Raw genomic sequence first — 57,671 nt, 5'->3', positions numbered from 1 at the left:
TGAACTTTTAACATGATTAGAAAGGAATAATTAACCAATTAAAAATGATCAACTTTCAGATGATTACCTCACAACTTCGCCGATAATGCCTCCACTCAAATTATTCATATCACTTTCGGTCACCTGACTAGGAAAGTGAGCCTTAGGTCACATTTTCACTAACCAACCATTCACTCAAGGCATTCAATCTTAAAATTTATTTGTAATACAATAAGCCTTAAGTTATGGTGTATTTGAATCATAACTTAAGTTCTTTCTGGATGCTTTTGTTCAGTTCAAAGTGATAATTGAAGCAGCCGCTTTAAGGTCATTGAACTCGTTTAACGTAGAAACTGTCGGGGGATCTCGTTATTCGTTTTTTCACTTTCTATTGATCATTTGTTTTTCCAGACGGCTCGTCCGAACATGCCCATACAGTCACCAGCTGTGTGGGTTTTTTTTACTTTCTTTTCAGACCCGATATACGAGCGGTGTTAAGCCATCGCCAACAATCAGTTAAGTGCACTGGTTTAAGCTTGCGAGGAAAAGTGAGTGAGTTGGTGCTAGAAGGCTTTGAATTTACAAATAGATATAGATATAGATATAGATATAGATATAGATATAGAAACAAAAATAGGAATTGAGGCAGTAACAAAGTTGAACAGAGTTTTGAGTAGGTGTAGCTGAGGAAGTAGAAGAGTTTAACGAGGGAACAAAGGGTTGGGTATGGCAGATAAAAACGAACCTCGCTGAGGTATCGCCGCCTAAAAAGACAGGCAATACCCTAGCGAGGTCGTACGTCGATTACTTCTCTAGTTTAGCGAAGTAGTCGAAGATTACTGGTACGTCGTTGTTACCCATTCCTGCGTCAACAGCAGCTTGTAGGCTAGTTGCAGTACCTTGAGCAATTAGAGACTCAGTACCTAGCTCTTCACAAAGAGCAAGGAAGTAACCAAGATCTTTGTTAGCGTTAGCAACAGAGAAACCTAGCTTCTCTTCGCCGTCTACTGCGTAGAACTTACAGAATTGCATGAATGGTGAGTTAGATGGACCTGCAGACATGATGTCAAACAGTTGTTGGCCATCAACACCAGCGCGTTGAGCAACAGCGAAAGCTTGAGACATAGTCGCAACAGTCGTCATACCCATGAAGTTGTTTACAAGCTTAGTAACGTGACCAGAACCTAGAGCACCTAGGTGGAATACGTTTTCGCCTTGCTCTTCAAGAACAGGTTTAACTTTGTTGAAAGTTTCCATGTCGCCAGCAGCCATGATGTTCAGAAGACCATCTTTAGCGTGTGCAGGAGTACGGCCTAGAGGTGCGTCGATCATGCCCGCGCCTTTTTCAGCTAGAGCTGCGCCGATTTTCTTAGTAGAAGCAGGGATAGAAGTACCGAAGTCTACTAATACTGCGCCTTCTTTGATGCCAGCTAGAACGCCGTCTTCGCCGTAAACGATTTTTTCAACAACAGCTGAAGTTGTAAGACAAAACTGAACGATGTCACTTGCAGCAGCTAGTTCTTTAGCAGAAGTGAATGCAGTCGCATTGCCGCGATCTGTAACGCGAGCAACAGCTTCAGCGCTTAGATCCATTACGTTTACGTGGTAGCCGCGCTTTTGTAGGTTTTCAACCATGTTGCCGCCCATAAGACCTAGGCCAATGAAACCGATTACAGGTTTAGTCATGTTCAAACTCCAAATATAGTATTGTATGATTATATGGTCATTATAATAACGACGTCTTTTCCGTTACGCAATAGTTTTAGGGTAATCCTTCAATGCTTAGACGCAAGTTGTGACGGGGATTCACTTTACGAGAAAATATGGTCACGCTTTGTACTTACAAGAGCGATATCCCAATCAAAAAATAACCTATTGATGAAATAATGCACTCTAAATGTCATACGATTAATGAGAATAAGCCACTCCAATAACGATTATTAACCTGCCGTCCCTTTTTTCAGACAAGATTAAGGCTGCCCACTGTCAGTAGTTGACAAATTATTGGAAGACAGTCACTGCCCTAGCCTTAGTAAGGTTTACTGAACACGGGTTTTAAACCAAGTTTTGTCGCCACTTACTAAGCCTGGCACTCTTGCTACTTAGCCTCTAACTAACCAACGCAACCTCTTCCCACCTCGTAGGCTACTGCCTGTTCTGTGCAAACAAAAAAACTCCGAGCTTTCACTCGGAGTTTTTAGTATCTAGCTTCTGTTGCTTCAGCGAATTACAGTTCGATTGAAACCGTTTCACCATCAACATTTAGCATTAGCGTGTTGCCTTCAAGCTTGTGAGACACTTCAACTTGCTCGCCTTCGTTCTTATTAGGAACAAGAAGCGTAAGGATGTTGTGCTCTTTTGATGGCTTGAATTCCACTTCAACGTGACGGTGGATTTCAAGATCTTTGAACTCGTATGGGTCAACTTCGCCAAAACCTTCAACGTTCTTAACTGACGTGATGTTATCAGCAGACTCGTTGATGAAGTTTACATCTAGGTGCGCAACTTCGCCACGGATAGTGAAAGACTTGTCTGCCACGTCGTTTGCGAAAGTTGTGTGCATTAGCCAAGTCATGTCTTTCTCTTCAGAAAGCGTTGCCTTGTCTTGCATTACGAATACTTTACCTTGAACAAACCAGACCTTACGTTTGTAAGATTCAATTTCAGGAACGAAGTACTTGTAAGATGCCGTTGCATCACCCTCAACCATCTTCACATCAGATTCAGTGTCGAAATCAGAGATGTTGCCGCCCGCTTCGATACAGAAGCGATCTTGGTGGTTTTCGTAGCCCGTGTTCTTGTTCTCGCCGTACTGACCTTTACCGCCAAATAGTGGAAGGTTCTTAGAGAACGTTTGACGACGCCATTTAGTGTGCATATCAACACCGAAACCACCGTAGTAGCCAGTGATTGACGCTAGCGTTTCACCGAATGCATGCAACGTGAATGCGTTTTGGTCACCGTGAGAGTGGCTGATTGAGCCAAACGGAGAACATTTGAATACCATGTGAATATGGTTATCACGCTCAGTCATCTTGTTGTGGAATGCAGCCCAACCCGTGATTGGGAATACTTTCAACAGTGGGTCATTCGATGGTGCTTTCTCTTCAGGTGCATCCCAAAGGAAGTTAAAGCGAAGATCATCGTAACCGAAGTCCCACCAACCGAAGTTGTAGAATTTGGTGTGTGCTTCAGTATCACGGCCTTTCAGTTGGTTGTAGTACCAAACATACTCAGGCTTCTGGTTAACACCTGCGTAATGCTTGATGTTGTAAGCCAGTTTTAGACCTGGGAAATCACCGATTGAAGACTGGTCACAGAAGCTCGCGCGCTTAGAGTGAACAGGCATGCAGTAAAGCGGGAAATCACCTGTGTTTTCGTAGAATGTTTTGTTGAACATGTCTACGCCACAGTATGCTTTCAATAGGTCGAATGCTTCGCCTAGGAATGCAGTTTGCGTGTTCCAGTAGTCAGGACCTTCAGCCCAACCGCCGTCTACACCGCCCCATGGTGGGTAGTGTACTGCGTAGTATTCTAGTGCGTATGCAATGTACTCGCCTGCTTTCGGGTGATCGTGGTAAAGCGCGATACACGTTGGGATGATAGCAGAAGAGATAGAACGAACACCGTGGCTGTTCAGTGGGTTGTTCAATAGATCAACCGTCACTTTCAGGTGGTGCATGATTTCGTCTAGACGCTCAATCAAAGCATCTTGAACTTGCTGACGTTCTTCATCTGTGAAGTAGCCGTGTAGCCAGTCGTAACCCCAAGCCATAGCCGCGATAACACGGAAAGCCGCTTCATCGTTATAGCCACGAGAAGTCACGCCTTCTGGATCGTACGTAGACAGTTTTAGAGTCCAAGCTTTTGCTTTAGCAATTAGCGCTTCGTCTTCTTTCACAACACCAGCAATTGCTAGGTTACGTGTCGCGTTTAGTGCCATTTGGCAATCAACGTACATTTGACGCCAGTAAGGACGCCATAGAGAAGCTTTGCCTACCGTGTCAGCTGGGTACGCTTGAGGCTCTTCGAAAGGAGCAGTCTCAAGGAACTTAACTGTCGAGTTATTGTAGAAATCATCAAACATGCAGTGAGCTTCATCAGCTTTCACTTTCGCTTTGAATTCTTCTAACTGATCTGCTTGAACAAGAAGACGTGGACGTGCTTCGCTCAAGTTGTCTAGGAATGATAGGTCGAAGTCACGTTTCTGTACTTCGATAGGGAGTAGGTCTACAAGATTACCTGCTGAAGTATCATTCTCCAGCTTCATCTTCCTGATTGCATCAAGAGATTTTTGGTCGCTCATTCTAACTCACTTATTTTTCAAGTTGATTGAAAGGAATTAGCAATAATATACGTCTTATTGTAGGACAATTAAATCTATTTCGGTTCGATTGAACCATTTTGTACAGTTTTCGTGATTTAGGTCAGATATCTTCCACCTGACCGTTTTTCCGTTTCGCAGAGCAAAAAAAATGCGACGCCCTTTCGAGTCGTCGCATTCTATTATAATCGTTTTCTATGTATTAGCTTTCAGTTACTGCTTTCGCTTGCTTGCCGCCGTCATCGACCGCTTTAACCAATAGCACACCAACACCACCAACAATCACACCACAAAGTATGAAGACTAGACGTCCCCACATTGGGTTAGTGAGTAGAGCCATTAGCATGATACCGACACCCGCTACCGCAATCAGTTTACCAAGCATTTCACGCTGTTTGTTATCCAGTACTTTCTGTTCTGCTGACTCCGCAACTAATGGAGTAGACAGGTTACCGAAGAACTTATCAACGTCTGCTTGACGCTTCTCAGTTAATGGCTTGTAGAACAGAGTTGATAGGATGAAGAAACCACCTGTCAGCGTAATGTGAGCAATCAGACCGATAGCAACCTTAACATCAGACCATTCACGGCTTGTTAGCTCTTCTAGACCGAAGATTGAAGACACCATTTCAGCGTTAACAACGAAACCCACGTAGTAAGAAACAAAACCACCAACCACTAGCGTACCCCAACCAGCCCAGTCCGGAGTCTTCTTAATAAAGAAGCCAAGGAATGCAGGAATTGTCATTGGGAAGCCGATCAGTGCGCCTACATACATCATGGTATCGAACAGGCTCAAACCTTTAAGCGAGTTGATGAACTGTGCAATAAGGATGATAGCAATACCAAACACGGCAGAAGTAATCTTAGAAACCGTTACTAGTTCTTTTTCGCTAGCCGTACCTTTACGAACGATTGGTTCATAGAAGTTCTTAACAAAGATACCCGAGTTACGGTTTAGACCAGAATCCATTGAAGACATTGTCGCTGCAAACATCGCCGCAACTAGAAGGCCAACCATACCTGCTGGCATGTACTCTTGTACGAAGTATAGGTAGGCAAAGTCACCCGCTTTCTTACCTGCTTCTGGGTAAGCTGCTGCTAGGTCGACACCTTGACCTGCAATGTACCAAGAAGGCATGAACCAGATAAATACACCACAAAGCATTAGCACACACGCTAGTAGCGCTGCTTTCTTCGCGTTCTTTGAGTCTTTAGCCGCTAGGTAACGGTAAGAGTTAAGCATGTTGTTAGTAATAGAGAACTGCTTCACGAAGATGAAGAATGCCCAAATGCTGAAGATGCTTAAGTAGTTAATGTTGTTACCAGAAAGGAAAGAACCGCCTTCCGCTACAGGGAAGTTATTCACGATTTCACCAACACCGCCACCTTGAACAACAGCAACAACAGCACATGTCACGGTTACTGCCATGATGATAACCATCTGCATAAAGTCAGATGCAATTACCGCCCATGAACCACCCGTTACAGACATTGCCAATACAACCAAACCGGTAATCCAGATAGTTGCTGTCATGTCGAAACCGAAGATACCAGAAGCGATGATTGCTAGTGCGTTTAACCATACACCGGCAGAAACAACACTGTTTGGCATTGAAGACCAAGTGAACACTTGTTCGTTAGTCGCACCGAAACGCATACGAATTGCTTCGATTACCGTTACTACACGTAGTTGACGGAACTTTGGAGCAAAATATGCGAAGTTCATGAAGTAACCAAATGCGTTGGCTACGAAGATGACCGCTACTGCAAAACCATCGTTATACGCTTTACCTGCCGCACCGGTGAATGTCCATGCACTAAACTGGGTCATAAAGGCGGTTGCACCAACCATCCACCACAACATGTTACCGCCCCCGCGGAAGTAGTCACTGGTGGTACTTGTAAATGTTCTAAACATCCAACCTATCGCAATCAAGAATAGGAAATAAATGCCGACAATAATCGTGTTGAGTTCCATCGTGTATCCTTTGTCCGTTGTATTTTGTTACGATGACTATAGGAAATCTCAAACTTTATTTGTAGTACAATAATCTAAATAAGTGATGGCGATCTTATTTTGATTGATTAAGTTAATTATATATATGACATAGGATGGAATATGGCCAATCCATCAAGGCAATTACTGGTGTTTGAGGTAAAAACTCAAAAAACAAGGCCAAAGAACATCACACCCATTAAAATCAAAGACTTATGAGAAAGTGAGACTTTGCACACTTATTAACAAATACAACCAAACACATATAAATATAAAATCCTCAAAAATAATAAAAGCCAAATCAGAGCTAAATCACCCTCATTTATCACACAATAAACCAGCGTTTTTTATCTATTGAGAGTGGATAATTTCATTAGAATTCTACTTAAATTAATCAATATAGAAGAGGCATATCCAGTTCAAACGATGGTAGATTCAAAATATACAAAAATGAAAAATCATGGATGACGCATAATTATTTGGGGGTCGAGAGTGTCTAAAAACGAATATCGAGCGTAATATTATTTTTATTATGATGGTAAAGAGAACGACCGCTAGGCGTATACAAGAAGGAACTGGCTTAAGAAGGAGTTAAGCGAGGATGAACCAAAACAGTGCCACACATGGTGCAACACGCTTTCTAAAAACAAAAAAGCATGCACTTGGCATACCTTTTTGATTGGTTCAAATGAAGTTGAAAACCGTGTTTAGCTTGCAGTGGCTAAACGGTGGTTAGCGTCTTGCAAGTGAGCGGCTGACATTGTACGAGCTTTTTCACTGTCGCCAGCCATAATCGCTTCATAGATTCTACGGTGTTCATTGATACATGTGCTGCCCTCTTCAGAAGAGTGCACGATGAAGTTAACGAACATGGTAGTCAGAATATTGCCGAATGGCAGGTAGAAATCGTTACCTGTCGCATTAAAGATCAAGCTATGGAAACGAATATCGATGTCTGTCCAACGTTCTTGGTCAAACACTTCTGCGTCATCCACTTCAACCATCTTCTGGAAGATCTCTGAAAGCTCGATACGTTGCTCAGCAGTCGCAAATTTTGCAGCTAATGCACACGCTTCAGGTTCAATCGCACGGCGAAGGCCTAAAAACTGAGAACAGAATTGGTCTATGTCGGTTAGACCATCCATCCATTCAATCAGTTGAGGATCAAGAAAGTTCCAGTATGCGCGATCTACTACACGAGTACCGATTTTCGGGCGGGACTCTAACAGACCTTTAGAAGTCAGTAGTTTAACGGCTTCACGAAGTGCCGTTCGGCTGATACCAAACTGTTCACACAACGCCATTTCACCAGGAATAATAGAACCTTGTGGCAGTTCACCAGACAAGATTCCACGAGCGATTTCACGCGCTACTTGCACGTGCAGGCTGCGCTTCGAGCCCGAGATTGAATTAAAAGTGCTAACCATAAGTTCACTTATTTTATATGTTATGTTTATGTATTATTTAAGGATCACTATAACAGGATTTCAACCTAGCGCCAATTGAGTAAATTAGCAACGAGTCGCGTTCTATTAATTTACTCAATGAATCAAACACTTATAAAGCATCTAACTCCACACAGCTAGAAACATTATGTTACACCATTCATAAATCCGTCATCAAAACGCATCGGTTCTGTCATCCTCGATTTCTATACTCCCTTCCCAAAAAATCACTCAATTGGACTGAAATAATGAAACCGACAAAAACAAATCTCACGCTTAAGAGCGCTATTACTGCTGCGCTGATTTTTTCTGGTTCTGCATTAGCAATGGATACACGATACGAAGACCGCTCTGGTAACTTGGTCGCCGATGTACCTCAAGATGAATCACAATGGGTGGATCCAAACACGCTAATTTTTGCTTACACGCCAGTTGAAGATCCAGCAGTATACGCTGATGTGTGGAGCGAGTTTTTGAGCCACCTTGAAAAAACAACGGAAAAAACGGTTCGTTTCTTCCCTGTTCAAAATAACGCAGCTCAAATTGAAGCAATGCGTTCAGGTCGTCTGCATATCGCAGGTTTCAACACAGGTTCAACGCCACTAGCAGTTAACTGTGCTGGCTTTGCTCCATTCACCATGATGGCGGCTGAAGATGGCTCTTTCGGTTACGAAATGGAAATCATCACGCACCCAGGTTCAGGCATCGAAAAGGTTGAAGACCTAAAAGGCAAAAACCTAGCATTCACATCGCAAACGTCAAACTCTGGTTTCAAAGCCCCTTCTGCGATTCTGGATGCTGAATACCAGCTTCAACCTGAACGTGATTTCAAACCGGCTTTCTCTGGCGCGCACGACAACTCTATTTTGGGTGTGGCACACAAAGATTATGACGCAGCAGCCGTCGCTAACTCAGTATTGAACCGTATGCTTTCACGTGAAGTCGTGAAAGAAGGTCAAATCAAGAGCATCTACAAGTCACAAACCTTCCCAACAACAGCTTACGGCACAGCGCACAACCTAACACCAGAGCTTCAAGAGAAGATTCAAAAAGCGTTCTTCACTTTCGACTGGGAAGGCACAAAGCTTCAAGAAGAATTTGAGCGTAACGGTGAAGCGAAGTTCGTTCCGATCACTTACCAAGAGCACTGGGAAGTGATCCGCACTATCGATACAGCCAATAAAGTCTCTTACACGTGTAGCTAAGTTCAACCGAACTAAAAAGCCAATCACACACCGATAAAACTAACTGCAGGTGTAATCGCCTGCAGTTATTCACCACTCTTTCCGGTTTACTTTCCATGCCTGTCTCAGGCGAACTCTTAGTACACCGCTCTTATAGAAATTCTATGTCTACTCTTACCCTTAAAGGGCTTACCAAGCACTACTCCAGTTCTGATAAAGCCCTTACCAACGTTAGCTTGTCGGTCAATGCCGGTGAAGTGGTTGGTTTAATTGGTCCATCTGGTGCGGGTAAATCAACGCTTATCCGTTGTATTAATCGGCTCACCGAGCCCACCAGCGGCGAAGTGATCTTTTCCAATACCAATCTAGAAACGCTGTCTAAGCGACAACTGAGACAATCACGCCGTGAAATCGGGATGATTTTCCAAGAGTACGCGCTGATTGAGCGTTTAACGGTGATGGAAAACGTACTTTCAGGGCGTTTGGGTTACGTGAACTTCTGGCAGAGCTTTACTCGTCGTTTCCCTGAATCGGATATCCAAGCCGCTTATGCGCTAATCGACCGTGTTGGGTTGTTAGAACACGCCAATAAAAGGGCCGATGCTCTATCGGGTGGTCAGCGTCAACGTGTTGGTATTGCACGTGCACTTGCTCAGAAACCGAAATTACTGTTGATTGATGAACCAACGGCCGCACTTGATCCACGTACAGCGCGCCAAATCATGCGACTGATCAGTGAGATTTGTTCAGAGCAACAGCTCCCTGCCATCATCAATATTCACGATGTTCAATTAGCAAAGCAGTTTGTTGACCGTGTGGTCGGATTAAATGCAGGTTGTGTCGTATTTGATGACAAACCAAACCTGCTCACTGAAGATGTTTTAACGCAAATCTACGGTGAAGAAGACTGGAGTCAACAAGCAGAAGAAGAGGCCGATGACCTCATCATCACGAGCCCTCGCCTGTCTGAGGCAACAATATGACTCAACCATATCCAAATCAAGCTCATCAGCATTTAAAGTCAGCACAACAACATTTAAAGTCAGGAAAACTGAATTCCAAACAATACCCGACACAGTGGACAAAGCCTCCACTGATTTCTAGCCCATGGCTACGCTGGAGCTTAATCATCATTGTCGCGGTTTACTTGTACTTTGCGACTCAATCGGTACACGTCAACTGGACTCGAATTTACGAAGGCAGCGAACGCGGCTGGCAGTTCATTTTGGCTTTCATGAACCCAGATTTTGGTGGCCGATGGAACAACATCTCACAAGGTTTGATTGAAAGTTTAACCATGACCCTGACATCGACCGTGGCGGGTGTCCTTCTTTCAATCCCATTCGGATTAGGCGCAGCGAAAAACCTTGCCCCTACGCCTGTTTACCTATTCTGTCGTGCGTTTATTTCGGTTGCTCGTAGCTTACAAGAAATCATCGTTGCGATTCTGTGTGTCGCTCTATTTGGCTTTGGTACGTTTGCGGGTTTTGTCACGCTCACCTTCGCGACCATCGGCTTTCTCGCAAAACTGTTTGCCGATGAAATTGAAGCCATTGACCCAGCACCACTCACCGCAATGCGTGCAACGGGCGCGAGTTGGTTACAACAGGTGAATTACGCAATTCAAGCACAGGTGATGCCGCGCTTCATCGGACTTTCTATGTACCGACTCGACATCAACTTTCGTGAGTCAGCCGTGATTGGCATTGTTGGCGCAGGTGGTATCGGCGCAACGTTAAACACAGCAATGGACCGTTACGAATACAGCGCAGCAGCCGCTATTCTATTGATTATTATCGTGATTGTGATGTTGTGTGAATACCTATCAACCATCATCCGTAAGCATGTGCAGTAAGGAACGACCAATGAGCACGCTAAATGAAACACCGACAAGCGCCATCAATCGTACCCAATGGCAGCGTTACGACAGTAAACAGAGCCTCATCCTTTGGCTGGGCTGGCTTTGCTTTGTTGCTTTGACAGTATTCGCATGGCAAGTCATGAACAAAGATACGATTTGGTACTTTGTGACTGACTCACCCAACCAATTTGCTGATATCTCTTCACGTATGTGGCCACCAAGATGGAGCTACTTAGAGTCTCTTTGGAGTCCGTTGTGGGACACCATTAACATCGCGACACTTGGCACACTGTTAGGGATCGTACTCGCGTTTCCAGTAGCGTTCTTAGCTGCACGTAATACAACGCCAAGCATGACGTTTATCAGACCTATCGCGCTGTTCATCATCGCGGCAAGTCGTTCAATTAACTCGTTAATTTGGGCATTGTTATTGGTAGCAATCATCGGCCCAGGCTTGTTGGCCGGTATCATTGCGATAGCGCTACGTTCAATTGGTTTTGTGGCGAAGTTAATGTATCAAGCGATTGAAGAAGTGAATGCAACACAGATGTCTGCAATCCAATCGACTGGAGCTTCTCCGCTGCAGGTATTGAACTACGGTATTCTTCCGCAAGTGATGCCAAGTTTCATCGGCACGAGCTTGTTCCGCTGGGATATCAATATTCGTGAGTCTACCGTCTTAGGTTTGGTGGGCGCTGGCGGTATCGGCTTAAAACTGCAAGAGTCGATGGCAATGCTGGCATGGCCTCAAGTGACTGTCATTTTCTGTGCGATTCTAGTGACGGTCATCTTCTCTGAATGGGTGGCAGCCAAAGCAAGAAAAGCCCTTATCTAAATACTAAAAACAACGTCAAATAGACGGTTAGCTAAGATCAAAGCCTACTCACTGAGTAGGCTTTTCGTTTGTTGAAACGTTCTATTCTGTTTCCTACACGCATAAAAAAACCGAGCAACTCGCAATGAGTTACTCGGTTTGACTTATTCCCGATGTATTCAGTCGTTGTTGGTATCAACGAACGATTTGCAATCACGACTGAACTCAATGTGATGCTTCGTTCCCGCAAAGCACCACATCAATACATGCCATCGTTAAACGGCATGTATGTTAATCATTTACAGTTGAGCAAATGATCCTTCCCACGAGTATGTCTCACCCGCGAACTCAACAGCGTGAGTTGCTTGCTGCGTGTCTTCAGCTTGGTTTGAAATACCGTAGTGGTAAGTGTTACCAGAAGTAGTCTGAATGCGAACAACAGTCCCGACACTGTTATGGCCCACAACAGATACTGATTTAACCAGACCACGAGCGCCTACAGAGGCTTCGATAGACTCGTTAAAGTAACCATGCGTTTCTAGTACAGAAGCAAACACGTGGTTTTGACCAGACTGACGTAAGATAAGCGCAGGCTCACTCTTAAGGTTGAAGTCTGGATCGTTAGCACCAGTGCGAGCAAAAATCACTTCGCTGCCCGCATTCGCGCTGGTTACTAGGCTGTAGTAACTGCTGTCATGTAGCCAGCTTACTAGAGAGCCCTCTTCGTTCACTTTGCCTGAAGCAACGTTCCATAAGTGCTGGTAACCGTTGTCTTCACCTAGCGGCTTCAGCGTGCTTTCGATGTTGTAGTCGAAGTCAGTACGGATGATTTGACCCGAGTGGTGAACGGGTAGGTCGTACTGGTGTTCAGCGTCAGCTTCGATGCGGTATACATCTATAACTAGTGGCTTCTCGAACTCAGGAAGTTCAGCAAGAATCACGCTGCGTTGCATGTCTACGCCAGTGTAGTACTCAGAAATTGTGCCGCTCATACCTTGTAGCGACTGGTCGTCTGCTACGAAGAAGTGCTTCTGACCAAACTTAGACTCAGCCAATGCTGTGTTGAAGTTGTTCTGCGTTTTCTGATCAACCGTTACTGTGTTGTGAGCAACCGTCTGCTTACAGTAAGACTTGTTCTCCGGGATGTAACGACCGCCAAACTTAGGCTCAACGTTTACCCAACGACCGAAGCCGTAATCGTGCAGCACTTCGTGGCCACGGTTGAATACGCTTAGGTGCAAGCCATCGTAGTGACCATGGTCTAGCGCAGAATGGTACTGGTGGTCTGAACCGTGCTGACCAAACCAGATCAACGCCATTGTGTCGTCGTCTTGCACATCACGGTGACGAAGGATGCTTACGCCGCCTTTTTCGCCTTCAGGCCCGTCTGTTACAAACAGGCTACCCCAGTTGAATGGTTTGATGTCGTCTGCTGCATCAACCGCATCAGACAGTGTTTTACCAGAAGCATGAACCCAAACATTTTTTTGGTGATCAGCCATACCAAGCAGAGTTTCAGTCTGCTCGTAACGGTGGTAACACACAGACGTCGCCATGATAACCCCTTCATCGTTGATAGAAATCGTCTTCGATGAATCGTTCAGAGCAGGCAATGTGCCGTCTGGGAATGCAGTTTTGAATACTGAGTAAGACGTTGTCTTGATCACTGAATCGTTAAATTCGTAAATACCGATTTCTGGCTGACGACGTTCAATCGCTTCTGCGAACAGGTAGATTGGACGCAGAGAGAAACGGTGATAGTAAGGACCTTCCATGTAGTAGCCGTCTGGCGAAAACAGTTGGTCAAGTTGCGCTAAGAAACCGCCGCTTACTTTGTCTAGTTTCAGGCCGTAAAGCGCTTTGTCTACAGACTCTTGATCGTTGATTGCGTAACCACAGATACCTACCGCTGCCACTGCCCATAAGCCGTGGTTGTGTACGATATCGAAGTCGTGTGCGTAAGTCACAACGAACATTTCGATCATTGGCTTAAGAAGATCGTCTTCGATCAGACGCTTTTGCTCTTCAGAGATGGTGTGGTAAATACAACTGTACGCACAAGAAGCGTAAAGCATCCACATATTCTCGTTCAACGTTTGGTGGAACAGCTTACCCGGAGGGTTAGAGTCACGGCTCACGTTGCTTTCAAGTGTTGGGTATACCGTCGCGTACGCTGTTAGCATATCAACGATGTAATCACGGTACTTAGTTTCCTCAGTGATAAGGAACAAACGGCCCGCTAGATCCATATGGATGTAGTTTTGCTTGTGACGGTTGTGCTCGTAACCGCCGCCTTCACCGTGACCAGGTACTTCAATGCCAACTTCCGCCATGTAAGCGTCAGTTTGTTTAACGTCGCGAGTCAGTGCGTTACCTAAAAGGCTATCCTTGCCAAGTTCTTTACGAAGCTCTGCTGCTTCATCAAAGTTAAGTAAAAGTGGTTGATAGCTCATTATTATTTCCCCTGCTCTGCTCTGCTTGCTAATTCTGGGTTTAAAGTTGTTTCTACTGAGTAGAAGCCTGTCCAGCTGTATACTTTGCCGTTCAGCTCTACTTTGTGTTCAGTGCTGTCAGTCGCGCCAAGTTGGTTGCTGATCATCACTGTCACGTTTGATTTCTCTGTGGTGATCTCAACTACCGAACCGATATTGGTGTGAGCCACTACTTTGATGTCTTTCACAACACCACGTGCATTAACTGATTGCTCGAATTCTTCGTTGAAGTAACCGTGCGTTTCAACAACAGAAGCAAACAGTGTTGTTTCACCTTTGCTGCGTAGAATGAACGCAGGCTCAGAACGTAAGTTGAAGCTTGGGTCGTTAGCGCCAGTGCGAGTAAAGATAACTTCAGCATTGTCGTTAGACGTTGCACCTAGCCACGTGTAGTAGGTGTTGTTCTGTAGCCAGCTTACCAGTGCTGTGCCCTTCACTTCACCGCTTGCCACGTTCCATAGGTGTTGGTAACCGAAGTCTTCACCTAGCGTGTTCAGCTCTTTGTTTGCTTGGTATTCAAAGCTAGTGCGAACAATCTGACCTTGATATTGGTGTGAGTAGTCGTACTGATGCTCACCTTCACCGCCCTTCTCAGAATCTAAACGGTAAAGATCTAATAGTAGCGGAGATTCTAATTCTTCAAGGTTTAGCATGAACACGCTGCGTTGCATGTCAAAACCTTCGTAATGATCGTTAGCAAATGCGCTCATGCCATTGATTTGCTCGTCTTCTACTTTGAAGAAGTGTGGCAAGCCGTGTACTGCATCTGCACGTTCAACGTCAAAGTTGTTCTGACATTTTTCATCAATCGTTACTGCGTTATGTGCAATTGTTTGACGAGCGTAAGATTTGTTTTCGTCTAGGTAACGGCCGCCGAATTTAGGCTCAACGTTCACCCAACGACAGAAACCGTATTCACGCAGTACTTCTTGACCACGGTTGAAGAAAGAAATACCCAGCGTATCAAAGTTACCGTGACCCATGCCGTGTTGGCCGTAGTTCATAACAAGTTGAGAAACGTCGCCTTTCTTATCCTGCATACGGATAAAGCCTTGCGCGCCGTTGTGACCTTGAGGGCCTTCGTTCAATTCAACACTTGGCCAGAAAGGCATGCCGATTTCTTTCTCAGCAGACGCTGCTTCGTAGGCTTTAGATAGCTCAAGACCACATGGATGCATCCAAACTGCGTCTTGAATCTTCGCCATACCAAGAATGTTTTGGTCTACGCCGTTTTCAGAAGAGTAATGCTTGCTGTAAACACTTACTGCAACCTGAACACCCATGTCTGTAATACCCATAGTACGAGAAGCATCATTCAGAGCCGGGAACTCACCGTTCGGGTAAGCCGTCGCCAGCATCGCTTGTACTGTGTTACCAATCACGCCGCCTTTGTAGTTGTAGATATCCACTTCAGGCATATGACGGTGAATCACTTCAGCGAACACACACGTTGGACGAATCGCATAACGGTGGTAGTAAGGACCTTCCATGTAGTAGCCAGACGGTGCAAACAGCTGAGAAACTTGCGCTAGGAAACCGCCAGTATCATTACGATCAATGCCGTACACTGACATTTCAAGGTACTCACGCTTACCTAAAGCAAGACCACAAATACCGACAGCCGCTACTGCCCAAATACCGTGATTGTGAATTCGGTCGAAGTCGTGTGCGTATTTAACCGTGAACATTTCTAGCATTGGTTCAAAAATGCGAGACGCAATGTTGTCGCGTTGTTCTTGTGTCAGAGTTGAAGCAACACAAGAGTAAGCTAAGCTTGAGAACATTAACCAGCAGTGTTCGTTCAGGATTTGGTGGAACAAACGACCTGTAGGGTTAGTGTTTTTCTGTACGTGGTAATCAAACGTTAGGTATTTATCTGCGTACTCTTCTAGTAATTCTGTAACAAAGTCAGCGTACTTTTGCTCTTTAGTGATCAAGAACATGCGACCAGCTAGATTCATGTACGTGTAATTTTGCTTATGGCGGTTATGTTCGTAACCACCAGCCTCACCATGACCTGGGACATCAATAGGTAAACGCATGAATGCTTCTAGATCTTTCGCGTTCGCTGCAATGGTTTTGCCCATTAAGCTAGAACGGCCCACTTCAAGATGAAGCTGCTCGATTTCTGCTTCAGTCAACAATACTGGTTTAGTCGTCATATTCTTTGTCACCCTCAATAAAGAGTTTATCTGCTTAAACTTTGATTAAATTTTCAAACTTCATATAAAGTAATACAATATGAGCTTTAATTATACCTATTCGTCGCTAAATGATGAGTAGAGTCACACAATTAGCCATAAGCCATTGATGTAGCTGACTAATGGTAAATATTGGCCATTTATTAAGTTGTTGATTTATTTACGCTATATAAAGTATCGCTTGATCGATATCACACAAATTTAGATATATTGTATTACAATTGAACTCATTCCCTTATGATGGATGCAAGTTAAGTAACACTTAAAAGATTTAAACAGATTAGGAGATACACAATGAACTCTTTCTTTATCCTAGATGAAAACCCATGGGAAGAACTTGGTGGCGGCATTAAGCGTAAAATCGTTGCTTACACTGACGATCTAATGGCAGTACACCTATGTTTTGATAAGGGCGCGATTGGCCACCCTCATACTCACGAAATCCATGACCAAATCGGTTACGTAGTTCGTGGCAGCTTCGAAGCTGAGATTGAAGGCGAAAAGAAAGTCCTTAAAGAAGGCGATGCTTACTTCGCTCGTAAACACATGATGCACGGTGCAGTTGCACTAGAGCAAGACAGCATCCTTCTTGATATCTTCAACCCTGCGCGTGAAGATTTCCTAAAATAATAAACAGCGCAACCTCAGTTGCTAAGGTAAGCATATGAAATCATTAAACATCGCGGTCATTGGCGAGTGCATGGTTGAGCTACAAAAGAAACAAGACGGGCTTAAGCAAAGTTTCGGTGGCGACACACTAAATACTGCACTTTACTTGTCTCGCTTAACAAAAGAGCAAGATATCAACACGAGCTACGTAACAGCACTAGGCACTGACCCATTCAGTACCGACATGTTAGAAAAGTGGCAAGCGGAAGGTATCGACACTAGCTTAATTGCTCAGCTTGATCACAAACAACCAGGGCTTTACTACATCGAGACCGATGAAACTGGTGAACGCAGTTTCCACTACTGGCGTAATGATGCTGCAGCAAAATTCATGTTTGACCAGGAAGACACACCTGCTCTACTTGACAAGTTATTCTCTTTTGATGCGGTTTACCTAAGCGGTATTACGCTTGCTATCTTGACAGAGAATGGACGCACGCAGCTATTCAACTTCTTAGACAAATTTAAAGCGCAAGGCGGCCAAGTATTCTTCGACAATAACTTCCGTCCAAAACTTTGGGAAAGTCAACAAGAAGCGATTTCTTGGTACTTGAAGATGCTTAAGTACACTGACACGGCTCTACTGACGTTCGATGACGAGCAAGAGTTGTACGGCGACGAAAGCATTGAACAGTGTATTGCACGTACGTCTGAATCTGGTGTGAAAGAGATCATCATTAAACGTGGTGCTAAAGACTGCCTAGTAGTTGAAAGCCAAAGCGCTCAGTACGTTGCTCCAAACCCAGTAGACAACATTGTTGATACTACAGCGGCTGGCGACTCGTTCAGCGCGGGCTTCCTAGCTAAGCGCTTAAGCGGTGGCAATGCACGTGATGCAGCGTTAGCAGGTCATATTGTGGCAGGGACTGTGATTCAGCATCCAGGTGCTATCATTCCTCTAGAAGCGACGCCTGATCTGTCTCTATAATTACGCACTTTAACTATTAATCAAGGGTTTGCTTAGTTGAAAGCAAGCCCACATTTAACGTGAGAAAGAATTCATGACGACATTAAATGAACAACTAGCAAACCTAAAAGTAATTCCTGTAATCGCTATCAACCGTGCTGAAGACGCTATCCCTCTAGGTAAAGCACTTGTTGAAAACGGCATGCCATGTGCAGAAATCACGCTACGTACAGAATGTGCAATCGAAGCGATTCGCATCATGCGTAAAGAATTCCCAGACATGTTAATTGGTTCAGGTACTGTACTGACTAACGAGCAAGTTGACGCATCTATCGAAGCTGGCGTTGATTTCATCGTAAGCCCAGGTTTCAACCCGCGCACTGTTCAATACTGTATCGATAAAGGCGTTGCAATCGTACCGGGTGTTAACAACCCAAGCCTAGTGGAACAAGCAATGGAAATGGGCCTTCGCACGTTGAAGTTCTTCCCTGCTGAGCCTTCTGGCGGTACTGGCATGCTTAAAGCACTAACAGCGGTTTACCCTGTTAAATTTATGCCTACTGGTGGTGTAAGCTTGAAGAATGTAGATGAATACCTATCGATCCCTTCTGTACTTGCGTGTGGCGGTACTTGGATGGTTCCAACTAACCTTATCGACGAAGGTAAGTGGGAAGAACTAGGCAAGCTGGTTCGTGACGCAGTTGATCACGTTAACGCTTAATCTGTTTTAGATTGAGTGATGAAGCCTCACCTCGGTGGGGCTTTTTGTTATCTGTCATTTATTGCGCTGACTAACCGTAAACACGCTCAATCAACGTTTTGTTTCCCCTATACCCTATCGCCTATCCAGTTTCTTATCCAGCCCCTTACCCAGCAATGGTCCTTTTCGATACGTCATCAAGCATCTCTCATGGCATGCACTGAAGACCACAATAGACAAAGTGCACCGCAAAATGTGTCCCGTCATCGAGTTTAACGCCCACTCAGCGACAAAAATTCCAAATACGCACCTCTATGGCACAAAAAACAAACAAATAGCATAGAAAGGCTTCATAGCCGCAGATAAACAGAAAATAGCGAAGTGAAAACAATGAGCTACACTTGAAATCTCAATACAAAAATTTTCAGTATAGAGCTCTAAATTAACGTGAATGTCGTCGCACAACACATCTATTTGTAGCACATTTGTTACGGTTATAATTAAAATCTTATAGATACGGCAAAGTAAGCGCTTTTGTTTATATTGTAATACATATAAACATTTAACCCTCAATTTATTTTAGATCTCAAACAAAATACACTCACATTTAAATTCAATTAAAACAAATACTTATATAACCACGTGTTAGAGTCCGAAAAATCAATGCGACCTAGATCATACTAAAGACATATTGTAGTACAAATAAACCTTGGGACGCGTTAATCTAAGCCCAGTTAATTATGATATTTAAAAGGCTGAAAAGATGACTATTGATACTTTTGTTGTTCTCGCCTACTTCTTCTTTTTAATCGCGATTGGTTGGATGTTCCGTAAGTTCACCACCTCTACAAGTGATTACTTCAGAGGGGGCGGCAAAATGTTGTGGTGGATGGTTGGTGCAACTGCCTTCATGACACAATTTTCAGCATGGACGTTTACAGGTGCCGCAGGACGCGCATTCAATGACGGTTTCGTTATTGTAATCCTATTCTTAGCCAATGCTTTTGGCTACTTCATGAACTATATGTACTTCGCTCCAAAGTTCCGCCAACTTCGTGTGGTAACGGCGATCGAAGCTATTCGTCAGCGCTTTGGTAAAACGTCTGAACAGTTCTTCACATGGGCAGGTATGCCGGACAGCCTTATCTCTGCAGGTATCTGGCTAAACGGTCTAGCTATCTTTGTAGCAGCGGTATTCAACATCCCAATGGAAGCTACCATTGTGGTAACGGGTATGGTTCTAGTATTGATGGCAGTAACCGGCGGCTCTTGGGCGGTTGTTGCTTCTGACTTCATGCAAATGCTTGTAATCATGGCCGTGACAATCACTTGTGCGGTAGCAGCTTACTTCCACGGTGGCGGCTTAACTAACATTGTTGCTAACTTCGACGGCGACTTCATGTTAGGTAACAACCTAAACTACATGAGCATCTTCATCCTTTGGGTTGTATTCATCTTCGTGAAGCAGTTCGGTGTAATGAACAACAGCATCAACGCATACCGTTACCTATGTGCAAAAGACAGTGAAAACGCACGTAAAGCGGCAGGCCTAGCATGTATCCTTATGGTTGTTGGTCCACTAATTTGGTTCCTACCACCTTGGTACGTTAGTGCATTCATGCCTGAGTTCGCTGAGCAATACACATCAATGGGCGACAAAGCCGGTGATGCTGCTTACCTAGCATTCGTACAAAACGTAATGCCAGCAGGTATGGTTGGTCTTCTTATGTCAGCAATGTTCGCTGCAACGATGTCTTCTATGGATTCAGGTTTGAACCGTAACGCTGGTATCTTTGTAATGAACTTCTACAGCCCGATTCTTCGTAAAAATGCGACTCAGAAAGAGCTGGTTATTGTAAGTAAGATAACGACTATCATGATGGGTATTTTCATCATTGCGATTGGTCTATTCATTAACTCTCTGCGTCACTTAAGCTTGTTCGATATCGTAATGAACGTAGGTGCGTTGATTGGCTTCCCAATGCTTATCCCTGTCCTACTAGGTATGTGGATTCGTAAGACACCTGACTGGGCTGGTTGGTCTACTCTAGTGGTTGGTGGTTTCGTTTCTTACATCTTCGGTATCTCTCTGCAAGCAGAAGACATCGAGAACCTATTTGGTCTAGAAACAGCGCTTACAGGCCGTGAATGGAGCGACTTGAAAGTAGGTCTTAGCTTAGCTGCTCACGTAGTGTTCACAGGTGGTTACTTCATCATGACTTCTCGCTTCTACAAAGGCCTATCGCCAGAGCGTGAGAAAGAAGTTGACCAACTATTCACTAACTGGAACACGCCGCTTGTAGCGGAAGGTGAAGAGCAACAAAACCTAGATACTAAACAGCGTTCAATGCTTGGTAAGCTTATCAGCACAGCAGGTTTCGGTATCCTAGCAATGGCTCTGATTCCAAACGAACCAACAGGACGCTTGTTGTTCCTACTATGTGGTTCAATGGTACTAACCGTTGGTATCCTATTGGTTAACGCATCTAAAGCTCCGGCTAAGATGAACAACGAGTCAGTTGCTAAATAGCTAAATAAGCAGCTAACAAGTTAAACCAAAATGAAGCCCATGTTATTCGATAACATGGGCTTTTTGTTTGTCTTCGGTTTATCAAAACGGAATATGAAACGCACCTCGATCAATGCTCACAAACCATAGAAATACCTATCTCCTGCCCTCGTTTCATCTTCTTTTCCAACCTTTCCAATGGTTTGATCTCTTTCTCTGATTGTTTCTGTTACTTTGAATGACAACACAAACACAACAGACAATTACAATGAAAAAAACATCACTATTACTTGCCTACATTGCTCTGGCACTTTCTGGTGTCGCACACGCTGACCAGCTAGAAGACATTCAAAAATCAGGTACTCTGCGTGTGGGCACCACAGGTGACTACAAGCCTTTCTCTTACTTCGATGGTAAAAGCTACTCTGGCTACGATATCGACGTTGCACAGCACATCGCGGAACAATTAGGCGTTGAATTGAAGATTGTTCGTACCACATGGAAAGATCTACTGGCCGATCTAGACGACGATAAGTACGACATCGCAATGGGCGGCATTACACGTAAAATGCAGCGTCAGTTAAACGCGGAACAAACTCAAGGCTACATGACCTTTGGTAAGTGTTTCTTGGTTGCGAAAGGCACCGCAGAACAGTACGACAGCATTGAGAAAGTGAACCTTTCTTCTGTTCGTGTGGGCGTGAACATTGGCGGCACTAACGAGATCTTTGCCGACGCGAACTTGCAGAACGCAAGCTTCACACGCTACGAGAACAACCTCGACGTACCGAAAGCAGTAGCAGAAGGCAAAGTTGATGTGATGGTAACAGAAACGCCTGAAGGTCTATTCTATCAAGTAACTGACGAACGTCTTGAAGCGGCACGCTGCGAAACTCCATTCACCAACAGTCAGTTCGGCTATCTGATTCCTAAAGGTGAACAACGTTTGTTGAACACGGTGAACTTCATTATGGATGAGATGAAATTGAAAGGTGTTGAAGAAGAGTTCCTGATCCACAACTCCCTTAAGTAACTCTTTTCAATTTATACCGTAACAAAAAAGAGGCCAGCAATGCTGGCCTCTTTCGTTATGGTTCAATGGTTCGCTTTAACCGTGAGTTATCACATTCTGCTGTACCAATGCATCCAGAATGTCCGAAGGCATGGTGCTACTTAAGGTTAGCTGTGGCGCAAGGTCTTCAACCACAATCACCTGTTCCGTAGTACCTAAGCCATCCGGGTTGATCGTAAGCTCAATATCATCCCCGTCCACTTTCGCGTCTATTTGTTGTAGCAACGCGGTCATGTCTGGAGATGTATTTTTAAGCTCCGGCAACACTTCTCTCAAGTCAATGCTGTCCCCTTCCGACAAATCAAAGTCGGTAATCGTATCTTCAACACCATCTTCGATGTTAAGCCATACGAACGAGTCCATACCATCACCACCAGTCAGAATGTCTGAGCCTCCGCCGCCAATCAGGGTGTCGTTACCGTCACCGCCAACAAGCGTATCGTCACCTGCGCCACCTTCAAGTCGATCATTCCCTGAACCACCCGTTAAGTCAGTCGCATTAGCACCAGCCAGTAACTGAACATCATCGGTTTCCGAAGCCAAGTTAATATCAACTGCGTTAGACACAATGTTCAAGTTAAGGTCAATCGATGCAGAGGTTGCTGTATCGTTGTTGTCAGTTTCTTCAGAAACCGCCTCGACTTTCAGTGTGTAGTTACCTGGAGTTTGAGAAAGCCCAACCGCTTGCAAGCTTTCAATTGCATCTGCCGTTGCTACCCAAACACCACCGCCAAGATCCGTCACAGAACCCGCAGCACTGGTGATTTGAGCGCCAGCAGGTACATCACTGATATGCAGCGTTAGCTCTTCTGTAATGTCCGTTAAGGCTGCGATAATCCCAACTAAAGGAATGCCACTCGCACTCACAGACTGACTCGCAGTAATGTTTCTCACGTAGTTAGTCGCACTATCGATAGACAGGGTTGGTGCATTCGCCACTGGCGTCACCGCGATGTTGTAAACCACAGGTGCTGTCTCTATCGCAATACCTGAAGGGTTGCCGCTGTCTTTGGCGACAACTTCTAATCCAATGCTATTAGTTGGAGACAGGCTCGCATCAAGGAAAACACCATTTGGACTGGTTGGCGTATCAATCAACGCATTCAGGTCACTCAATGTCCCCACTAAGATGACTGAACCCGTGTTGTTGCCGTTAACAACAACCGTCGTCACTGCTGGAAGTGATACATTCAATGTACCGTAATCCACCGTCAGCGTGACGGTCATCAGATCATCAGAAAATGTATCTACATAATCAGGGTCACTGATATTGATACCACTCAACAGTTGACCAGCATCCTCGTCAATAACCGTAGTGACACTGTCACCATTAACGACCGGTGTATCGTTCACTCCATCGACAATCGCGGTGATCTCCGCTGTATCCGTTAGGAAGTCATTAGCGCCGTTGGTTGTACCATCATCCTCTACGGTATAGGTAAACTTAACGTTGCCGTTGTATTCATCAGCTGCCGTAAATACCCAGTATGGGCCAGTGATCGTAGCATCATCAGCACCACCTACGTTCTCGAAGCGTTGTAGTTGACCTTGGCCTTCATCGAGCGCCAGATTAGTCACGGTAATCGTGTCGTTTTCCGGATCGCTCGTCGCAGCAATTAAATCGCCCTCTTTGATGATCAACTGACCTTCTTCAAGGATGTTGCCTAAGTCGATGTCCGTTGCTACAGGAGCGTCATTCACTTCCGTTACTTCAAGACTAATTTCAGCACTGTCGGTTAGGAAGTCATCCGCGCCATTAGTTGTACCGTCATCAGTAATTGAGTAATTGAATTTAACGTCACCGTTAAAGTCGTTGTCCGCTACAAATAGCCAGAATGGTCCGGTAATCGCCGCGTCATCGGCGCCACCTGCATTTTCAAAGCGGGTTAGTTGACCTTGGCCTTGAGTCAGGGTCACACCCATGACGGTGAGGTTGTGGTTTTCAAGATCAGAGCTTGCTGCAATTAAGTCACCTTCAACGATAACAAGCTGGCCTTCCTCGGCAATCGAACCTAAATCAACATCTGTCGCGACAGGCGCATCGTTCACTTCCGTCACCTTAATGGTGAACGTAGTTTGATTAGTTTGAGCCGTATTCGGATCACCCGCGTCAATCAAGCCGTTATTACCACCATCATCGAGCGTTGCATTGATCGTGACTAAACCACTCTGGTTGAGGTAATTCTGGTCTGGATCGGGTTTGAACGTCACTGCTCCATTGGTCAATGCGGTATTGATATCGGCTTCTTTACCGGTAATCACCAATGAGCCACCAGGTTGCAATACAAACGTCACGTCAGGTGAGCTCGTAAACTCAAACACACCTTGCGCTCCCGGAAGTGTTTGATCGACTTGCAACGTAAGAACATACGGAGCGTCTGGATTATCAAAGTTAGCATCAACGTCGTAGATACTAAAGTTGTCGATAGCAACACTAATGTCTTCCGATGTTTCAATATTCGTTACGTTCACAAAGATCGGTTGATCGTTAATAGGATCAATCACCAGATCAACATCGAAGCTGGTTGGCGTCCCCAAATATTCGGTGTTATCAGCGTCAGTATCCACAGAGCGAACGGTAATCTGCAGCGGGCCATTAATGCCTAATACATTACCCGTATCGCTATTGTGTTCACCTGAATTGAATACGATCTTATCGAGCGACTGTGCAGGAACATCAAGTGTCCAAAGCTGCGTAACTGGATCATAACTAGCCAAGGTTGTGCCGTCTGGATAATAGATAGAGGCATCTTGAGGAACGCCCGCAACTTCTACTCGAAGTGTCTCTGGTGCATTCTCGGTATAAGTGCCGTTGCCCGTTGCAGATAGCTCTTTATCCAAAATCGTCGCATTGATTTCGATATCAATGTTTTGACCTTCGTTACCTGTCACAGAATCTGTTGGATTAGTATCAACATCATCACCCACAGGTACCACATGCAGCTTAAAGCTTGGCAGATTTGATGCTGCAGTAGGCACACCCAACAAAGATTCTTGAGTAAATACGGCAACACCAAATTCAGCCGTACCACTGAAGTCCTTAGGCGGTAAAATCGAAATCTCACTCAAGTCGAACGATAACCCTGATGCTTGAGGTAGTTGAACACTCCACTCACCACCACCATTATTCTTCACCGTGTATGCCGAACCAGCATCTGCACGCATCTGGAAGCCATCAGGTACATCTGTAAACTTAATCGACACAAACTGTTCTGAGCTATCAAGGTCAGTCAGTGCAATCGATACAGGCCCTGTGCCCGACAAAGAAATCAGCTGGTCCTCAGTACCCGTAATCTCGATAACATCAGGATCGCTACCCGGGCCAGTGACAGACACGTCATCCACCACAGGAACGACTTCAAAACTGACATTGGTAGAGAAAGTATCGGTATCAGTCGCGCTGCCAGTTGGCGAAGCTGCATCATTGTATGTAGCAGTATCGGTAATCGTCCCGCTGACATTCACTTGCACCTGATTTACGTCATTATCTGTTGGGTAATTTAACGCCGGTCGGAATAGTACATTATCCAACGCGCCTGCATTAATCTCAGCTTCATTAAAGGTCACCGATGTGCCAAGCGATACCCCTGCGCTGGTATAGAAAGCCCCAACACTCGTGTCATTTAACGTCAGTGTGATAGAGGTGAATTTTTCGTCACCACCTTCAACTCCGCTTACTTGGTCATCAATGGTCGAGCTGAAATCAAGTTGGATATAGGTATCTTCGTAGCCGACTGGATCTTGCCCTGCTTGACCGTCGGTATCGACAGGGTTAAACGAATCGTCAAGCGAACCAACGACAGTAACGTCAATATCTGGGTTACCTTCAACATCAGGAGCAACTTTAATGACTACTTCTGTCACTAGAGTTTTCTCATCCCCCGACAATACGTCTTTAGTTACTATCGTCAACGGCAACCTAAAGTCGCCGGAGTAGTCGGCTGGTAAGTTAAGCAGTAGTCCAGAGAGGTCGGTCGAGACCCCTTGATCGACGGTAGTCTGGAATACATATTTGCCATTAACAAAGTCTAGGTCGCTGCTTCCCGATAAACTAATTGGGAAGGTGACTTCGTTCACCGCTCCTGGATTAATGGTCACACTGTCATCAATAATGATGGTCACTTGATCAGTTGAGTCATCTTCGCCCGAGAAAGTAATTAAACCATTCAATGCCGTACCTAGATCTAACTGGGTGTCCTCAATCGCATCAACAACACTGTCTGGTGTTATATCAATATCGGCTGCAACCTTAGTACTCCCAGCCACCACTTGAGGGAATGACAGAGTGACTTCTCCGTCCCTACGAGCGGCCGTAGATGACTCAACCTCAGCACCATCACCTCGGTCTATTACCGTGCTAAAGATATCCATCTTGATGTCATTGAACCCTCCTGCCCCGCTGTTTCCTGAAGGAAGAACAAGGCCGTTCGATGCACTGATGCTAAATATGTCTTCATTCGTTACAACCCAGCGCCCATTGCCTTCATAAGCAGCGCCAATAACGAGCAGTTGATTGAGTACAGCATCTGATAGCTCCGAACCGTCCACGTTTGTTAATTCAATAACTAACTGGTCAACTTCTTCGATAGCGGACGAAGCATCTGTTTCTTGATATCGAATGACGAACTCATCCGTAACCGATGTATTATCGCTGTTGGTTGTGAACTTAAGCACGCCAGTGTTTGCATCAGCAACTACGGTTGCTAGTGCTCCAGTACCCAGCACATCATCGACGATAAGCTTGTTGCTAGCGTCTTTCGGCTCAACGACTGGACGTACGATAACATCAATCGAGCCCGTGATTGTCGCGGTAGCGATGCCCTGACCAGGATCAGTCGCATCAACATACTCATGATCTCGCTCTTCGATCATGACAACCGTATTAAGCGTAAAGTCGGTGCTCGAGTCTTGTTCAGGTGTGATCTGAATAAAATTATTGTTCAGTGCAATTTGAGTAAACTCTTCTGCCGTCTGTCCACTCTTCGGCGTAATGGTTAAAGTGCCTGCTGAAGCATCGTAAACCCAAGTTACATCGCCATTAACCACAACACTTTCAACATCTGTCGGAATGGCACTGATCACAATAGAAGTGAAATGCTCATCATCATCAATATAATCAGTACCCTCTGGGTGCCAATCAATACTGATCGCCGTATCTTCATCGCCATTAGTGACTGTGCTGTACGTCGCTGAGGTATCGATTCTAGGTTCGACTAACACTCGCACTTCTTGGTCAAACGTAAGCGTATGACCGTCATTCTCAGTCACGATCACTTTACCCTGAATGTGAATGTTCTCTGTTGAAGAATCGACAGGTCTGATGCGGATTCCTGAGGTTTTACCTGCGTCAGTGATGTTCGCTTCGTAGATAGGTTTAGAAAGATCGGGGCTACCACCCGGACCGGTTTCGTAACCGACAAAGTTAAGGTCAATAATGGTACCGTCACCGTCTTCCAGAATAACGCCATCAGGAATACCCGAGAGGATAACGGTTATGGATTCTGAACCATCGTCAGGTAATGGGGTTTGATCTACTGCTGCAGGATCAGGTCTTCTCTCTCCCGACAACACGGTGAAATCAAGCTCGGCGTAGCTGTCTCCATTCTGGCTCTCTTGGATCGTGGTTTGAACACCAGGTGTTGTGCCATCGGTGATTGCTGTCCAAGCCGTACCGTTTGTACCGCCATAAGGAATATCTGCAACCCCTTTAACCTCAACGTTAACCGTTTTAGTTCCTAGGATTTCTTCATCAACTTGTGCACCAGTAGAGAGGTTCGCAGTGTCTTTAACCACACCGGTTACATCAAAAGTAAAATCGACATTGCTGTGTTTAGTTGGAACAACCTCAACATTAGCCAAATCGGAATATGCGATTTCTTGATAATTGGTACCATTAACGGTAGGAACTACCGTGGTTGTACCTACAAAGTAAAGCACTGCGCCTTCTGTGATATTACTGATACGGACAAACAGTTCTTCAGAGCCATCTGTGTCCACCGACCCTGTCATGGTAATGACTTCGTCTAACGTGAATGCGTCTTTGTTGTCCAAAGGGCCAATGTAATCAGGGTCATCGATATTGTCTTCGTTGATCTTGATACGACTCACACTGAATTTTCCTGGGTCGGCGTCAGCAGTGACATCAATAATGATGTTTTGCTCTACAGAACGAGCTTGAGTTTTATCATTTGCTCCGCCATTGGCGGTATCTTCATAAGGGTTCAGTGTTTCCTTTGTAACCGCTATTGCTTTGAATTCAATCTGACCAGAGAAGTTATCGATCGGGTTAACTACGGTGCTGTTAATGTCTTCTGCCGCTATTTCATATACACCATCCGTCGTCAGCGTAAGCACATTGCCGTTCTTATCAAGCAGCTCGAACTTCCCATCACCTTGAACAGCCTCAAGTTCATAGGTAATCGTCTCAGTATTACTGTTATCTTGCGACTCTGCGTTCAGCTGCAAAGTAACGTTGTCTTCATCTTCGTTCACTTGATAATGATAAGTGCTGTTGGAATCATCCCAAGTCGCTATATCAGCCACCGCTTCAATCTCGATTCTGAAGTTTGAGTTGATGGTGTGATCCGTGGAGCCATTTTTCTCAATTTCAAGCTCATAACGAACTCGCCCACCAGTTTCATCCGAACTAGCGTGTTGGTCCGGAACAAAGAACAGGTTGTCTATCGTCGCGATAGTTTGTCTTGGTTCACTCGGGTTTGGAGCAAAGCTTTGTTCAAGTTCAGGAGAACCAAATATAATGCTTCCATTTGACTCAGGTACCAATTCAATGTAATCAGCACCATCAAAGTAATAAAAAGTACCTTGGTGACTATCACCTCCGTTCGGGCTTTTAATCGTCAACTGCCCAATAGATTCAGCATTATCTTGGTCATACAGACTAACTTGCAGCGCAACTTGAGCTGGTGCATTAGGCAAACCATTTTGGTTATCTTGAACGTTCTCAAGAGTCGGTTCATCACCCGTTGCGTAAGGTATCGTTAAATCTCTACCCGCATCCTCGAAGGTAGTCACTTTCAGCGCGATTCTTGTAGAGTCCCTATCTGTAATCGTGATATCTAACGGTGTTTCAGAGGTATCTAAATCGCCGTCCGTCGCAATCACGTTAATCGAGAAGTCGATGGTGTCAAGACCGTCATGATCGAGATAACCGTTAGCTCTGAATTCAACCTCGCCATTTGAGTTAATACGAAGTCGACCAAGCTGTCGAGTATCAACGCCTCCATTACCATCATCCGTTTGCTCGTAAACGCGAACCTGTTGGCTGCCAATGTTTAAATCGAAGTCACTACTGTAAGGCCCACTGTTCTCAGCTCGGAAAACAATTCCACTTCCGTCAAAGGCCTCAATTTTGCTCAGTACTGCGCCATCAGAACCCACATCAGTCGCATCAGCAAACATATCGACTTTAGAACCATTATAGTTCTGACCTTCAATACGAGTAATCGACTGAGTTGTCACTAATGGAACATCATCCGTCACTGTGATTGTCAGATTGATTGCGTTTGATTGGTCTTGGTCAAAGTCTTCAGCCACGACCGAGAAACCAAGTTCGATGTTGTTTTCATCGGCACCATCAGGGTGTTTAAGAGGTTTAAACAATTCAAACTGATAGCTGTTATCCGAGGTATCGAAAATAATCTCGAACACGGCCTCATTGCTGGTCACCGTTTGAGCAACATAGGTAAACGTGCTTCCTGAGATAGAAACAGGCAGCCACTCTAAATTTTCCCCATCGGAAGTTAAGCCAGTCAGAACCAAATCTTCATCGACTAATTCGTACTTAACAACACCATCAGCACCTTCATCGACCGTGAACAGTCCATTAATAACGGTATCTTCAGATTGATCCGAACCTATGCCTGTAAGATCGTCTTCATCGACAACCGTTTCGCCCGTCGGCGCACTCATTACTGGCGCATCGTCTAGCACCTCGATTGGCAATACATATTGGTTAGAATCATCGCCGTCACCATCAACCGCAACGACATCAAATGGAATCGTTAAGGTATTGGAATTCGGGCTTGTTGGATGGTTTAGAGGACCTAGCAACGTAAACGTATAAGAGCCGTCATTCGCTAGCGCGAGCGTGAAGATAGGAGTTCCACTTGTCGTCGTACCTTGATAGGTCGTTGTGTTGGCGGCACCTGTGACTTCTGTAATAGAAATCGCTTCAGTTCCAGAGGTCAATGTCGCTTCAAGCGCAGAGATATTACGCAGTTCGTAAACCTCTACTTGGTCTGCACCTTCTGTGGTAACAAATGCACCTGTTGCTTGAGAAATCGCAGAGCCGAGATCATCTTCATCAACCACAAATGTGCTGGTCGCTGTCGTATCGGTAATGACAGGCACATCATCGGTGATAGTAACGGTCAAAGGTTTCATCACAGAGTCGGTATTGTCTTGGTCGACCGCGATCACTGGCAGAGTGAATACTTGATCGTTGTTGCCTTGCACAGGCAGATGATCGAGCTCTTCCAACAAAGTGAAGGTGTATTCGCCTAGCACTACACTATTAAAAGTGATGGTAAAGATATCCGTTTGAACACCCCCACTCTCAACGAAACCAATATAGGTTCCGCTGTTGGCTGGATCTTCTTTAAGCTGAACCACTAGGCCATCCGATTTCAAATCACCAGACGTGTTGAACTGAGTGGTATCAATACGGAAATAGCTCACATCATCACTTCCCGCTGTGAAAGCAATGGTTTCAGTTTGGCTCACAGGTAAGCCCGGTGAAGAGCCATCAACCAAATTGGCTTCAGCCAACGCGACAGTCGGTACGGTGTCGATAGTTGGTGGCGCGCCATCGGCAATAGTTAACGTCACTGTAGACGTCACGATATCGCCATCTTTATCTTCAGATGTCACCGTAATGGTCTTGACGATATCGCCACCTGAGTGGTCTAGATTGCGGTTAGGTTCAAAACGTACATCACCTTCGAGTGTGATAAACAAAGAACCTTCTACAAATACAAATTCTTGCTCACCAGTGTTCGTTTGTACCAAGGCTGTTTCAACTTGATTGTCATACACAAATTTAGTGACTGTCGCGCCATCTGCACTTTGCGCAGGCATCACATCAAACGTTGTTGTGGTCGGCGTGCCCGTACTTGGCTCTGTGATGTTGAGCGCACCTGATTGCATCAGCTGAACATCATCGGTGATGGTGACAGTCAGCGGTTTAGACGCTGAAATATCACCATCGGTATCTTCTGCATAAACAGAAAGATCAAAGCTCAGATCGTTATTTCCTAAACCATCAACATGATCTAAACGTTCAAGCAAAGTAAACGTATATTGGCTTGGGTTCGTGTCATCAAAATCTAGAGTGAATATGGTTTTCTCCACACCCATTCCATCAGTGGTAAAGGCAATGTAGTCGCCAGAGTTTGCAGGATCTTCACGTAAACTCAGTGACAAACCATCCGACTTCAACGCGCCGTTAGTATTGAATAGCCCTACTTCCACCACTATTTCAGCAATATCATCACTGCTTGCAAGTGAAGTAATGGTTTGAGTGATACTCACAGGATTTACACTAGGCGTCGAACCATCCGCAAGTAAGCTTTCTGACAATGCCACACCCGGCACAACGTCGATTGTTGGTCCATCACCATCAACAATGGTGAGCGTAACCGTCGACGAAAAGATATCGTTATCAAAGTCTGAAGACGTGAACACGATTGACTTAACAATGTTCCCTGCAGAGTGATCAAGGTTTCGATTTGGCTCAAACCTTACATCACCATCTAATGTCACAAACAATGAACCTTCAATGAAAACAAACTCTTGTTCGCCACTGATGTTCTGATTCAGAGTAATTGGAGAACCACCGTCATACGTGAACTGCGTAATGTTCGCGCCGTCTGCACTTGGTATTGGCATCACATCAACGGTAGTTGTTGTTGGAGTACCAGAATTTGGCTCGGTAATGGTTAAGAAGCCATCTTGCATTTGCTGGATGTCATCTTCTATCGTAACCACCACATCGCGCTTTGTTGACTCAGAATCATCGGTATCAACAGCATAGATAGGTAAGCGGAAAGTAAGGTCGTTGTTGAGCACGCCATCAAGGTGATCAAGCGCCTCAATCAAGGTAAGTGTAAACTGAGCTTTGTTTGCACTATCAAAGCTAATGGTAAATACATCGGTAACGTTACCCATACCATCATCGGTATAACCAATGTAGTCACCAGCAGAAGAAGGATCTTCTTTTAGTTGAACAACAAGACCACTTGATTTCAACAGATCGCCAGGATTGAATTCGTTGGTCGCAATTCTAAAGTGACTAAAATCATCACTTCCTTCGGTGTAAGTGATTGTATGAGTCGAACTTACCGGAGAACCAGTTGGCGTAGAGCCATCCGCTAGGTTGACTTCCGATAAGTTAACATCTGGAACCACGTCAATAACGGGATCGATACCGTCTTTGATCGTTAAGGTGACATCCGCGGTATCTGTATCGTTATCAAAATCACTGGTGGTGACGACAATCGTTCTTACAATGTCGCCGGATGAATGGTCAAGATCTCGGCTCGGTTCAAAACGAACCTCCCCTTCAATGGTGATGTACAGTAAGCCGTCGGTTACTGTAAAGACTTGTTCTATAGAGATGCTTGGGTCTAACGTTACAGCGGTGCCACCATCGTAAGTAAACTGTGTCACTTTCGCGCCATCAGCACTCTGCGTTGGCATAACATCAATGATTGGCGTCGTTGGTGGCGTACCCGATGCCAAATCAGCTAATGAAGGCTCGATGATACTCAAGGTACCATCTTGAACGCCTTGTACGTCATCGGTGATCGCAACCGTCATAGGCGACATTGCAGAATCATCACCATCCGCATCAACCGCTAAAACAGGGACATCGAAGCTTAGTATATTGTTTTGTAATCCATCTACATGATCTAACGCTTCAAGCAGTGTGAACGTGTATTGCCCTAAATTGCTCGTCGAGAAGCTGATCGTGAAGACGTTGGTTTCTACGTTAGAACCGTCTTTGACGAAGCCAATGTAATTACCAGAATTAGCTGGCTGCTCTTTTATTTCGACATCTAGGCCGTTCGATTTCAAAGCCCCTGAAGTATTGAACTGCGTAGGGTCAATTCTGAAATGGCTTACGTCGTCACTACCCGCTGTGTAGGTAATGGTTTGTGTCATTGTCACTGGATTACCGGTTGGCACAGAGCCATCGGCCAGATCCACTTCAGATAACGCAATTCCGGGAACAAGATCGATAGTAGGAAGGTCACCATCAACAATCTTCAGTGTCACGGTAGATGAGACGATATCGCCATCGAGGTCAACAGACGTCACCTCAATCGACTTGGTAATATCACCACTCGTGTGATCTTGATTTCGCACAGGCTCGAATCGTATCTCACCTTCTGTGGTAATAAATACAGAACCTTCAGTGAACACAAACTCTTGCTCGCCATTCACATTGAGATCAAGGCTTTCTGCACTGTTTCCATCAAACACAAATGAAGTGATTTTTGCTCCATCTGCGCTCTGATTTGGCATCACGTCCAGAGTATTCGATGTTTCGACGACTCCAGCAGGCTCACGACTGGTTATTGTGCCGCCTTGCATCAACTGCACATCATCACCAATAGTCACGCCAAGCTGAGAGACTAACGAATCGTCGCCGTCACTATCCACCGCATACACAGGCAGATCAAAACTCAGGTCGTTGTTGCCACGTGCATCTTGATGATCCAAGGCTTCGATTAAGGTAAAGGTGTATTCACCTAAGGTTGTCCCAGAAAAACTCAACGTAAATACTGTGGTTACCGCATTCGACGAGCTGGTTGTAAATCCGATGTAGTTGCCCGACCCTTGCGGATCTTCACGTAATTCAACAGCTAAACCATTCGATGTGAGTGCATCATTGGTATTGAATTCTGTTGGTTCAAGGCGGAAGCGGACCACATCATCACTTTGATTAGTGAAGGTGATGGTTTCGGTTTGACTTACCGCACTGCCACTTGGGGCTGAACCATCCGTCAGGTTCGTTTCAGATAAGCTAACCGTTGGAATAACATCAATGGTTGGAATATCACCATCGGTGATCGTTAACGTAACGGTTGACGTGACTGAGTCTTTGTCGAAATCGCTTGAGGTCACCACTATCGACTTAACAATATCGCCGGCCGTATGGTCAAGATCTCGATTAGGCTCAAAGCGAACTTCACCTTCGAGGGTAATGTACAGTTTGCCTTCTGCGAAGATAAACTGCTGTTCGCCTGCAATATTTTGATCGAGGGTGTTTACGACGCCATCATAAGTGAACTGAGTGATGGTCGCGCCGTCAGCACTTTGGTTTGGCATGACATCAAAAGTAGCCGTGGTCGGTGTACCAGCCGCTAAATCAGCGACGGTCGGCTCGGTAATATTGAGCGCACCACCTTGCATGATTTGAACATCATCATCAATCGTTACATTAAGCTGCGATACCAGTGAATCATCACCATCACTGTCTACCGCATAAACAGGCAGATCAAAGCTCAGATCATTGTTCGCTAGGCCAGCAACATGGTCTAGCGCTTCAAGTAGAGTGAAAGTGTATTCACCTAACGTGGCTGAAGAGAAGCTAATGGTAAACACGGGGACTTCAGCGCTCGAACCGTTGGTAATAAAGCCTATGTAAGTGCCCGGATTAGCAGAATCTTCTTTTATCTCGACCGCAAACCCATTCGATTTCAGTACACCACCGACATTAAACTCAGTTGGTTCAATGCGGAAACTCGTCACATCATCACTTTGGTTAGTGAAAGTAATCGTCTCGGTTTGACTTACAGCGCTACCGCTCGGGCTAGAGCCATCGCTAAGGTTAGTTTCAGATAGAGTAACGCTTGGCACGGCATCGATGGTTGGGATATCACCATCGGTAATCGTCAGCGTAACCGTTGCTGTCACGGGATCGTTATCGAAGTCACTTGAAGTCACCACAATCGACTTCACGATGTCTTCGCTCGTTGTGTGGTCTAAATTACGATTTGGCTCAAAACGCACTTCACCTTCAAGAGTGATAAACAACTCACCTTCTGTGAAGCTAAATTGCTGCTCACCATTGTCAGTTTGATCCAATGTTCGAGTTTGACCATCATACGTAAATTGAGTGATCGTCGCGCCATCGGCACTTTGTTCTGGCATCACATCGATGGTATTGGTTGTCACTGTGCCGTCTGCAAGATTTGGTTCAGTGATATCTAACGTACCACCTTGCATGATTTGAACATCATCACCAATGGTCACGTTAAGTTGAGACACCAACGAGTCATCGCCATCGCTATCGACCGCGTAAACCGGTAAGTCGAAACTCAAATTATTATTTGCGAGGCCATCTACATGGTCTAGTGCTTCAAGTAACGTAAATGTGTATTGACCTAGATTTGTATCCGAGAAGCTAATGGTAAAGACGTTGGTTTCAACATCCGACGTGTCTTTAACAAAACCGATATAATCGCCAGCACTGTTAGGATCTTCTTTTAGCTGAACCGCCAAGTTGTTTGACGTTAACGTACCTAGAGTATTGAACTCTGTTGGCTCGATACGGAACGACTCAACATCGTCACTCTCATGAGTAAACTGAATGACTTTGGTGTCGCTGACCGCAGAGTTAGATGGATCAGAGCCATCGGCTAGATTCGTTTCAGATAGTGAGATTGGCGGAATCACGTCAATGGTCGGAACATCACCATCGGTAATGGTCAGCGTCACTGTTGAGGTAAGAACGTCATCATCGCCATCGCTTGATGTCACAACGATATTTTTAACAATATCGCCTGCTGAGTGGTCTAAATCGCGGTTCGGCTCAAAGCGCACTTCCCCTTGAGTCGTAATAAACAGTGAGCCTTCCGTGAAAGTAAACTCTTGCTCGGTCGCATCATTCGGATCTAGAGAGTAAGCGGTGCCGTCATAGGTAAATTGAGTCACGCTCGCGCCATCAGCACTTGCGGATGTTAATACATCGAAAACGGATGTCGTTGGCGTACCTACAGCTAAGTCAGCCACAGTAGGCTCTTCAATTGTCAGTTCGCCACTTGCCATAACTTGAACATCATCAGTAATCATCACCGATAGTGGTGACATTAACGAATCATCACCGTCGCTATCGACAGCGTAAACAGGCAAGTTGAATGTTAGATCGTTATTGCCTTGAATCGGTGTGTGGTCAATCGCTTCCAGAAGCGTGAAGGTATACTCACCCAAAGTGGTACTGCTGAAATCGAGTGTAAATACCGTGGTTTCGACATTCGAAATATCAGTCGTGAAACCAATGTAATTACCTGAACCTGTTGGCTCTTCTCGAATCTCAATGATCAAGCCATCGGACTTGAGCGCATTGTTAGTATTAAACTCATTTGGCTCTAAACGGAATTTCTCAACGTCATCACTTTGATTAGTGAAAGTGATGGTTTCTGTTTGGCTCACAGCACCAACGATTGGAGAAGAGCCATCTGCTAAATCTGTTTCAGCAAGCGCGATGCTTGGCACCGATTCAATCGTTGGGATATCACCATCAATAATCGTCAGTGTGACAGTGGCCGTTTCAACATCGATATCGCCATCGCTTGACGTAAAGACGAGAGATTTAACGATATCGCCATCTTCGTGGTCTAAATCACGGTTTGGCTCAAAGCGCACGTGACCTTCGATGGTGACGAACACATCACCCTCAGTGAACGTAAATTTCTGCTCACCTGTGATTGTTGGATCTAGAGTTTGAGCGGTACCACCGTCATAAGTGAACTGGGTAATCACTGCGCCATCGGCACTTTGCGCCGTCATTACATCAATGGTATTGGTCGTCACCGTACCGTCAGCTAAATTCGGCTCGGTAATATCCAGCGTACCATTCGCCATGATTTGGACGTCATCACCAATATTCACATTAAGCTGAGACACCAATGAGTCATCACCATCTGAGTCGACGGCATAAACTGGCAAGTCGAAGGTCAGCACGTTGTTATCTAAGCCATCGGCATGGTCTAATGCTTCAAGCAGTGTGAAGGTGTATTCACCTAACGTAGTACCGGAGAAGCTTAAGCTGAAGACAGGAACGTCCGTTCCACCGTCATCAATAAAGCCGGTATAGATGCCTGAGTCTGCTGGGTCTTCTTTCAGTTCAACCGCAATGTTGTTCGACGTTAACGCACCACCCACATTGAACTCAGTTGGTTCGATTCGGAACTTCTCAACATCATCACTTTGGTTGGTAAACGAGATAGTCTCGGTTTGGCTCACCGCACTGCCGCTTGGTGTCGAGCCATCGGCAAGCTGTGTTTCTGATAGCGTCACGCTTGGTACGGATTCGATGGTTGGAATATCGCCATCAGTAATCGTCAGTGTGACCGTTGACGTCACCACATCGTTATCTAAATCACTTGAGGTCACCACAATCGATTTGACGATGTCTTCGCTAACCGTGTGGTCTAGATTGCGGTTTGGTTCGAAGCGTACTTCACCTTCAAGTGTGATAAACAGAGAGCCTTCAGTGAAGATAAACTCTTGCTCGCCGATATCCGTTTGGTCAAGTGTTAGTGGAGTCCCACCATCATAAGTGAACTCAGTAATGGTCGCACCATCAGCACTCTGCTCTGGCATCACATCAATGGTAGTTGTGGTCACCACCCCTACGCCCAGATCAGCGACGGTTGGCTCTTCGATATTCAGGATGCCATTGCTCATGCCTTGAACATCATCTTCGATGGTCACAGTCAGTGACGACATCACTGAGTCATCACCGTCACTGTCTACCGCATAAACAGGAAGATCAAAAGTCAGATCATTCTTCACTAAGCCATCTACATGATCCAACGCTTCAAGCAGGGTGAAGGTGTATTGACCTAAATTGGTATCCGAGAAGCTAATCGTAAACACGTTAGTTTCAACGTTCGAACCATCAGTCACAAAACCGATGTAGCCACCCGGTGTAGTTGGGTCAGCTTTCAGTTCGACCGCCAATCCGTTCGATTTCAGAGCACCACCAACATTGAACTCGGTTGGTTCAATGCGGAAGCTGGTCACATCATCACTTTGAGTGGTGTAAGTAATGGTTTGAGTTGAGCTAACCGCGCTGCTACTTGGTGCAGAGCCATCACTCAGATTGGTTTCCGACAAGTTCACTGTTGGCACATTATCAATAGTCGGGATATCACCATCGGTAATGGTCAGCGTAACCGTTGAGTTCAGCACATCGTTATCCGAATCGCTAGACGTCACCACGATCGATTTCACGATGTCTTCGCTCAGCGTGTGGTCAAGATTACGATTGGGCTCAAAACGCACTTCACCTTCAAGAGTGATGAACAGTTCGCCTTCAGTAAAACTGAATTGCTGTTCACCATTGTCATTCTGATCAAGTGTTCGTAGTTGACCGTCATAAGTAAACTGAGTGATCGTCGCGCCATCAGCACTCTGATTTGGCATCACATCAATGGTGTTAGTTGTTACTGTGCCAGTGGCCAAATCTGCGACGGTTGGCTCGACGATATCTAACGTACTATCTTGCATGATTTGAACATCATCGCCGATGGTCACACTTAACGGTGACATTATTGAATCATCACCATCACTGTCTACCGCATAAACAGGCAGATCAAAGCTGAGGTCGTTGTTGCCTCGAGCATCTTGGTGATCCAACGCTTCAAGTAAAGTGAAAGTATACTCACCTAATGTAGTGTTAGAGAAACTCAGCGTAAATACCGTGGTTTCGACATTCGTCGCACTAGTAGTAAAACCAATGTAGTCACCCGCCCCCGCCGGATCTTCACGTAACTCAACGGCTAAACCGTTCGATTTAAGATCGTCGTTAGTGTTGAACTCCGTTGGCTCAATACGGAAACGAACCACATCATCACTTTGATTGGTAAACGTGATGGTTTGAGTGGAGCTTACCGCGCTGCCACTCGGAGCAGAGCCATCGCTCAGGTTAATTTCAGAAAGCGTAACACTTGGAATAACGTCAATCGTAGGGTTATCACCATCAGTGATCGTCAGCGTAACGGTTGAAGTCACCGGATCGTTATCAAAATCACTTGAGGTCACGACAATCGACTTCACGATATCTTCACTCACCGTGTGGTCTAGGTCGCGGTTCGGCTCAAAGCGCACTTCACCTTCAAGGGTGATAAACAGTTCGCCTTCCGTGAAGCTAAATTGCTGCTCACCATTGTCATTTTGGTCAAGCGTTCGTAGCTGACCATCATAAGTGAACTGAGTGATCGTCGCGCCATCAGCACTTTGGTTTGGCATCACATCAATGGTGTTGGTTGTGATTGTGCCGTCTGCAAGATTTGGCTCGATAATGTCTAACGTACCATCTTGCATGATTTGAACATCATCACCGATGGTCACATTCAGCTGAGACACCAGTGAATCGTCGCCGTCCGTATCAACCGCATAAACAGGCAGCTCAAAGCTCAGATCGTTATTATCTAGGCCATCTGCATGGTCTAGCGCTTCAAGTAAGGTAAAGGTGTATTCACCCAGTGTGCTCGTAGAGAAGGCAATCGTAAACACTGGGACTTCAGCGCCCGAACCATTGGTAATAAAGCCAATGTAAGTACCCGGATTAGCCGAATCTTCTTTTATCTCAACCGCAAATCCATTCGATTTCAGTGCACCGCCCACATTAAACTCGGTTGGCTCAATACGGAAACTGGTCACATCATCACTTTGATTGGTGAAGGTAATCGTCTCAGTTTGACTAACTGCAGTGCCACTTGGCGCAGAGCCGTCATTAAGGTTGGTTTCAGAGAGAGTCACACTTGGCACGGCATCAATGGTTGGGATATCACCATCGGTAATCGTCAGCGTCACTGTGGAAGTCAATACGTCATTGTCTGAATCACTTGAAGTCACCACTATCGACTTCACGATGTCTTCATTAGCCGTGTGGTCTAGATTACGATTGGGTTCAAAGCGAACTTCACCTTCAAGAGTGATGAACAACTCACCTTCTGTGAAGCTAAATTGCTGCTCACCATTGTCAGTTTGATCCAGAGTGCGAACTTGACCGTCATAAGTGAACTGGGTAATCGTCGCACCGTCAGCACTTTGCTCGGGCATCACATCGATGGTATTGGTTGTGATTGTGCCATCTGCAAGATTTGGCTCAGTGATATCTAAAGTACCATCCTGCATGATTTGGACATCATCACCGATGGTTACGTTAAGCTGAGACGCCAACGAATCATCGCCATCGCTATCAACGGCGTAAACGGGTAGATCAAAGCTCAGATCATTATTTGCCAAGCCATCAACATGGTCTAACGCTTCAAGTAAGGTGAAGGTGTACTGGCCTAGCGTACTCGTAGAGAAGGCAATGGTGAACATTGGCACTTCAGTGCCCGAACCGTTGTTAATAAAGCCGATGTAAGTACCTGGGTTAGCAGAATCTTCTTTTATCTCGACCGAAAATCCATTTGATGTCAAAGCGCCACCAACATTGAACTCCGTTGGTTCAATACGGAAGCTTGTCACATCATCACTTTGATTAGTAAAGGTAATGGTTTGAGTTGAGCTAACCGCGCTGCCACTTGGTGCTGAGCCATCACTCAGATTTGTTTCTGACAAGCTCACTGTTGGCACATTATCAATGGTTGGGATATCACCATCGGTAATGGTCAACGTGACGGTTGAGGTCAGCACATCGTTATCGGAGTCACTAGACGTCACCACAATCGACTTCACGATGTCTTCGTTCAGCGTGTGGTCTAGATTACGATTAGGCTCAAAGCGCACATCACCTTCAAGCGTGATGAACAACTCACCTTCTGTGAAACTAAATTGCTGCTCACCATTGTCATTTTGGTCAAGTGTTCGAAGCTCGCCATCATAAGTGAATTGCGTCACCGTTGCGCCATCGGCACTTTGATTTGGCATCACATCAATGGTGTTAGTTGTCACTGTGCCAGCGGCCAAATCTGCGACGGCTGGCTCGACGATATCTAACGTACTATCTTGCATGATTTGAACATCATCGCCGATGGTGACGTTTAACGGAGACATCAATGAATCATCGCCATCACTGTCGACCGCATAAACAGGTAGATCAAAACTGAGGTCGTTGTTGCCACGGGCATCTTGGTGGTCCAACGCTTCAAGCAAAGTGAAGGTATATTCACCTAAAGTGGCGCTAGAGAAACTCAGCGTAAACACCGTGGTTTCTACATTCGTCGCACTGGTAGTAAAACCAATGTAGTCACCCGACCCCACCGGATCTTCACGTAACTCAACGGCTAAACCGTTCGATTTAAGATCATCGTTAGTATTGAATTCCGTAGGCTCAATACGAAAACGAACCACATCGTCACTTTGATTAGTGAACGTGATGATTTGAGTCGAGCTCACCGCGCTGCCATTCGGAGCAGAGCCATCACTCAGATTCGTTTCAGAAAGAGTAACGCTTGGGATAACGTCAATCGTAGGGTTATCACCATCGGTAATCGTCAGCGTTACGGTAGAAGTCAAAGAGTCGTTATCGAAATCACCTGAAGTGACCACAATCGACTTCACAATATCTTCATTCGTGGTGTGGTCTAGGTCGCGGTTTGGCTCAAAGCGCACTTCACCTTCAAGGGTGATATACAGCTCGCCTTCCGTGAAGCTGAATTGCTGCTCGCCATTGTCATTTTGATCAAGCGTTCTTAGCTGACCGTCATAAGTAAACTGAGTGATCGTCGCACCATCGGCACTCTGATTTGGCATTACATCAATGGTGTTGGTTGTGATTGTTCCATCAGCCAGATTTGGCTCGGTGATATCTAACGCACCATCTTGCATGATTTGAACATCATCACCGATGGTCACATTCAGTTGAGACACCAATGAATCATCGCCGTCTGTATCCACAGCATAAACAGGTAAGTCAAAGCTCAGATCGTTATTATCTAAACCATCCACATGGTCTAACGCTTCAAGTAAGGTAAAGGTGTATTCGCCCAGTATGGTCGTAGAGAAACTAATGGTGAACACTGGAACTTCAGCACCTGAACCATTGGTAATAAAGCCAATGTAAGTACCCGGATTAGCCGAATCTTCTTTTATCTCAACCGCAAATCCATTCGATTTCAGTGCACCGCCCACATTGAACTCTGTTGGCTCAATACGGAAACTGGTCACATCATCACTTTGATTGGTGAAGGTAATCGTCTCAGTTTGACTAACTGCAGTGCCACTTGGCGCAGAGCCGTCACTAAGATTGATTTCAGACAGAGTAACGCTTGGCACTGCATCAATCGTTGGGATATCACCATCAGTAATCGTCAGAGTGACCGTTGACGTCACCACATCGTTATCTAAATCGCTTGAAGTCACCACTATCGACTTCACGATATCTTCGCTAGCTGTGTGATCTAGGTTGCGATTGGGTTCGAAACGCACGTCACCTTGAAGAGTGATGAACAACTCGCCTTCAGTGAAGCTAAATTGCTGCTCACCATTGTCCGTTTGATCCAGTGTTCGAACTTGACCGTCATAAGTGAACTGAGTGATCGTCGCACCATCGGCGCTTTGCTCTGGCATCACATCGATGGTATTGGTTGTAATTGTGCCGTCTGCAAGATTTGGCTCAGTGATATCTAACGTACCACCTTGCATGATTTGAACATCATCACCGATGGTTACATTTAACTGAGACACCAGTGAATCGTCGCCATCGCTATCAACTGCATAAACAGGCAGATCAAAGGTCAGATCATTGTTCGCTAAACCATCCACATGGTCTAACGCTTCAAGTAAGGTGAAGGTGTACTGGCCTAAATTGGTATCTGAGAAGCTAATCGTGAACACGTTAGTTTCAACGTTCGAACCATCAGTCACAAAACCGATGTAGCCACCCGGTGTGGTTGGATCAGCTTTTAACTCGACTGCCAATCCGTTTGATGTGAGAGCGCCACCAACATTAAATTCAGTCGGTTCAATACGGAAGCTTGTCACATCATCACTTTGAGTGGTGTAAGTAATAGTTTGAGTTGAACTCACCGCGCTTCCGCTAGGTGCAGAGCCATCACTCAGATTAGTTTCAGACAAGTTCACAGTTGGAACATTATCAATGGTTGGGATATCACCATCGGTAATGGTCAGAGTGACGGTTGAGGTCAACACATCGTTATCGGAATCGCTAGATGTCACCACGATTGATTTCACGATGTCTTCGCTGAGTGTGTGGTCTAGATTACGATTAGGCTCAAAGCGCACATCACCTTGAAGCGTGATGAACAGTTCACCTTCTGTGAAGCTAAATTGCTGCTCACCATTGTCATTTTGGTCAAGTGTTCGAAGCTGGCCATCATAAGTGAATTGCGTCACCGTTGCGCCATCGGCACTTTGATTTGGCATCACATCAATGGTGTTAGTTGTCACTGTGCCAGCGGCCAAATCTGCGACGGTTGGCTCGACGATATCTAACGTACTATCTTGCATGATTTGAACATCATCACCGATAGTGACGTTTAACGGAGACACCAATGAATCATCGCCATCACTATCTACCGCGTAAACAGGTAAATCAAAACTGAGGTCGTTGTTGCCACGGGCATCTTGGTGGTCCAACGCTTCGATGAGTGTGAACGTGTATTCACCTAATGATCCAGAATTAAAGCTTAATGTGAATACTGGAGTTTCTACGTTCGTCGCACTGGTCGTAAAACCAATGTAGTCACCCGACCCTGCCGGGTCTTCACGTAACTCAACAGCTAAACCGTTCGATTTAAGATCATCGTTAGTATTGAACTCCGTTGGCTCAATACGGAAACGAACCACATCATCACTTTGATTGGTAAAAGTAATAATTTGAGTCGAGCTTACCGCGCTGCCACTTGGAACAGAGCCATCGCTCAGGTTAATTTCAGAAAGCGTAACACTTGGAATAACATCAATCGTCGGGTTATCACCATCAGTGATCGTCAGCGTAATGGTTGAAGTCACCGGATCGTTATCGAAGTCGCTTGAAGTCACCACAATCGACTTCACGATATCTTCACTCACTGAGTGGTCTAGATCGCGATTAGGCTCAAAGCGCACTTCACCTTCAAGGGTGATAAACAGTTCGCCTTCTGTGAAGCTGAACTGCTGTTCTCCTGAAATACTTTGATCCAGTGTGTTTACGACACCGTCATAAGTGAACCGAGTGATCGTCGCGCCATCAGCACTTTGATTTGGCATTACATCAATGGTGTTGGTTGTGATTGTGCCATCAGCCAGATTTGGCTCGATGATATCTAACGTACCGTCTTGCATGATTTGGACATCATCACCGATGGTCACGTTTAGCTGAGACACCAATGAATCATCGCCGTCCGTATCGACCGCATAAACAGGCAGATCGAAGCTCAGATCGTTCTTATCTAAACCATCTACATGGTCTAACGCTTCAAGCAGAGTAAAGGTGTATTCGCCCAAAGCACTTGTAGAGAAAGCAATCGTGAATACAGGAACTTCAGCGTTCAAGCCATCAGTAATAAAACCGATGTAAGTACCTGGATTAGCCGAATCTTCTTTAATCTCTACCGTAAACCCATTGGACGTCAGAGCACCACCGACATTGAACTCGGCTGGTTCAATACGGAAACTCGCCACATCATCACTGCCTGCAGTAAAGGTAACCGTCTCGGTAGCGCTGACCGCACTTCCGCTTGGAGAAGATCCATCAGCAAGGTTGGTTTCTGAGAGAGTAACAGGCGGGATCAAATCAATGATTGGATCTTGGCCGTCAGTGATACTTAGCTCAAGCGATGAAGTGTCAGTGTCTCCATCACCATCTTCAGCTAAAAACGAGAACTGTTTGACGAGAGTTTCACTGCTTGAGTGGTCGATATCACGAGCGACTTCAAAACTAAAATCGCCATTTAGTGAGATGGTTACAACACCCTCAGTAAAACTGAATGTTTGAACAGCATCTGGCAGCAAGCTCTGATCTAGTGAGTAATCAACACCATCATAGTTAAACGATTGAATTGTCGAGCCATCAGCGCCTTCGAAGTTGAACAGATTATACGAAACAATGGTATCGCCCGCTAAAGTCGGTTCCGTGACTGACTCAACTTTATCAACTAGCTCAACAACATCATCTGTGACATTAACGAGAATCTCTGCGGCTTCTGGTGTACTCGAACCGCCAGATAGTGCAGAACGATCTCCATCCGCATCAACGGCATAAATTGGAAATGCAAAAGTTAGCAGCGCATCTTCAGCGCCTTGATGAGAAAGTTCTTCATAAAGATTAAACTCATAGTTCCCCAATGACGGGCTATCGACTTTAACGTCAAAGACCGTAATTCTCGAACCATTGACCTCAACATAACCTTCGTAAGTTCTTACACCGTTGGTTTCATCAACCAACTCGAGTAGCACCGCCTCGCCATTTGAAACTAAGCTGCCACCGGTATTAAATTCTGCCGGTTCAAGTTCATAATGGTCGATGATGTCACTTTCAAAAATATCCGCGGTAATACTGCCGCTGCCAGACACTGCCGCCGTGCCCTCTTGTGAGCCGCCAATGATGCCTGCTTCATCGACACTAATACTGTCAACATTGGTAATGACTGGGCTATTGCCATCAGAGATAACAATGTTGATGTTATTGGTTACAACATCTTGGTCGAAATCGGTAATGGTTATAGGTAAATCGAACGTCAGTGAATCGGTACCCACTTGTTCTATTGGATTAAACTGCTCGAATTTATAAGTACCATCGGTATCTAGCGAGATAGTAAGAACAACCTCACCTCGGCCTTGAATGGACAAAGTGATCGTTGCCCCATCATCAGATAGCCTTGCAAGCGTATTTTGATTATCGCTGAGCAACCCATCAAACTGGTCCAGTGCACCAGCATCAAATACAGCTGATTGAAGATTATCACTACCAATATTGGAGAACGTTCCTTCAATTGCTGCACTGCTAGTTTCTACGTTACTGATATTCACACTTTCAGCAGACGGATCGCCCCCATCAACCACGGCAACTTGCGCATTAATTGGTGTTGCTAATGGGTTTCCGGCGGTGTCTTCACCTTGAATATCAAAAGTGATGTTAATTTGATCGCCTGTATAGGAAACCTGACCACCGCCAACCGACGGTACATGATCAATCGGCTGGGAAATCGTTGTGGTTAGAGAAAGCTCAATGTTATTGCCAACACTGACGGCATCAATGTCGATACGTAATACTTCGTCGGTACCTTGAACACCAACGATAGAATTAGTCGTCGCGTCATAGGTGAAGATAACGGACTGACCACTTGAAGTAATGTCGCTGTTTAATTCACTAAGTAGTGAAGCGAGGGATAAAGTTTCTGGAATGAAAGAGTTAGGGGCGAGAGCTAAACTACCAGCAATAATCGTTTCTGTCGTTGTTACAGATTGGGGATAGGTATTGCCAGATATGGAGCCTTCAGTCAGTGTTTCACTGATTGATTGGCCACCTGATGAACGAGTGATAGATCTGAATTCTTCTCTGTCTTCATCAACAGTTTGTTCTGCTAGACCAGCGGTCTCAAAGAAAGTCGATGGATGAGTTTCAGTGTAGTTATAGTCAATCGTCACAAAGCTAGCATTTGCAGAACCTAGTCCGCCACCAGCAGCCGTTGCTTCTAAGATTTGAGTCGGATCGGCACCACCTAAAATGGCTTCTTGAATTGCAGCAAGGTCGTCTTCAGTAAAGGTTTCTGCATCTGATTGCTGTAAGTCAAAATTAACCTCACCAGCTATTGGGGCATCTACCCATGCAGCGTTGTCATCAACACAACCGACGCAATTCTCTGCAACCGGAATCGAATCATTCTGAACGCCTAATACAAGCTCTGACTTGTTGGCCGTAATCACGATCTCATTTTCACGGATGGTATCGCCAACTGAAACTTTTCTTGCGCTGCCGTCTGGCTTAACTACGACGACATCTCCACTCGTTGCTTCAACTACCGCAACCTGGCGCGAAACTTCAATATCCATACATCCCCCGTTGTCACAAAGCACTATTTTTAAGCGCTGTGAAAATTATTTGTAATAGCAATTTCAGGTTTTAATTGAACGCATACTTAGCTCTCATCAATGGCAATCCATCGTTATGCCCAATCGGCTTGAAAAGAGAGAAGTATTTCACCTGTTTTTTTATAGTTTACTTACCCTTAAGCCTAGTCTTCCCCATAAAAAATGCCATGTCTGTGCGAAGAGACATCTTTTCGCAAATCCAAGTATTCTTTCAAGGCTTAAAAACCCTAGTCAAAAGTTAGTAGGATGCTGATTAATATGCAAATGAGCGCGCAATATAAATACACATCTTCGTTTTATAAATATATACAGTAACAAAGTTGATAAATCATTAGCGAATACAGGGCATTAATAGCGGTAAGCTCTGCATCCTTAGTAAAGCAGAGGCAAGTCCCATCTTTGAGACACCTCTCAGAATCAATGTGATGATTTTTCGCTCACAAATCATGAGATAGACCGTAGAATACGAGCCTTTTAGCCTATTAGTTCACAGCCAAGAAAAGACTACTTACTGAGATGCGAGAATAGAATTTTTGTTGCTCGACAAAACAAAAAAACCCACTAAGTTGAACCTTAGTGGGCTTTAAAATCAGTATATAGCGTTATGCTGTTAGCAATGACACACAACTATTTAGCAAGGCGATTTGCAGTCCAGACGTAAAGCAGCTCGAGAGCAATCGTCGCACCAGCCAATGCCGTAATTTCGCTTTGGTCATAGGCAGGAGACACTTCTACAACGTCCATACCAACCATGTTGATACCCTGTAAGCCACGGATGATTTTGAGCACTTTATCTGAGTTCAAACCACCACATACTGGTGTGCCGGTACCCGGAGCAAAAGCAGGATCCAGACAATCGATATCAAACGTTAAGTACACTGGCTTATTACCAACAATACCTTTCACTTGAGCAATGATATCGTCCACGCTCATGTCGTTCGCTTGCATCGCGTTAATAACGTTAAAGCCGTGCCCTTCCTGCTTGTACTCTGTACGAATACCAATTTGCACTGAATGTTCAGGCGAAATTAAACCTTCATTTGGCGCATGGTAGAACATAGTACCGTGATCGTAACGACTACCCTGACTGTAAGTGTCAGTGTGCGCGTCGAAGTGAATCAGAGCCATCTCACCGTACTTCTTGCCATATGCTCTTAACAAAGGCAGTGTAATGAAGTGATCGCCACCTAAACCTAACAGAGTTTTACCACTGTTTAGAATCGCATCAGCAGCTGCTTCTAAACGTTGAGTTAGGTCTTCTGCATCACCGCAATCAAACACAAGGTCGCCAGCATCAATGACCGAGGTGTGTTCAAATACATTGAAGTCCCAAGGGAATTTTTTACCTTCCCACGCCAAGTTTACTGACGCACGACGAATCGCATCAGGTCCCATACGAGCACCCGGACGACCAGACGTCGCCATATCTAACGGCGCGCCCAACACAACCACATCAGCATCGTTGTCGATTGGGTTTTGCACCAATGGACGACGCATAAACGTCATCGCATTGGAGTACAACGAGTAATCTGGTTTCGTAAATAGATCGTTCATTAAAAATCCTCAAGATAGGTGTAACCCATCAAGCCTTGCTCTAACTCTTCAAGTACGCTTTGCTGCTCTTGCGCTGGTACTTTCGCGGTGACCAATTCTTTGTACTTCTGACGAATTAGGTCCATATCGATATGAACGTAACGCATCATGTCTTCTACTGTGTCGCCTTCGTTGATGTAGTCAATGTTCGCTTCTCCGCTCTCATCAACGTTCACCACGACACTGTGCGTATCACCAAATAGGTTATGCATATCACCCAAGATCTCTTGGTATGCGCCTACTAAGAAGAAGCCCATTAGGTATGGTTCATCTGGGTTCCACGCTGGCACTGGCAATGTTGTTTCAATGCCTTGACCATCAACATACTGGTCAATCGTACCGTCAGAGTCACAAGTGATGTCCAACACTACAGCACGACGCTCATCCGCATTGTCTAAACCGCTCAGTGGCAATACAGGGAACACCTGATCAATACCCCAAGCGTCTGGCAATGACTGGAATAGTGAGAAGTTCACGAAGAACTTATCGGCCAAACGTTCACTCAACTCATCCAAAATAGGACGGTGGTAACGGTTCTTTGTGCTCATGCGAGTGCTAAGCTCGTAGTTAATACGCAAAGACATTTGCTCTGCCCAAGCACGATGCTGAAGATTCAGCATACCGGTCGCAAATTGGTTGTGCGCTTCTGCAATATCGCTCTGAGTGTCGTTATAGATCTCAATCAACGCACGGTCATCATTACCAGCATCGAGCTCTAAGAAGTTCTTCCACATGTTGTTTAGCAACAGTGGTGCGTCTGCTTCTGGCGCAGCCATATCTTCCGGTGAGTAGCTTTCAGTACCAATCACGTTGGTGATCAACACAGCATGGTGCGCAGTCAGTGAGCGACCAGACTCCGAAATAATCACAGGTTGTGGCTGATTGTAGAGTTTACAAATATCCCCTACTGTCATCACGATGTTACGAGCGTACTCAAGCAAGCCGTAATTCATTGAGTTTGAAGATTGGCTACGCGTGCCGTCGTAATCGACTGCCAAGCCACCACCAACATCTAAGAACTTCAGTTGAGCGCCAATATCACGCAGTTCACAGTAGAAACGAGCCGCTTCACTCACGCCATTTCGCACGTCACGAATGTTTGCCATTTGTGAACCTAGGTGGAAGTGCACGAGTTCAAGTACATCCAGCTGGTCTTCGGCTTTCAAGCGTTCGATAACAGTCAGCACTTGTGATGCAGACAAACCGAATTTCGACTTCTCACCACCACTTGCTTGCCATTTACCTGCACCTTGAGAAGCAAGACGAATACGTAAACCCAAACGAGGTTTTACGCCAAGTGCTTTCGCTTCAGAAAGAACAAGATCAAGCTCAGACAACTTCTCTAGAACGATAAAGACTTTGTGGCCTAGCTTTTCGCCAATCAGCGCAAGACGGATGTATTCTCTGTCTTTGTAACCGTTACACACGATCACAGAGCTCGCTTTTTGAGCCAGCGCCAATACCGCTAATAGTTCAGGTTTGCTGCCCGCCTCTAGTCCTAGCTGCTTTTGCTCTAATTGAGCTTGGCTCGCTAAGATCTCATCAACCACTTCTTTTTGTTGGTTAACTTTAATCGGATAAACAAGTAGGTAACGATTGTCGTACTGATATTCGTCGATCGCTTGGTTAAATGCGTTACAGATATTGTGCACACGTTGATGCACTATTTGAGGAAAACGCACAAGAGCAGGTAAACCAATATTTCTTTGCTCTAACTGTTTTACGATCTTACTTAGTGGGACTTGATGATCCGTCTCGCTCGGTGAAACATACACCTCACCGTTATCATCAATTCCATAAAAACCTTGGCTCCAGTGCTTTACATTATACTCAGCACGGATGCGTTCCAAATTAACCGAATTTTCCAATTCTAGAGACCTCACACTATAGGGCCATCGACAGAAGATACCTCTTTGGAATAGCGAGGTATAACCCAACAAAAAGCGTTCAAAAACGATTTGTTGGCTGCATTAACCGATATTATTAAGAGCGAGTCCAACCATTGATATTTGTGGTGACGATTACGTTTTTTTATCGACAGATCGACTTAAAATGACAGGTAAGGAATTACAAGGTTTTAGGGTAAAAACAGGCTGAAGCGCATTAAATATAAAGCAATTTCTCACATTAAATTAGGGAGAAAAAATGTGCAGAAACCAAAAGATTTTTAGTAAATTGAGTGAGGTTAAGTCAGAGTTGTGACAAATATAAGCACTTCACAATCTGAACTCTCGCTATCACCAACACAGCTTGTGTCCCGCGATTCGATGCCGATAAACACTTCATTCTTCCTACTAGAACTCGCTCACTTCAATGTTGTAACCGCTCAATTTTTGAACTTTTCTCGCGCATATCTTGTATTCGGTTCAATCTTCTTGTAATTTTAACTGACCAACCAATCGGTCAGCCTTCGAATTTAGGGGATACTATGAGCCATAATCTAGACCTTGAACCAAACACGTCGAGCACCAACGACATGGATCAAATATTCAACCGACAACAAGATCACTACCGTAACAACGTTAATCCAACACTTGATCAGAGACGAAATGATCTCTCAGTCTTGAAAAAACTATTAATGCGCTACCAAGAGCAGTTAATTGAAGCGGTATCAGAAGATTATGGCCATCGAGCAGAGCACGACAGCTTAATTGCTGACATCACCCCTTCCCTACACCAGATCAATTACAGTGATAAAAACCTGAAGAAGTGGTTGAAGCCTTCACGTCGAAAAGCCGGCTTGATGCTAACACCAGCCAAGATTACTGTGCATTATCAGCCAGTAGGTGTGGTTGGTATCATCGTGCCTTGGAACTTCCCAGTCATGCTCTCTTTAGGCCCTCTGATCACAGCGTTAGCAGCGGGCAACACGGCGATGCTCAAGATGTCGGAGTTTACTCCAGCGACCAACCGAGTTTTAAAAGCGATGTTGGCCGAAGGCTTTAGTGAAGATCAGGTTGCGATTATCGAAGGCGAAGCTGACGTTTCCGCTAAATTTAGCCAACTGCCGTTTGACCATATCCTTTTCACAGGCTCAACCGCTGTGGGTAAACACGTTATGAGAGCAGCGGCTAACAACTTAACACCAGTTACCTTGGAATTAGGCGGCAAATCTCCAACCATCATTGCCCCTGACTTTGATGTAGCTGACGCTGTTGAACGTATCTTGTTTGCCAAGAGTCTAAACGCTGGCCAGATATGTGTAGCGCCTGATTACATCTTATTGCCGCGAGAAAAATCAGACGAGTTCATCACAGCCTATAAGCGTTATTTCAAGAAGCTTTATAAAGCCGGTATTGAGAGCAAAGACTTAACCTCAGTGATCAACATGCGCCAATACAATCGCTTGAAAGGTGTCATTGAAGACGCACAAGCCAAAGGCGCGGTTATTCACACGGTAACCGAACAAGCACAAGACGATGTAAACCACAGAATGACGCCGCACCTTCTCACCGAAGTGAACGATGAGATGCTCGCGATGCAAGAAGAGCTGTTTGGTCCTGTTTTGCCTATCGTGCCTTATGATTCCATCGAAGAAGCAATCAATTACATCACAGAGAGAGAACGCCCACTGGCTCTGTACCTAATGAGCCATAATAAAGAAACCCAAGACAAGCTTTTATCAGACACGCACTCTGGCGGCGTGTGTATTAATGATTCTTTGGTGCATGTGGCTGCAGAAGACGCACCATTCGGTGGCATCGGCCCTTCAGGCATGGGACACTATCACGGCATTGAGGGCTTCAAGACCCTTAGCCATGCCAAAACCGTTCTAAGTAGAGGAAAAATCAACTTCACCAAGTTAATGCATCCTCCTTACAACAACCCAATCAAGAAACTGATGTTCAAAGTACTCAATAGATGATCACCAAAAGACAAAAAATCCTAGATGCTGCACTCCTGCTCTTCTCTCAACAAGGGCTAGAGGGCACATCTACCGGACAAATAGCGAAAACAGCCGGCGTGGCAAAAGCGACGTTGTTCCACCACTTCGAGAATAAATCTCTATTGATTGATGAACTGTTTCGCGAGCTGAAGCTAGAGCTATTCTCGACCCTTCAACCGCACACTGATGTGGCTGTAGAAGATCGCTACCAAACCTTTAAGTTCATGTGGATCACAGGAATTGAGTGGGCATTAGAGAATCCGGTTGCGATGAAGTTCTTCACCAATGTTCATTTCGACCCAACGACTCAAACTCGAGAAGTGATTGTTTCACAGATGTTCGCATCGCTAGACGAGATCATTTTGAAAGGGCAACAAGATGGTGAATTGATGGTGTTGGACATTAACCTTGTTAGACACTTCATTCATAGCCACTTTCTGATTTGTGCAAACTGGCTGATTGAACAAAGCGAGTCTCCACCAGAGCAAACATCGAAGTACATCAACGATAGCTTTGATATGTGTTGGCGCGCCGTTGGTGGGCAAACCAAGTAGCTTTAGCTTTAAGCCCAAGGCTCTAAGCTCTAAGCTCTAAGCTCTAAACCCAAAGATATAAGTTCTAGACTCAACTGATTTCCAATAATGATCACTAAAGCGCCACAAAGGCGCTTTAATTATTTGAACACAATTTAATCACCTCAACATATTGACTCAGAGTACTTTCTTTCAGTACCATCCCACCATCATTTCAAAAGAGAATAACGCCATAATGAAGTACTAACATCCTGACATCCGATTTATTTTTATAAAAATCATTTGGACACTCGGGGTTAGTGGGCGTTACTTCATCATCTATTTTCGCGACAAATCAAGCTCTTAAAGATCCGTTTTTTGACAAACAAACATCTTTAAGATCAGTACCTCAAAGACAGGAACCATCTCAATACCGCTTTCTCTCTTTCATTGGTCATCTATCTAAGTAACGCCTTTGGCGATCTGTTGTTAGCATCCAGCAGGATGCTTGCACAGAAAAGCGCCTCACCCCTTTTACTCGTTTACACGTAAAGGGAGGTATTTCTATGCCGACTATATTAGCCAATAATCTCTCATTCCAACTCGATACTGGTGAGTGGTTATTCAAAAACATCACCTTTAATTTGAGCACTCGCCTCACAGGCCTAGTCGGAAGAAATGGGGCTGGAAAGTCATTGTTACTTTCGTTGCTCGTTGGACAAAAACAGCCCACAACGGGCAGTGTTTCGCGCCAAGGTTCAATCGGCTTTTACTCTCAGTTACCATCAACGCTACTGGATACCAACATCACCATCGCTGACTTCTTAGGACTCACCGAAAAGTTAGAAGCGTTAAGCGCCATAGAACAAGGTAGCTGTGAACTGCATCACTTCAATATCGTTGGCGATGATTGGGATTTAGAGGCGCGTACCCAGCAGTTGCTAGGTACATTAAAGATCACTCGTGATTTGAACACACTTTGTTGCTCTTTGAGTGGTGGGCAACTCGCCCTGTTACAGCTTCATCAGCTATTCGTATCAAATAACGACATACTGATCCTCGATGAGCCTTCGAACCATTTGGATAACGACGGACGCAATTGGCTACTAGAACAATGCCAGTTGTTTGAAGGTAAGGTACTTGTCGTCAGCCATGATCGAAGCTTATTGAGACAAATGGAAGGTATCTACCATCTCAACAGTTTGGGGTTACGTTTCTATAAAGGAAACTACGATGACTACTTCAAACAAATGTCGAATCAGGCCGATGCACTAGATAAACAGATTGCACATCACCAATCCGAAAAGAAACGACTGGAGCGCCAAGCTCAAGCTAATAAGGAAAAAGCACAGCAACGTGAGTCTCAAGGTAATCGACTCAGAAAGTCCGGTAGCCAACCCAAGATATTATTGGATGCGATGAAAGATAAAGCAGGACGAACGCAAGGAGCATCAGCCACTAGTCAAAAGAACTTAAAGGACCAAAACCAACATAAGCTTCAATCTCTTAAAGAACAAAAGGAACAACTAAAACCACAGGCCTTGTATCTACAACAGAGTAATAACAGTAAAAAGAGCTCTTTGTTAACCGTTGAAAACTGCCGCCTTATTTACGGCTCTGGTGCGCCAATCAGTTTCTCTTTATCACAAGGGGAACGGTGTTATCTAACCGGTGCTAACGGGTGTGGAAAGTCGACACTGTTAAAAGCGATTCACGGTCAACACGCCAATTATAAAGGCTCGATTAAGCGCTTAGGGGCGACCGTCTATTTGGATCAACACTTTGGCCTGTTAGACACCAACGATACGATGTTCGATAGTTTAATAACGCATAGCTTTGTATTAACAGAGAGCGACGCGCGAACACTGCTAGCGGGAATTGGATTCAGACGAGACTCCGTCTACCGCAAAATAGCTCACCTAAGCGGTGGAGAGAAAATGAAACTGGCGATGTTGATCGTCAGCCATAAACAGGATTCGCCATTACTGCTGCTAGATGAACCAGACAATCACCTAGACATCGACTCGAAGCAAATATTGGCTTCGGCTCTGCGTGAATACCAAGGCGCATTCATCTTGGTCAGTCATGATAGCGATTTTGTTGAGGAGGTCGGCGTTAGCCAAAACCATATCCAGCTTTAACCTTCGTAAATTCGTTCACTTAGTTTAGTTAAGCGAGTATTCTTCCGGATACTCGCCTTTCTTGATTGAGACAAGTAAACTACGCGCCTCGAACATCTATTCATAAGGCTAAGGTTTGCATACTCTAGAACAATTAAAATCAGGGCAACTTAAAGGTATTAAGCGCTTAAAACTGTCGGAAAGTCTCACCGAGTTTCCTCTAGAAATCATAGAGCTTGCAGATTCTCTTGAGATCCTAGACCTTTCAGGTAATCAGCTGTCAGACCTACCAGCCGAGTTATCAAAGCTAACTAACCTGCGTATTATCTTCGCGTCGAATAACCTGTTTACGCACCTGCCTGATGTTCTTGGGTCACTTCCTAAGCTTGAAATGATCGGTTTCAAGACCAACCAAATCAAAACCGTAAGTGAAGTATCTCTACCACCTCAATTACGCTGGTTGGTCCTGACCGACAATGAGATTGAGGCCCTGCCTAGCTCACTAGGTGAAAGACCGCGACTACAGAAACTGGCATTGGCGGGTAACAAGATTCGCGTGTTACCAGAAAGCATGGAAAACCTATCCAACCTTGAGCTAGTTCGCCTGTCTGCAAACCAGTTGACTGAATTCCCAGAGTTCCTTATCAAGCTACCAAAACTGGCTTGGTTAGCGTTTGCGGGTAACCCGTTTTGCAAACACCCTAGCAGCTTAGATAGCGTGCCTGCGGTTAGCTCTCAAAGCTATTCACTGAATCAAGTACTTGGCCAAGGCGCATCTGGCGTGATTTCACATGCTAACTGGTTGAACGGCGATTTTGATTTCCCACAGGAAGTCGCTGTAAAAGTATTTAAAGGAGAAGTGACAAGCGACGGTTACCCACACGATGAACTCGAAGCGTGTCTGCAGGCTGGTCATCATAGCAACCTAGTAAAGTCTATCGCCCAAGTAGAGGAACAAGATTACCTAGCTTTGGTGATGGAACTCATTCCAAACAGCTACTACAACCTAGGGCTACCACCAACACTCGAGACTTGCACGCGTGATACTTTCCCAGAAGGTTTCGAACTTTCAATTGCTCAAATCAATAGCATTACAGAGCAGATGATTGATGTGTTTGAACACCTTCATGCCAATAAAGTCTCTCATGGTGATCTATACGCTCACAACACTTTAGTGAACGAACAAGGTCAGATGATCTTTGGTGACTTTGGCGCTGCGACTATCTACGGCTACCTAACTGAAGAACATCAACAAGGTATTCGCCGAATTGAAGCACGTGCATTGAAGTACTTTATTGAAGACCTACTGACGATTTGTGCAAAGCAAGATCAAGACAGCGAGCTTTATACTCGATTGGCGAACTTCGAAGCTTAATAGAAGTATTCAGTCAGATTGAAGACAACAAAGCCAACATCACTGTTGGCTTTTTTATATGCTAATTAAACGAACCAGCGTTTAGCTTTCAACTTGAACAAGCTTCAAGTACGAATGCAGCTCTCCGCTCTTATACTCAACCGCAGAGTGAATATTAAGGTCAGCACGAGCCACAACAGCAAACTGGTAGCAGTTCTCACCCTTCAGAATCTCGACGTGTAACAAACCGTCTTTTAGTTGCCACTGCCCTGTTGTTTCAAATCGGTCGAACAAACGATATTCAATCAAAGAACCGTCAGCATTGAAGTGCACTTCAGTGATGTAACCGCCGGGGCAGCTCTTCACCCAAACTCGATTCTCGATATCACTGACCGTAAAGTTACGCCTTGTGTCACGCCACGCTAGAAAGCCTTCGCTATCATAAAGAGCAATGTCGAGATCAGTTCTAGAGATTAACGGCTGCTCATTTTGCTCACGACAATAAAGTTGAAGCAAAATTTGCTGAACTGTTTCGCTCTGTAATTCACTCATTGTGGCTTCCCTTTATCATTGCTCTGCGTTAGACGCAGTATTGATCAACAAATTCTATTTAAAGCGGGCTACACAAGCTCGTAAGAAACCACATACAGCTGAGAGATACCCGGGTAGATATCTTGAATCACGTCTTTCAGTACTTGCAGCGTCATGTTCTCTTGCTGAGCATGGAACTCACCTAAGTCATCAAACAAAATTGGCTCAACGCTGATGATCTTAAGATTACAGAACACACGGTCTTGCTCTAGCGTCGATACTTCCACAACACTGCCTGGCTGGTAGTCTCGCTCAGATTCATCACGAATAGTAATCGTCTTCTTGCCAGATAGGATGTCAGTTTCAAAACGTTCGAAGAACGTCATAGTGGTCGCTGCGGTCATTTATTTCGGTCGCTTTACATTTAAAGGTTAGGTAAATGTTTATATACCAGAATGCGTGTTCAAGCGAATAAAAATTAGGTGCGAGATGCGAGATGCGA

Annotated in this window: 24 protein-coding genes; 13 read left to right on the top strand and 11 right to left on the bottom strand. The window is 45.0% G+C overall.

From position 1 onward, the window contains the following. Positions 1-783: 783 nt before the first annotated feature. The 4 genes from AB4133_RS11745 to AB4133_RS11730 all read right to left on the bottom strand — a co-directional run bounded on the left by AB4133_RS11745 (position 784) and on the right by AB4133_RS11730 (position 7,729). A complete protein-coding gene (locus AB4133_RS11745; protein WP_004733521.1) occupies positions 784-1,665 on the bottom strand; it encodes an NAD(P)-dependent oxidoreductase in 882 nt (293 codons plus the stop codon). 541 nt (positions 1,666-2,206) lie between these two features. Next, the gene (locus AB4133_RS11740) at positions 2,207-4,285 is read right to left on the bottom strand and encodes a DUF4962 domain-containing protein (RefSeq protein WP_017061476.1); all 2,079 of its coding nucleotides are present in this window, start codon (positions 4,283-4,285) and stop codon (positions 2,207-2,209) included. A gap of 220 nt (positions 4,286-4,505) precedes the next feature. Beyond that, a complete protein-coding gene (locus AB4133_RS11735) occupies positions 4,506-6,284 on the bottom strand; it encodes a sodium:solute symporter family transporter (RefSeq protein ID WP_017061477.1) in 1,779 nt (592 codons plus the stop codon). A gap of 725 nt (positions 6,285-7,009) precedes the next feature. After that, entirely contained in the window at positions 7,010-7,729 is a 720-nt protein-coding gene (locus AB4133_RS11730) for a FadR/GntR family transcriptional regulator (protein ID WP_017061478.1), read from the bottom strand. A gap of 266 nt (positions 7,730-7,995) precedes the next feature. Between AB4133_RS11730 and phnD the strand changes: the two genes are divergently transcribed. The 4 genes from phnD (at position 7,996) to phnE (AB4133_RS11710) (ending at position 11,627) form a co-directional block, all read left to right on the top strand. After that, entirely contained in the window at positions 7,996-8,952 is a 957-nt protein-coding gene (gene phnD, locus AB4133_RS11725) for a phosphate/phosphite/phosphonate ABC transporter substrate-binding protein (protein WP_061021537.1), read from the top strand. Between the two features lie 143 nt (positions 8,953-9,095). Then, on the top strand, positions 9,096-9,914 hold the full coding sequence (gene phnC, locus AB4133_RS11720) for a phosphonate ABC transporter ATP-binding protein (RefSeq protein ID WP_372123529.1): 819 nt from the start codon (positions 9,096-9,098) through the stop codon (positions 9,912-9,914). Continuing rightward, entirely contained in the window at positions 9,911-10,786 is an 876-nt protein-coding gene (gene phnE / locus AB4133_RS11715) for a phosphonate ABC transporter, permease protein PhnE (RefSeq protein WP_372123527.1), read from the top strand. Before phnC ends, phnE (AB4133_RS11715) begins: the two co-directional genes overlap by 4 nt. Before the next feature lie 10 nt (positions 10,787-10,796). Next, the gene (gene phnE / locus AB4133_RS11710) at positions 10,797-11,627 is read left to right on the top strand and encodes a phosphonate ABC transporter, permease protein PhnE (RefSeq protein WP_372224534.1); all 831 of its coding nucleotides are present in this window, start codon (positions 10,797-10,799) and stop codon (positions 11,625-11,627) included. Between the two features lie 278 nt (positions 11,628-11,905). Here phnE (AB4133_RS11710) and AB4133_RS11705 read toward each other — a convergent pair whose 3' ends face one another. Both AB4133_RS11705 and AB4133_RS11700 read right to left on the bottom strand, forming a co-directional pair. Beyond that, complete coding sequence (locus AB4133_RS11705) at positions 11,906-14,059, bottom strand: heparinase II/III family protein (RefSeq protein ID WP_372224532.1); 2,154 nt, start codon at positions 14,057-14,059, stop codon at positions 11,906-11,908. Between the two features lie 2 nt (positions 14,060-14,061). After that, positions 14,062-16,260 (bottom strand): heparinase II/III family protein, encoded by a 2,199-nt coding sequence (locus tag AB4133_RS11700; protein WP_372224530.1) that lies wholly within the window; start codon positions 16,258-16,260, stop codon positions 14,062-14,064. Positions 16,261-16,593: 333 nt separating this feature from the next. Between AB4133_RS11700 and AB4133_RS11695 the strand changes: the two genes are divergently transcribed. The 5 genes from AB4133_RS11695 to AB4133_RS11675 all read left to right on the top strand — a co-directional run bounded on the left by AB4133_RS11695 (position 16,594) and on the right by AB4133_RS11675 (position 22,117). Next, positions 16,594-16,929 (top strand): cupin domain-containing protein, encoded by a 336-nt coding sequence (locus tag AB4133_RS11695; RefSeq protein ID WP_009846518.1) that lies wholly within the window; start codon positions 16,594-16,596, stop codon positions 16,927-16,929. Between the two features lie 34 nt (positions 16,930-16,963). Next, positions 16,964-17,896, top strand: coding sequence for a sugar kinase (locus tag AB4133_RS11690; RefSeq protein ID WP_017061485.1), 933 nt, complete (start codon positions 16,964-16,966; stop codon positions 17,894-17,896). A 73-nt stretch (positions 17,897-17,969) separates the two neighbouring features. After that, a complete protein-coding gene (locus AB4133_RS11685) occupies positions 17,970-18,596 on the top strand; it encodes a bifunctional 4-hydroxy-2-oxoglutarate aldolase/2-dehydro-3-deoxy-phosphogluconate aldolase (protein WP_017061486.1) in 627 nt (208 codons plus the stop codon). A 742-nt stretch (positions 18,597-19,338) separates the two neighbouring features. Continuing rightward, positions 19,339-21,105 carry a sodium:solute symporter family protein gene (locus tag AB4133_RS11680; RefSeq protein ID WP_017061487.1) on the top strand — a complete coding sequence of 589 codons (1,767 nt, stop codon included), beginning with the start codon at positions 19,339-19,341 and terminating at the stop codon, positions 21,103-21,105. A 247-nt stretch (positions 21,106-21,352) separates the two neighbouring features. Beyond that, on the top strand, positions 21,353-22,117 hold the full coding sequence (locus AB4133_RS11675; protein ID WP_372224528.1) for a transporter substrate-binding domain-containing protein: 765 nt from the start codon (positions 21,353-21,355) through the stop codon (positions 22,115-22,117). A 75-nt stretch (positions 22,118-22,192) separates the two neighbouring features. On the opposite strand, the gene AB4133_RS11670 is transcribed toward AB4133_RS11675, so the two are convergent. The 3 genes from AB4133_RS11670 to speA all read right to left on the bottom strand — a co-directional run bounded on the left by AB4133_RS11670 (position 22,193) and on the right by speA (position 50,634). Beyond that, positions 22,193-47,134: a retention module-containing protein gene (locus AB4133_RS11670; protein ID WP_372224526.1), complete on the bottom strand. Its 24,942-nt coding sequence runs from the start codon at positions 47,132-47,134 to the stop codon at positions 22,193-22,195. A 666-nt stretch (positions 47,135-47,800) separates the two neighbouring features. Next, complete coding sequence (gene speB / locus AB4133_RS11665; protein ID WP_136973983.1) at positions 47,801-48,727, bottom strand: agmatinase; 927 nt, start codon at positions 48,725-48,727, stop codon at positions 47,801-47,803. Beyond that, a complete protein-coding gene (gene speA, locus AB4133_RS11660) occupies positions 48,727-50,634 on the bottom strand; it encodes an arginine decarboxylase (RefSeq protein WP_065585203.1) in 1,908 nt (635 codons plus the stop codon). The genes speB and speA overlap by 1 nt, the downstream gene beginning before the upstream one ends. 560 nt (positions 50,635-51,194) lie before the next feature. On the opposite strand from speA, the gene AB4133_RS11655 reads away from it, so the two are divergent. The 4 genes from AB4133_RS11655 to AB4133_RS11640 all read left to right on the top strand — a co-directional run bounded on the left by AB4133_RS11655 (position 51,195) and on the right by AB4133_RS11640 (position 56,659). Then, a complete protein-coding gene (locus tag AB4133_RS11655; RefSeq protein ID WP_017070227.1) occupies positions 51,195-52,631 on the top strand; it encodes a coniferyl aldehyde dehydrogenase in 1,437 nt (478 codons plus the stop codon). Further along, complete coding sequence (locus AB4133_RS11650) at positions 52,628-53,206, top strand: TetR/AcrR family transcriptional regulator (protein WP_017066051.1); 579 nt, start codon at positions 52,628-52,630, stop codon at positions 53,204-53,206. Before AB4133_RS11655 ends, AB4133_RS11650 begins: the two co-directional genes overlap by 4 nt. Before the next feature lie 524 nt (positions 53,207-53,730). After that, a complete protein-coding gene (locus AB4133_RS11645) occupies positions 53,731-55,305 on the top strand; it encodes an ABC-F family ATP-binding cassette domain-containing protein (RefSeq protein ID WP_372224524.1) in 1,575 nt (524 codons plus the stop codon). Positions 55,306-55,420: 115 nt separating this feature from the next. Beyond that, entirely contained in the window at positions 55,421-56,659 is a 1,239-nt protein-coding gene (locus AB4133_RS11640; protein WP_372224522.1) for a leucine-rich repeat-containing protein kinase family protein, read from the top strand. Positions 56,660-56,740: 81 nt separating this feature from the next. Here the strand turns inward: AB4133_RS11640 and AB4133_RS11635 are convergent, their stop codons facing one another. Further along, positions 56,741-57,190, bottom strand: a complete 450-nt coding sequence (locus AB4133_RS11635; RefSeq protein ID WP_017063604.1) for a hypothetical protein — start codon at positions 57,188-57,190, stop codon at positions 56,741-56,743. Between the two features lie 68 nt (positions 57,191-57,258). After that, positions 57,259-57,573 (bottom strand): N(4)-acetylcytidine aminohydrolase, encoded by a 315-nt coding sequence (gene yqfB / locus AB4133_RS11630; RefSeq protein WP_372224520.1) that lies wholly within the window; start codon positions 57,571-57,573, stop codon positions 57,259-57,261. Positions 57,574-57,671: the final 98 nt, after the last annotated feature.

It is taken from the genome of Vibrio sp. 10N.286.52.F8 (assembly GCF_041468745.1).
GTDB lineage: Bacteria > Pseudomonadota > Gammaproteobacteria > Enterobacterales > Vibrionaceae > Vibrio > Vibrio crassostreae_C.
Note: the sequence above shows the minus strand (reverse complement) of the source record. Positions and strands in the feature narration are given on the sequence as shown.

What these genes read in the sequence shown, in the direction of transcription:
- AB4133_RS11745 (WP_004733521.1), bottom strand. Translation starts at nt 1,665, where the DNA reads ATGACTAAACCTGTAATCGGTTTCATTGGCCTAGGTCTTATGGGCGGC.
- AB4133_RS11740 (WP_017061476.1), bottom strand. Translation starts at nt 4,285, where the DNA reads ATGAGCGACCAAAAATCTCTTGATGCAATCAGGAAGATGAAGCTGGAG.
- AB4133_RS11735 (WP_017061477.1), bottom strand. Translation starts at nt 6,284, where the DNA reads ATGGAACTCAACACGATTATTGTCGGCATTTATTTCCTATTCTTGATT.
- AB4133_RS11730 (WP_017061478.1), bottom strand. Translation starts at nt 7,729, where the DNA reads ATGGTTAGCACTTTTAATTCAATCTCGGGCTCGAAGCGCAGCCTGCAC.
- phnD (WP_061021537.1), top strand. Translation starts at nt 7,996, where the DNA reads ATGAAACCGACAAAAACAAATCTCACGCTTAAGAGCGCTATTACTGCT.
- phnC (WP_372123529.1), top strand. Translation starts at nt 9,096, where the DNA reads ATGTCTACTCTTACCCTTAAAGGGCTTACCAAGCACTACTCCAGTTCT.
- phnE (WP_372123527.1), top strand. Translation starts at nt 9,911, where the DNA reads ATGACTCAACCATATCCAAATCAAGCTCATCAGCATTTAAAGTCAGCA.
- phnE (WP_372224534.1), top strand. Translation starts at nt 10,797, where the DNA reads ATGAGCACGCTAAATGAAACACCGACAAGCGCCATCAATCGTACCCAA.
- AB4133_RS11705 (WP_372224532.1), bottom strand. Translation starts at nt 14,059, where the DNA reads ATGAGCTATCAACCACTTTTACTTAACTTTGATGAAGCAGCAGAGCTT.
- AB4133_RS11700 (WP_372224530.1), bottom strand. Translation starts at nt 16,260, where the DNA reads ATGACGACTAAACCAGTATTGTTGACTGAAGCAGAAATCGAGCAGCTT.
- AB4133_RS11695 (WP_009846518.1), top strand. Translation starts at nt 16,594, where the DNA reads ATGAACTCTTTCTTTATCCTAGATGAAAACCCATGGGAAGAACTTGGT.
- AB4133_RS11690 (WP_017061485.1), top strand. Translation starts at nt 16,964, where the DNA reads ATGAAATCATTAAACATCGCGGTCATTGGCGAGTGCATGGTTGAGCTA.
- AB4133_RS11685 (WP_017061486.1), top strand. Translation starts at nt 17,970, where the DNA reads ATGACGACATTAAATGAACAACTAGCAAACCTAAAAGTAATTCCTGTA.
- AB4133_RS11680 (WP_017061487.1), top strand. Translation starts at nt 19,339, where the DNA reads ATGACTATTGATACTTTTGTTGTTCTCGCCTACTTCTTCTTTTTAATC.
- AB4133_RS11675 (WP_372224528.1), top strand. Translation starts at nt 21,353, where the DNA reads ATGAAAAAAACATCACTATTACTTGCCTACATTGCTCTGGCACTTTCT.
- AB4133_RS11670 (WP_372224526.1), bottom strand. Translation starts at nt 47,134, where the DNA reads ATGGATATTGAAGTTTCGCGCCAGGTTGCGGTAGTTGAAGCAACGAGT.
- speB (WP_136973983.1), bottom strand. Translation starts at nt 48,727, where the DNA reads ATGAACGATCTATTTACGAAACCAGATTACTCGTTGTACTCCAATGCG.
- AB4133_RS11655 (WP_017070227.1), top strand. Translation starts at nt 51,195, where the DNA reads ATGAGCCATAATCTAGACCTTGAACCAAACACGTCGAGCACCAACGAC.
- AB4133_RS11650 (WP_017066051.1), top strand. Translation starts at nt 52,628, where the DNA reads ATGATCACCAAAAGACAAAAAATCCTAGATGCTGCACTCCTGCTCTTC.
- AB4133_RS11645 (WP_372224524.1), top strand. Translation starts at nt 53,731, where the DNA reads ATGCCGACTATATTAGCCAATAATCTCTCATTCCAACTCGATACTGGT.
- AB4133_RS11635 (WP_017063604.1), bottom strand. Translation starts at nt 57,190, where the DNA reads ATGAGTGAATTACAGAGCGAAACAGTTCAGCAAATTTTGCTTCAACTT.
- yqfB (WP_372224520.1), bottom strand. Translation starts at nt 57,573, where the DNA reads ATGACCGCAGCGACCACTATGACGTTCTTCGAACGTTTTGAAACTGAC.